At 70.9% G+C, this 57,671-nt stretch carries 53 protein-coding genes and 2 pseudogenes (2 of these 55 only partly in view); 40 read left to right on the top strand and 15 right to left on the bottom strand.

Going from position 1 to position 57,671, the window contains the following annotated elements; genetic code table 11:
* The 9 genes from GPZ80_RS09770 to GPZ80_RS09730 all read left to right on the top strand — a co-directional run.
* Positions 1 to 5,056, top strand: the 3' portion of a protein-coding gene (locus GPZ80_RS09770) for a non-ribosomal peptide synthetase (RefSeq protein WP_187219972.1). The gene continues 2,039 nt to the left of window position 1, outside the view; only the last 5,056 of its 7,095 coding nucleotides appear in the window; its start codon lies beyond the left edge, outside the window; the stop codon is at positions 5,054 to 5,056.
* A gap of 3 nt (positions 5,057 to 5,059) precedes the next feature.
* Complete coding sequence (locus GPZ80_RS09765; RefSeq protein WP_187219971.1) at positions 5,060 to 6,037, top strand: ATP-binding cassette domain-containing protein; 978 nt, start codon at positions 5,060 to 5,062, stop codon at positions 6,035 to 6,037.
* Positions 6,034 to 6,819: an ABC transporter permease gene (locus tag GPZ80_RS09760; RefSeq protein ID WP_187219970.1), complete on the top strand. Its 786-nt coding sequence runs from the start codon at positions 6,034 to 6,036 to the stop codon at positions 6,817 to 6,819. Before GPZ80_RS09765 ends, GPZ80_RS09760 begins: the two co-directional genes overlap by 4 nt.
* A gap of 135 nt (positions 6,820 to 6,954) precedes the next feature.
* Positions 6,955 to 7,422 carry a cobalamin B12-binding domain-containing protein gene (locus GPZ80_RS09755; protein ID WP_187219969.1) on the top strand — a complete coding sequence of 156 codons (468 nt, stop codon included), beginning with the start codon at positions 6,955 to 6,957 and terminating at the stop codon, positions 7,420 to 7,422.
* Positions 7,419 to 8,711, top strand: coding sequence for a methylaspartate mutase (locus tag GPZ80_RS09750; RefSeq protein ID WP_187219968.1), 1,293 nt, complete (start codon positions 7,419 to 7,421; stop codon positions 8,709 to 8,711). The genes GPZ80_RS09755 and GPZ80_RS09750 overlap by 4 nt, the downstream gene beginning before the upstream one ends.
* 95 nt (positions 8,712 to 8,806) lie before the next feature.
* Positions 8,807 to 10,756 carry an ABC1 kinase family protein gene (locus GPZ80_RS09745; RefSeq protein WP_187219967.1) on the top strand — a complete coding sequence of 650 codons (1,950 nt, stop codon included), beginning with the start codon at positions 8,807 to 8,809 and terminating at the stop codon, positions 10,754 to 10,756.
* Positions 10,757 to 10,862: 106 nt separating this feature from the next.
* Positions 10,863 to 11,360, top strand: a complete 498-nt coding sequence (locus GPZ80_RS09740) for a DUF3995 domain-containing protein (protein ID WP_187219966.1) — start codon at positions 10,863 to 10,865, stop codon at positions 11,358 to 11,360.
* 1 nt (position 11,361) lies between these two features.
* Positions 11,362 to 11,907 (top strand): hypothetical protein, encoded by a 546-nt coding sequence (locus tag GPZ80_RS09735; RefSeq protein WP_187219965.1) that lies wholly within the window; start codon positions 11,362 to 11,364, stop codon positions 11,905 to 11,907.
* Entirely contained in the window at positions 11,904 to 12,650 is a 747-nt protein-coding gene (locus GPZ80_RS09730) for a thioesterase II family protein (RefSeq protein WP_222719107.1), read from the top strand. Before GPZ80_RS09735 ends, GPZ80_RS09730 begins: the two co-directional genes overlap by 4 nt.
* 196 nt (positions 12,651 to 12,846) lie before the next feature.
* Here the strand turns inward: GPZ80_RS09730 and GPZ80_RS09725 are convergent, their stop codons facing one another.
* Positions 12,847 to 13,506, bottom strand: coding sequence for a response regulator (locus tag GPZ80_RS09725; protein ID WP_187220102.1), 660 nt, complete (start codon positions 13,504 to 13,506; stop codon positions 12,847 to 12,849).
* Between the two features lie 315 nt (positions 13,507 to 13,821).
* On the opposite strand from GPZ80_RS09725, the gene GPZ80_RS09720 reads away from it, so the two are divergent.
* From GPZ80_RS09720 to GPZ80_RS09710, 3 genes are all read left to right on the top strand, one after another.
* Positions 13,822 to 14,436, top strand: a complete 615-nt coding sequence (locus GPZ80_RS09720; RefSeq protein WP_187219963.1) for a DUF1345 domain-containing protein — start codon at positions 13,822 to 13,824, stop codon at positions 14,434 to 14,436.
* Between the two features lie 54 nt (positions 14,437 to 14,490).
* Complete coding sequence (locus GPZ80_RS09715; protein ID WP_187219962.1) at positions 14,491 to 16,104, top strand: alpha/beta fold hydrolase; 1,614 nt, start codon at positions 14,491 to 14,493, stop codon at positions 16,102 to 16,104.
* Positions 16,105 to 16,213: 109 nt separating this feature from the next.
* Positions 16,214 to 16,360 (top strand): hypothetical protein, encoded by a 147-nt coding sequence (locus GPZ80_RS09710; protein WP_187219961.1) that lies wholly within the window; start codon positions 16,214 to 16,216, stop codon positions 16,358 to 16,360.
* A 171-nt stretch (positions 16,361 to 16,531) separates the two neighbouring features.
* Here the strand turns inward: GPZ80_RS09710 and GPZ80_RS09705 are convergent, their stop codons facing one another.
* Together GPZ80_RS09705 and GPZ80_RS09700 are read right to left on the bottom strand one after the other, a co-directional pair.
* On the bottom strand, positions 16,532 to 17,062 hold the full coding sequence (locus GPZ80_RS09705) for a hypothetical protein (protein WP_187219960.1): 531 nt from the start codon (positions 17,060 to 17,062) through the stop codon (positions 16,532 to 16,534).
* Positions 17,063 to 17,333: 271 nt separating this feature from the next.
* Positions 17,334 to 17,744 carry a PRC-barrel domain-containing protein gene (locus GPZ80_RS09700; protein WP_187219959.1) on the bottom strand — a complete coding sequence of 137 codons (411 nt, stop codon included), beginning with the start codon at positions 17,742 to 17,744 and terminating at the stop codon, positions 17,334 to 17,336.
* Positions 17,745 to 17,941: 197 nt separating this feature from the next.
* Between GPZ80_RS09700 and GPZ80_RS09695 the strand changes: the two genes are divergently transcribed.
* Positions 17,942 to 18,208 (top strand): DUF1876 domain-containing protein, encoded by a 267-nt coding sequence (locus tag GPZ80_RS09695; RefSeq protein WP_187219958.1) that lies wholly within the window; start codon positions 17,942 to 17,944, stop codon positions 18,206 to 18,208.
* A 106-nt stretch (positions 18,209 to 18,314) separates the two neighbouring features.
* On the opposite strand, the gene GPZ80_RS09690 is transcribed toward GPZ80_RS09695, so the two are convergent.
* Complete coding sequence (locus tag GPZ80_RS09690; protein ID WP_246476924.1) at positions 18,315 to 18,641, bottom strand: DUF6292 family protein; 327 nt, start codon at positions 18,639 to 18,641, stop codon at positions 18,315 to 18,317.
* A gap of 14 nt (positions 18,642 to 18,655) precedes the next feature.
* On the opposite strand from GPZ80_RS09690, the gene GPZ80_RS33305 reads away from it, so the two are divergent.
* Positions 18,656 to 18,778 carry a hypothetical protein gene (locus GPZ80_RS33305; RefSeq protein WP_281401202.1) on the top strand — a complete coding sequence of 41 codons (123 nt, stop codon included), beginning with the start codon at positions 18,656 to 18,658 and terminating at the stop codon, positions 18,776 to 18,778.
* 18 nt (positions 18,779 to 18,796) lie between these two features.
* On the opposite strand, the gene GPZ80_RS09685 is transcribed toward GPZ80_RS33305, so the two are convergent.
* Both GPZ80_RS09685 and GPZ80_RS33970 read right to left on the bottom strand, forming a co-directional pair.
* A complete protein-coding gene (locus tag GPZ80_RS09685; protein ID WP_187219956.1) occupies positions 18,797 to 19,177 on the bottom strand; it encodes a DoxX family protein in 381 nt (126 codons plus the stop codon).
* A gap of 122 nt (positions 19,178 to 19,299) precedes the next feature.
* Positions 19,300 to 19,413, bottom strand: a complete 114-nt coding sequence (locus GPZ80_RS33970) for a nickel-binding protein (RefSeq protein WP_187220101.1) — start codon at positions 19,411 to 19,413, stop codon at positions 19,300 to 19,302.
* 211 nt (positions 19,414 to 19,624) lie between these two features.
* On the opposite strand from GPZ80_RS33970, the gene GPZ80_RS33300 reads away from it, so the two are divergent.
* Together GPZ80_RS33300 and GPZ80_RS32070 are read left to right on the top strand one after the other, a co-directional pair.
* On the top strand, positions 19,625 to 19,753 hold the full coding sequence (locus tag GPZ80_RS33300; protein ID WP_281401201.1) for a hypothetical protein: 129 nt from the start codon (positions 19,625 to 19,627) through the stop codon (positions 19,751 to 19,753).
* 107 nt (positions 19,754 to 19,860) lie between these two features.
* A complete protein-coding gene (locus GPZ80_RS32070; RefSeq protein ID WP_222719106.1) occupies positions 19,861 to 20,100 on the top strand; it encodes a nuclear transport factor 2 family protein in 240 nt (79 codons plus the stop codon).
* 4 nt (positions 20,101 to 20,104) lie between these two features.
* Here GPZ80_RS32070 and GPZ80_RS09670 read toward each other — a convergent pair whose 3' ends face one another.
* The 3 genes and pseudogenes from GPZ80_RS09670 to GPZ80_RS32570 form a co-directional block, all read right to left on the bottom strand.
* Complete coding sequence (locus tag GPZ80_RS09670) at positions 20,105 to 20,815, bottom strand: hypothetical protein (RefSeq protein WP_187219955.1); 711 nt, start codon at positions 20,813 to 20,815, stop codon at positions 20,105 to 20,107.
* A gap of 105 nt (positions 20,816 to 20,920) precedes the next feature.
* Positions 20,921 to 21,265 (bottom strand): annotated as a pseudogene (locus GPZ80_RS32575) (VOC family protein); the annotation flags it as partial.
* A gap of 188 nt (positions 21,266 to 21,453) precedes the next feature.
* Entirely contained in the window at positions 21,454 to 22,194 is a 741-nt protein-coding gene (locus tag GPZ80_RS32570) for a carbonic anhydrase family protein (protein ID WP_312880227.1), read from the bottom strand.
* Positions 22,195 to 22,451: 257 nt separating this feature from the next.
* Between GPZ80_RS32570 and GPZ80_RS09660 the strand changes: the two genes are divergently transcribed.
* Entirely contained in the window at positions 22,452 to 22,994 is a 543-nt protein-coding gene (locus GPZ80_RS09660) for a hypothetical protein (RefSeq protein ID WP_187219953.1), read from the top strand.
* A gap of 9 nt (positions 22,995 to 23,003) precedes the next feature.
* Here GPZ80_RS09660 and eat read toward each other — a convergent pair whose 3' ends face one another.
* Complete coding sequence (gene eat, locus GPZ80_RS09655; protein ID WP_187219952.1) at positions 23,004 to 24,467, bottom strand: ethanolamine permease; 1,464 nt, start codon at positions 24,465 to 24,467, stop codon at positions 23,004 to 23,006.
* Between the two features lie 193 nt (positions 24,468 to 24,660).
* Between eat and GPZ80_RS09650 the strand changes: the two genes are divergently transcribed.
* From GPZ80_RS09650 to GPZ80_RS09615, 8 genes are all read left to right on the top strand, one after another.
* Positions 24,661 to 26,025, top strand: a complete 1,365-nt coding sequence (locus GPZ80_RS09650) for a glutamine synthetase family protein (RefSeq protein ID WP_246476922.1) — start codon at positions 24,661 to 24,663, stop codon at positions 26,023 to 26,025.
* Positions 26,006 to 26,731, top strand: coding sequence for a gamma-glutamyl-gamma-aminobutyrate hydrolase family protein (locus GPZ80_RS09645; protein WP_187219951.1), 726 nt, complete (start codon positions 26,006 to 26,008; stop codon positions 26,729 to 26,731). Before GPZ80_RS09650 ends, GPZ80_RS09645 begins: the two co-directional genes overlap by 20 nt.
* The gene (locus GPZ80_RS09640) at positions 26,728 to 28,095 is read left to right on the top strand and encodes an aldehyde dehydrogenase family protein (RefSeq protein WP_187219950.1); all 1,368 of its coding nucleotides are present in this window, start codon (positions 26,728 to 26,730) and stop codon (positions 28,093 to 28,095) included. The genes GPZ80_RS09645 and GPZ80_RS09640 overlap by 4 nt, the downstream gene beginning before the upstream one ends.
* Before the next feature lie 6 nt (positions 28,096 to 28,101).
* Complete coding sequence (locus tag GPZ80_RS09635; protein ID WP_187219949.1) at positions 28,102 to 28,866, top strand: 3-oxoacyl-ACP reductase; 765 nt, start codon at positions 28,102 to 28,104, stop codon at positions 28,864 to 28,866.
* Positions 28,867 to 28,874: 8 nt separating this feature from the next.
* Positions 28,875 to 29,582 carry a FadR/GntR family transcriptional regulator gene (locus GPZ80_RS09630; RefSeq protein WP_187219948.1) on the top strand — a complete coding sequence of 236 codons (708 nt, stop codon included), beginning with the start codon at positions 28,875 to 28,877 and terminating at the stop codon, positions 29,580 to 29,582.
* A gap of 141 nt (positions 29,583 to 29,723) precedes the next feature.
* Positions 29,724 to 30,986 (top strand): HAD family hydrolase, encoded by a 1,263-nt coding sequence (locus GPZ80_RS09625; RefSeq protein WP_187219947.1) that lies wholly within the window; start codon positions 29,724 to 29,726, stop codon positions 30,984 to 30,986.
* A gap of 42 nt (positions 30,987 to 31,028) precedes the next feature.
* Positions 31,029 to 33,584 carry a phosphocholine-specific phospholipase C gene (locus GPZ80_RS09620; protein ID WP_187219946.1) on the top strand — a complete coding sequence of 852 codons (2,556 nt, stop codon included), beginning with the start codon at positions 31,029 to 31,031 and terminating at the stop codon, positions 33,582 to 33,584.
* A gap of 244 nt (positions 33,585 to 33,828) precedes the next feature.
* On the top strand, positions 33,829 to 34,404 hold the full coding sequence (locus GPZ80_RS09615; RefSeq protein ID WP_312880226.1) for an MOSC domain-containing protein: 576 nt from the start codon (positions 33,829 to 33,831) through the stop codon (positions 34,402 to 34,404).
* A gap of 6 nt (positions 34,405 to 34,410) precedes the next feature.
* On the opposite strand, the gene GPZ80_RS09610 is transcribed toward GPZ80_RS09615, so the two are convergent.
* The 5 genes and pseudogenes from GPZ80_RS09610 to trpB form a co-directional block, all read right to left on the bottom strand.
* Positions 34,411 to 36,735 (bottom strand): ATP-binding protein, encoded by a 2,325-nt coding sequence (locus GPZ80_RS09610; RefSeq protein WP_312880225.1) that lies wholly within the window; start codon positions 36,733 to 36,735, stop codon positions 34,411 to 34,413.
* A gap of 52 nt (positions 36,736 to 36,787) precedes the next feature.
* Positions 36,788 to 37,156, bottom strand: a pseudogene (locus GPZ80_RS09605) (hypothetical protein); the annotation flags it as partial.
* 233 nt (positions 37,157 to 37,389) lie between these two features.
* Positions 37,390 to 38,145, bottom strand: a complete 756-nt coding sequence (locus tag GPZ80_RS09600) for a GntR family transcriptional regulator (protein WP_187219944.1) — start codon at positions 38,143 to 38,145, stop codon at positions 37,390 to 37,392.
* On the bottom strand, positions 38,123 to 38,923 hold the full coding sequence (trpA, locus tag GPZ80_RS09595; RefSeq protein WP_187219943.1) for a tryptophan synthase subunit alpha: 801 nt from the start codon (positions 38,921 to 38,923) through the stop codon (positions 38,123 to 38,125). The genes GPZ80_RS09600 and trpA overlap by 23 nt, the downstream gene beginning before the upstream one ends.
* The gene (trpB, locus tag GPZ80_RS09590) at positions 38,920 to 40,077 is read right to left on the bottom strand and encodes a tryptophan synthase subunit beta (protein WP_187220098.1); all 1,158 of its coding nucleotides are present in this window, start codon (positions 40,075 to 40,077) and stop codon (positions 38,920 to 38,922) included. Before trpB ends, trpA begins: the two co-directional genes overlap by 4 nt.
* 220 nt (positions 40,078 to 40,297) lie before the next feature.
* Between trpB and GPZ80_RS09585 the strand changes: the two genes are divergently transcribed.
* The 15 genes from GPZ80_RS09585 to GPZ80_RS09515 form a co-directional block, all read left to right on the top strand.
* On the top strand, positions 40,298 to 41,542 hold the full coding sequence (locus tag GPZ80_RS09585; protein ID WP_187219942.1) for an MFS transporter: 1,245 nt from the start codon (positions 40,298 to 40,300) through the stop codon (positions 41,540 to 41,542).
* Between the two features lie 76 nt (positions 41,543 to 41,618).
* Positions 41,619 to 41,888 carry a phosphopantetheine-binding protein gene (locus GPZ80_RS09580; protein ID WP_312880224.1) on the top strand — a complete coding sequence of 90 codons (270 nt, stop codon included), beginning with the start codon at positions 41,619 to 41,621 and terminating at the stop codon, positions 41,886 to 41,888.
* A 44-nt stretch (positions 41,889 to 41,932) separates the two neighbouring features.
* Positions 41,933 to 43,207, top strand: a complete 1,275-nt coding sequence (locus tag GPZ80_RS09575; RefSeq protein WP_187219940.1) for an ATP-grasp domain-containing protein — start codon at positions 41,933 to 41,935, stop codon at positions 43,205 to 43,207.
* A gap of 1 nt (position 43,208) precedes the next feature.
* Positions 43,209 to 46,961 (top strand): condensation domain-containing protein, encoded by a 3,753-nt coding sequence (locus GPZ80_RS09570; protein WP_187219939.1) that lies wholly within the window; start codon positions 43,209 to 43,211, stop codon positions 46,959 to 46,961.
* Positions 46,958 to 48,601, top strand: coding sequence for a GH3 auxin-responsive promoter family protein (locus tag GPZ80_RS09565; protein WP_187219938.1), 1,644 nt, complete (start codon positions 46,958 to 46,960; stop codon positions 48,599 to 48,601). The genes GPZ80_RS09570 and GPZ80_RS09565 overlap by 4 nt, the downstream gene beginning before the upstream one ends.
* Positions 48,602 to 48,620: 19 nt before the next feature.
* Entirely contained in the window at positions 48,621 to 49,667 is a 1,047-nt protein-coding gene (locus GPZ80_RS09560) for a phytanoyl-CoA dioxygenase family protein (RefSeq protein WP_187219937.1), read from the top strand.
* Positions 49,660 to 50,517 (top strand): alpha/beta hydrolase, encoded by an 858-nt coding sequence (locus GPZ80_RS09555; RefSeq protein WP_187219936.1) that lies wholly within the window; start codon positions 49,660 to 49,662, stop codon positions 50,515 to 50,517. Before GPZ80_RS09560 ends, GPZ80_RS09555 begins: the two co-directional genes overlap by 8 nt.
* Positions 50,511 to 51,683 (top strand): enolase C-terminal domain-like protein, encoded by a 1,173-nt coding sequence (locus GPZ80_RS09550; protein ID WP_187219935.1) that lies wholly within the window; start codon positions 50,511 to 50,513, stop codon positions 51,681 to 51,683. Before GPZ80_RS09555 ends, GPZ80_RS09550 begins: the two co-directional genes overlap by 7 nt.
* A complete protein-coding gene (locus tag GPZ80_RS09545; RefSeq protein ID WP_222719105.1) occupies positions 51,680 to 52,426 on the top strand; it encodes an SDR family NAD(P)-dependent oxidoreductase in 747 nt (248 codons plus the stop codon). Before GPZ80_RS09550 ends, GPZ80_RS09545 begins: the two co-directional genes overlap by 4 nt.
* 8 nt (positions 52,427 to 52,434) lie before the next feature.
* Positions 52,435 to 53,226: an SDR family NAD(P)-dependent oxidoreductase gene (locus GPZ80_RS09540; RefSeq protein WP_222719104.1), complete on the top strand. Its 792-nt coding sequence runs from the start codon at positions 52,435 to 52,437 to the stop codon at positions 53,224 to 53,226.
* Between the two features lie 30 nt (positions 53,227 to 53,256).
* Positions 53,257 to 54,705, top strand: coding sequence for a 3-isopropylmalate dehydratase large subunit (locus tag GPZ80_RS09535; RefSeq protein WP_187219932.1), 1,449 nt, complete (start codon positions 53,257 to 53,259; stop codon positions 54,703 to 54,705).
* Complete coding sequence (locus GPZ80_RS09530) at positions 54,702 to 55,325, top strand: 3-isopropylmalate dehydratase small subunit (protein WP_187219931.1); 624 nt, start codon at positions 54,702 to 54,704, stop codon at positions 55,323 to 55,325. Before GPZ80_RS09535 ends, GPZ80_RS09530 begins: the two co-directional genes overlap by 4 nt.
* 45 nt (positions 55,326 to 55,370) lie before the next feature.
* Positions 55,371 to 56,357 (top strand): NAD(P)-dependent oxidoreductase, encoded by a 987-nt coding sequence (locus GPZ80_RS09525; protein ID WP_187219930.1) that lies wholly within the window; start codon positions 55,371 to 55,373, stop codon positions 56,355 to 56,357.
* Positions 56,354 to 57,388: a GNAT family N-acetyltransferase gene (locus tag GPZ80_RS09520; protein ID WP_187219929.1), complete on the top strand. Its 1,035-nt coding sequence runs from the start codon at positions 56,354 to 56,356 to the stop codon at positions 57,386 to 57,388. Before GPZ80_RS09525 ends, GPZ80_RS09520 begins: the two co-directional genes overlap by 4 nt.
* A 15-nt stretch (positions 57,389 to 57,403) precedes the next feature.
* Positions 57,404 to 57,671, top strand: the 5' end (the start) of a protein-coding gene (locus tag GPZ80_RS09515) for an FAH family protein (protein ID WP_187219928.1). 575 nt of this gene lie beyond the right edge of the window; only the first 268 of its 843 coding nucleotides appear in the window; its start codon is at positions 57,404 to 57,406; its stop codon lies beyond the right edge, outside the window.

Here is a 57,671-nt window from a genome sequence, read left to right as displayed (position 1 = left end):
GGAGCAGATGATGCCGGGCGAGCCGCTGGCCGCGGTGCTGCGCGAGCAGCGGATCACCCACGCCACGCTGCCGCCGGTCGCGCTGGCGAACATGGCCGCCGAGGCCGACCTCCTGCCCGACGGCCTGCTGGTCACCGCGGGGGAGGCGTGCTCGGCCGAACTGGTCCGGCGCTGGTCCGCGGGCCGCACGATGATCAACGGCTACGGCCCGACCGAGACCACCGTGGCGTCCGCGATCAGCGGGCCGCTGACCCCCGGCGGTGTCCCGCCCATCGGCACGCCGGTGACGAACCTGCGCTGCTACGTCCTCGATTCGGCGTTGCGGCCCGCGCCTCCCGGCGTGGCGGGCGAACTGTATGTGTCGGGCCTGGGACTCGCCCGGGGCTACCTCAACCAGGCCGCGCTGACCGCGAACCGGTTCGTCGCCAACCCGTTCGAGGCGGGCGGCGCCCGGATGTACCGCACCGGCGACGTGGTCCGCTGGACCGCGGCGGGCGAACTGGAGTTCGTCGGCCGGGCCGACGAGCAGGTGAAGATCCGCGGCTTCCGGGTCGAACTCGGCGAGATCGAGGCCGTGCTGGCGCAAGACCCCGCGGTGGCCCAGGTCCGCGTGTTCGTCCGCGAGGACCGGCCGGGCGACCGACGGCTGGTCGGCTACGTCGTGCCCGCTTCCACTGAGGACACCGCCGCCGCTACCTCCACCGACTTCGACACCGACGCTTTGCGCGAGCACGCGGCCGAGGTGCTGCCGGAGTACATGGTCCCTACCGCGCTCGTCGTGCTCGACGAGTTCCCGGTGACCCCCAACGGGAAAGTCGACCAGAAGGCCCTGCCCGCACCCGACCTGGTCGCCGTCCCCGGGCGGGAGCCCGCGACCCGCGAGGAGCAGGTGCTCCGCGACCTGTTCGCGCAGGTGCTGGGCGTCGACGGGGTCGGTGTCGAGCAGAGCTTCTTCGACCTCGGCGGACACTCGCTGCTGGCGACCAGGCTGGTCAGCCGGGTCCGGTCGGCGCTGGGAGTGGAACTGCCGATCCGCACGCTGTTCGAGGCGCCCACGGTCGCCGCGCTCGCCCGCAGGCTGGACGGCTCCACGGCCAGGAACGCCCTCGTGGCCCGGCCGCGGCCCGACGTCGTGCCGTTGTCCTTCGCGCAGCGCAGGCTGTGGTTCCTCAACCGGATGGGTGGACAGGCGGGCGCGTACGCGCTGCCGGTGGCGATCAGGCTCACCGGTGACCTGGACCGCGCCGCGATGCGGCGCGCCCTCTCGGACGTCGTCGGCAGGCACGAGTCGCTGCGCACGGTCTTCCCGGAGGGCGACGGCGGCGTGCCGCACCAGGTCGTGCTCGACGCGCACGAGGTCGAGCTGTCGATCGCCGACGTCGCGCCGGACGCGGTCGACGCCGCGATCGAGTCGGCGGCCGCGTCCGGGTTCGACCTGACCGCCCAGCCGCCGCTGCGCGCGCACCTGTTCGCCACCGGCGAGCGCGAGCACGTGCTGGTCCTGCTGCTGCACCACATCGCCGCCGACGGCTGGTCGATGGCGCCGCTGGCACGCGACCTGTCCCTGGCCTACACCGCGCGAACCGCCGGTGAAGCTCCACAGTGGACACCGTTGGCGGTGCAGTACGCCGACTACGCGCTGTGGCACCACGAACTCCTGGGCAGCGAGGACGACCCGGACAGCGTGATCGCCCGCCAGCTCGGCTACTGGTCCAAGCAGCTGGCCGGGATCCCCGACGAGCTGAGCCTGCCCGTCGACCGGCCCCGTCCGGCGACGAGCGACTACCGCGGCGGCCGGGTGCCGGTGCGGGTGGACGAGCGCACCCACGCGCGGCTCGCCGAACTGGCCAGGGCGGCCGCGGTGAGCCCGTTCATGGTGTTGCAGGCCGCGTTCGCGACCCTGCTCACCAGGCTCGGCGCGGGAGAGGACATCCCCATCGGCACGCCGATCGCGGGCCGGACCGACGACGCGCTCGACGACGTGGTCGGGTTCTTCGTCAACACCCTGGTGCTGCGCACCGACACCTCCGGCGACCCGACCTTCCGGGAGCTGCTGCGGCGGGTCGGCGAGACCGACCTCGCCGCGTACTCCCACCAGGACGTGCCGTTCGAGCGGCTGGTGGAGGTGCTCAACCCGCGGCGCTCCCTGGCCCGGCACCCCCTGTTCCAGGTGATGCTGACCCTGCAGAACAACTCCGAGGCGAGCCTGCCGCTGCCCGGCCTCGAAGCCACCGCGCACCCCGCCTCCGGCGGCGGCGTGAAGTTCGACCTGTCGATGAGCATCGTGGAGCGGCACACCGAATCCGGTGCGCCGGACGGCTTCGAGGGAATGCTGGCCTACCGCGCGGACCTGTTCGACGAGGCGACGGCGCGGCGGATCGCCGACCGGTTCGCCCGCGTGCTGGCCGCGGCCACCGCCGACCCGGACACGCCGATCGGGGCGTTGGACGTCCTCGACGCGGCCGAGCGACACCGGGCGCTGGTCGAGTGGAACAGCGCGGCGCACGACGTGCCGATCGTGCCGGTCGCCGAACTGATCGAGGCCCAGGTCGCCCGCACGCCCGACGCGACAGCGGTGACCGGCGCCGGGAACGCCCTGTCCTACCGAGAACTCGACGAACGCGCGAACGCGTTGGCCCACCTGCTCATCGCGCGCGGCGCCGGGCCGGGCGCGCTCGTCGCGCTGGCGCTGCCGCGATCGGTCGACCTGGTCGTGGCGATGCTCGCGGTGCTCAAGTCCGGCGCCGCGTACGTGCCGCTCGACCCGGACCATCCCGCCGAGCGCATCCGGCACGTGCTCGACGACTCCGCTCCCGCCCTGCTGATCAGCACCGGCGCGGTGTCCGGCAGGCTGCCGCACGCCGACGTTCCCGTGCTGCTGCTGGAGAACGCCGACCTCGCCGCCCATCCGGTCACCACGCCCACCGACGCCGACCGGACCGCGCCGCTGCGGCCGGGACATCCCGCGTACGTCATCTACACCTCGGGATCCACCGGCAGGCCCAAGGGGGTCGTGGTCGAGCACCGGTCGGTCGCCGACTACCTCGGCTGGACCGCCGCGGCCTACCCGAGCGCGGCGGGCGCCGCGCTGCTGCACTCGCCGGTGTCGTTCGACCTCACCGTGACCGCGCTCTACACCCCGCTCGTCGCGGGCGGCTGCGTCCATGTCGCGGCGCTGGAGGAGTCCGACGACACCGCCGAGGCGCTCACCGCGCGGCCGTGCACGTTCCTCAAGGCGACGCCCAGCCACCTGCCGCTGCTGACCGCGCTGCCCGAGGGGTACTCCCCGACCGGTGAGCTGCTGCTCGGCGGCGAGGCCCTGCTCGCCGAGGCGGTCGAACCGTGGCGCACGGCGCATCCCGACGCCGACGTGGTCAACGTCTACGGTCCGACGGAGGCGACGGTGAACTGCACGCAGTACCGCGTCCCCGCCGGAGCCGCGCTGCCCGCGGGCTCGGTGCCGATCGGCAAGCCGTTCGCGGGAACCCGCGCCTACGTGCTGGACGCGCGGCTGCGGCCGGTGCCGCCCGGTGTCCCCGGCGAGCTTTACATCGCGGGTGCGTCGCTGGCTCGGGGTTACCTCAACCAGCCGGGGCTGACTTCGCTGCGGTTCACCGCCGACCCGCACGGTCCGGCGGGCTCGGTGATGTACCGCACCGGTGACCTGGCGCGGGCGCTGCCCAGCGGTGACCTCGTGTACCTGGGCCGGGCCGACGACCAGGTGAAGCTGCGCGGACACCGCATCGAGCTCGGCGAGATCGAATCCGTGCTGCGCGGCGTGGACGGCGTCGCCGGGGCCGCGGTGCTCGTCCGCGCGGACCGGTTGATCGCCTACGTTGTCGGCTTGGCGACGCCGGAGGTGTTGCGCGCCCGGCTCTCGCGCCTGCTGCCCGACTCCATGGTGCCCGCGGCCTTCGTCGCCCTCGACGCGCTTCCGCTGACCGGCAACGGAAAGCTCGACCGCTCCGCGCTGCCCGACCCGGACTTCGCCGAACGGGCCAAGGGTCGCGCGCCGCGCACCCCGACGGAGCGCGCGGTGTGCGAGCTGTTCGGCGAGGTGCTGGGCGTGGCGGGGGTCGGCGTCGACGACAACTTCTTCGACCTCGGCGGGCATTCGCTGCTCACCACCCGCGTCGTCGCGTCGATCCGCGACCGGCTCGGGGTCCGCCTCGGGGTCGCTGCGGTGTTCCACGCGCCCACGCCCGCCGAGCTGGCCGCGGTGGTCGACACCGGTGCGGCGAGTGTCGCACGGTCGGCCGAGGCGGCGTTCGAGTCGCTGATCACCCTGCGCGCCAACGGATCTCGGCCGGCCCTGTTCTGCGTGCACCCAGGCCTCGGCATCGGCTGGGTCTACTCCGGACTGCTGCGGGTCCTACCCGCGGACCAGCCGGTGTACGCGCTGCAGGCCCGCGGACTGACCGGTGCGGCCGAGTTGCCCGAGTCGATCGAGGCGATGGCCGAGGACTACCTCGCGCAGATCCTCGCGGTGGCGCCGCAGGGGCCTTACCGCCTGCTGGGGTGGTCCTTCGGCGGGCTGGTCGCGCACGCCGTCGCCACCCGGCTGCGGCGGGCGGGCGCCGAGGTCGAACTGACCATGATGGACGCCTACACCGGCCTGCGGCGCGGGGAAAGCAGCCGTGAGGACTTCCTGCGGAGCCTGTTGGCCGCCGGGGGAGTGGACCCCGCGGGCTGTGAGTCGACCGACGAGTTGACCCACGAGCGGGTGGCGGCCGCGCTGGCCGAGTCCGGCAGCGTGTTCGGCGCCCTCGACGCGGACCGGCTCGCCAGGGTCGAGCGCGTGGCCGCCAACAACGCCCGCCTCGCCGACGCCTTCGTCCCGCAGGTCTACGCCGGGGACGTCCGCTACTTCCAGGCGACCGCCGGACGCGGCCCGGACGCCCCCGAGGTGTCCGGCTGGGCGTCCGCTGTGGACGGACGAATCGAGGTGCACCCCATCGACTGCTCACACGACGAGATGACCCAGCCGGGACCGCTGGCCCGGATCGCCGAGTTCCTGGCAGACCAGCGCAGCACTGCCGACCTATCCGAGAGGTGAGACATGGAATTCGCGATCCAGGCGGAGGAACTCCGCAAGCGGTACGGGGACACGGAGGCGGTGGCCGGGGTGAGCCTGGCCGTCCCGACCGGAACGATCATGGGCGTGCTCGGCCCCAACGGCGCGGGCAAGACCACCACCGTCCGGATGCTGGCCACGCTGCTGTCGCCGGACAGCGGACGGGCGACCGTCTGCGGATACGACGTCGTCGGCCAGGCCCGCGAGGTGCGCCGCAAGATCGGTCTCACCGGCCAGTACGCGGCGGTGGACGAGCGGCTCACCGGCCGGGAGAACCTGCACCTCATCGGGGTTCTGCACCGGCTGGGCAAGCGCGGCGCGAAGGCCAGGGCGACCGAGCTGCTGGAGCGGTTCGACCTCGTCGAGGCCGCCGACCGGCTCAGCCGCACCTACTCCGGCGGCATGCGCAGGCGGCTCGACCTCGCCGCCAGCCTGCTCGCCGACCCCACTGTGCTGTTCCTCGACGAGCCCACCACCGGACTCGACCCGGTCAGCAGGCGGGACCTGTGGACGATGATCCGGGCCGAGGTCGACCGCGGCCTGACCGTGCTGCTGACCACGCAGTACCTGGAGGAGGCCGACCAGCTCGCCGACCGCATCGCCGTGATCGACAAAGGCCTGGTCATCGCCGAGGGCACCCCGGAGGAGCTCAAGCGCAAGGTCGGGCAGGAGCGGCTCGACGTCACCGTGGCCGACGCCGCCGACGGCGCCGTCATGGCGAGCGCGCTGGCCCGCGCGACCACCTCCGTGCCCACCGTGTCCGACGACGGCCGCACCGTGTCGCTGACCCTGGTCGGCGGCGTCCTCGGCATCTCCACCGCACTGTCCGCGCTCAACGACGCCAGGGTCGACGTGGTCGACCTCGCCGTGCGCAGGCCCACCCTTGACGACGTCTTCATCTCCCTCACCGGCCCCCAGCGGGACGCGGAGCAGGAGCGCGCGCTCGAAAGGAGCACGGCATGAACGAGGTTCTCACCGACTGGCGCGCGCTGATCTGGCGCCACCTGCTGCACCTCAAGCGCATGCCGGACAAGCTGATCAGCGCGACGGTGCTCCCGATGGTGTTCGTGGTGCTCTTCGGCGTGCTGTTCGGCAGCGCGATCTCCATCCCCAACGGGGGCTACCAGGAGTTCATCATGGCGGGGATCTTCACCCAGGTGATGATCACCGCGGTGCCCAACACCGCGATCGGCACCATCGAGGACCTGAACAACGGCCTGACCGACCGGTTCCGCTCGCTGCCGATGTCGCCGTCGGCGGTGCTCGTCGGGCGCACCGTGGGCGACACCGCCCTGCGCGCGGTCACCTGCGTGGCCATGACCGCGGTCGGGTACGCGATCGGCTGGCGGCTGCACGGCGGCGTGCTCGAGGCGATCGCCGGTTTCGGGCTGCTGCTGCTGTTCGGCTTCACGATGGCCTGGGTCGGCGCGCTGCTGGGCATGCGGGTGCGCAGTCCGGAGGCGGCCTCGTCGCTCCCGTCGGTCCTGCTGATGCCGCTGATGTTCACCTCCAGCGCCTACATCCCGCTCGGCGGCCTGCCCGGCTGGCTGCGGGCGATCGCCGAGTGGAACCCGCTCAGCGCCGTGGCGGGCGCCTGCAGGCAGCTGTGGGGCAACCCCGCGGCGGCGGGGGACAGCTTCGCCGCCCGCAACCCGGTTCCCATGGCGCTGCTGTGGCTGGCCGTGATCCTCGCGCTGGTCGTGCCCGCGGCCGTCCGCCGGTACCGCTCGGTGGTTCCGGCCTGAGCGAACCGTCGACTCGACGCATCCGCGAGCGGAGCCACCGGACCCGCGCCGTGGCCGCACGAGCCGGGTGGGCGCGGGAAGTCCGCGCCCACCCTCGGTTCCGCCTCACCTCTGCCTCTCCTGGAAGGGAAACCCATGCATCCGCACGTCCGCCGCCACCTCTTAGGTGATCTCCGTCGGGTGCTGCTCAGCAGCGTCTCCTCCGACGCGCACACCTGGAACCTGGTGTATCTGCAACTCCTCATCGAGGAGCTGGGCCCCGAGGTCGTCAACCTCGGCGCCTGCGTCCCGGACGCGCTGCTGATCTCCGAGGCGCTCCGCGTCCAGCCCGACCTCATCGTGCTGTCCACGGTCAACGGTCACGGCTACGGCGACGGCAAACGGGTGATCACCGCACTGCGCGCCCACCGCGCGCTGCGCGATCTGCCAGTGGTGATCGGCGGCAAGCTCGGCGTCGGCGGGCCGATCTCGGACACCCAGACCGACGACCTGCTCGCGGCCGGATTCGACGCGGTCTTCGGGGACGACGCCGCACCGGAGTCGTTCCGACGTTTCCTCGACCGGCTGGTGCCGAGCCCGACCGGTGGCGAGTGCGTCCCGTGACCGCGACCGTCACGCCTGGCATAGACGGCTTCCTCGCCGAGGCCGCCAAACGCGCCGCCCTGGTCGTGCAGCCGAGGATGGGATTCAGCGACCCCAACCAGATGCTGCGGGGTCTGCTCGCCGTGACCGGCGCCAACGCCTGCACCATCGCCACCATCACGCTCGACAGCTACACCAGGGTCGGGGACTACGCGGCGGTGGCCGAGGCGATGCGCACCGGCATGCCGCTCAACGGCTATCCGCTGGTGAACCTCGACCCCGCGGTCACCAGGGAACTCGTGGCCGCCATCGCGCACACCGGCACACCGGTCCAGGTGCGGCACGGATCGGGGCTGCCGCTCGACATCTTCCAGGCGATGGCGGGCTCGGGTCTGGCCGTGACCGAGGGCGGCCCGGTGTCCTACTGCCTGCCCTACAGCCGGGTCCCGCTGCCACTCGCGGTGGACGACTGGGCACGCGCGTGTGAACTCTTGGCGAACCTCGCCGACCAGGGAGCGCGCCCGCACCTGGAGAGCTTCGGCGGCTGCATGCTCGGCCAGCTGTGCCCGCCCAGCCTGTTGGTGGCGATCTCCGTGCTGGAGGGGCTGTTCTTCCGCCAGCACGGGCTGCGCAGCATCTCGCTGAGCTACGCGCAGCAGACCGACCGCAGGCAGGACCTGGAAGCGCTGCGCGCCATGCACCGCCTCGCGGGCGACCTGCTCTCCGACATGGACTGGCACATCGTGCTCTACGCCTACATGGGGGTGTACCCGCGAACCCGCTCGGGCGCGCTCGACCTGCTCGGCGACGCGGCCGAACTCGCGGTCCACGGCGGCGCCGCGCGGCTGATCGTCAAGACGCCCGCGGAGGCGTTCCGGATCCCGACCATCGAGGAGAACGTGGCGGCGCTGGAGTACGCCGCGGCGGTGGCCGAAGAGGTCGCGCGCGGGGAACCGGTCACCGAGCGACTCATCGACAGCGGAATCCACAACGAGGCCAGGACCCTGGTCGAGGCCGTGCTGGACCTGCATCCCGACGTCGGCCAGGCGTTGTGCCGGGCGTTCGCGACCGGGGTGCTCGACGTGCCGTACTGCCTGCACCCGGACAACGCGGGACGCTCCCGCAGCTACGTGGACGCCTCGGGCTGGCTGCGGTGGTCGCGCGTGGGCGGCATGCCGCTGCCCCGCCCGGCCCCGGAGAGTCTGCGGGCCTCCGGCAGCGCCAGCGGCGACCTGCTCGCCGCGTTGTCGTACGTCGAACGCAGGTACGACCGAGAGAACGAGTCCGCCCGCAAGCCGTCGCGGGACTGACAGCGGCCCTTATCGAGGGGGACAGGTGCGCCCGGCAGGCGGGTACGCCAGGGTGGGCGTATGACTACGCGCATCGAGCTCGGGGCGGGCCGCCGATGAGTCCGGTGGTGTCCGCGGTGCTGTTCGTCCTCGGCACCCTGGCGGCGGTGGCGGTGCTCGCCGCGCTGGCCCGCAAACTGCTCGGGCTGAACGTGGGCGTGACCCGCACGCTGGTCGCGGGCGGGCTCGGCCTGGTCGGCCAGACGCTGTTCGGGCTGGCCGTGCGGCCGACCGGCCAGCCGGTGCTGGTGAGCATCCAGTTCGGGGTGGCGCTGCTGGTGGCCGCCACCTTCCTGGTGGTCGCCGAGGCGGTGGTGCCCACCGGATCGCTGGGCTGGCCGGTGGACTGGGTCCGGGCGGTGCGCAGGCGGCTGGCCCGGACCCGCCGCTACTCCCAGATCACCGCGATCGCCGTGCGGCACGGGCTCGGCCCCTACCTGTGGGGCAGGCGCCGCGCCCGGTCGGACTCCGCCTCGGGGCCGCACCGGCTGGCCCGGTCGCTGCGCCTGGCGCTGGAGGAGGGCGGCGTCACCTTCGTCAAGCTCGGCCAGCTCGTGGCCACCCGGGGCGACCTCCTGCCGGTCGAGTTCGTCGAGGAGCTCTCACGCCTGCACAGCACGGTCACCCCGGTGTCCTGGCCGCGGCTGCGCGAAGTGCTCGTCGACGAGCTGGGCGCGCCGATCGACGAGGTGTTCGCCGAGTTCGACGAGACCCCGCTCGCCGCCGCCGCGGTGGCCCAGGTGCACCGGGCCCGGCTGCGCGACGGCACCGACGTGGTGGTGAAGATCCAGCGGCCGGGCATCCGCACCGAGGTGACCCGCGACCTCGACATCCTGTCCCGGCTCGCGCGGACACTGGAGACCCGCACCCGGTGGGGCGCCACGATGGGCGTGCGGGAGCTGACGGCCGGGTTCTCCGCGGCGCTGCGCGAGGAACTGGACTTCCGCGTCGAGGTGCGCAACACGCTCGCCGTCACCGCGGGCGGCCACGACGATTCGCGCGTCGTGCTGCCTACTGTCCACGAGGGACTGTCGACCACGCGTGTGATGGTGCTCGACCGGCTCGACGGCAACCCGCTGGGCGCCTCGACCGAGGTGTTGCGCGCGCTGAGCGAGGCCGACCGGGCGGCGCTCGCCCGGGCGCTGCTGGACTGCGTGCTGCGGCAGATCGTGGTCGACGGGGTGTTCCACGCCGACCCGCACCCCGGCAACGTCCTGCTGCTGGCCGACGGCAGGCTCGCCCTGCTCGACTACGGCTCCGTCGGCAGGCTCGACGCGACCCTGCGCGCGGCCTTGGGGCGTTTGCTGCACGCCGCGGACCTCGGCGACCCGGCCGCGATGCGCGACGCGCTGCTGGAACTGGTGGTGTCGTCCGACGAGCTCGACGAGCACCAACTCGAACGCGCGCTCGGCCAGTTCATGGCGGTGCACCTCGGCACCGGCGGTACCGGGCCGGACCTGGAGATGTTCACCGCGCTGCTGCGGCTCGCCGCGCGGTTCGAGCTCAGCGTGCCGCCCGAGGTCGCCGCCGTGTTCCGCTCACTGATCACCCTCGACGGCACGCTCGCGGTCCTCTCCCCGGGATTCGACCTGATGACCGAGGCCCGCACGTCGGCGACGGTGATGATGGCCGACCGGTTCACCTACGACTCGCTGCGTCGCTCGGTGGCCGACGAGTTGCTGGCGCTGCTGCCGATGGTGCGCAGGCTGCCCCGCAGGCTCGACCGGATCACCGGGGCGCTCGAACGCGGCCAGCTCTCCATGCGGATCAGGCTGCTCTCCGACGACGGCGACCGCCGGGCCGTCACCACGATGCTCGATCAGGTGATCACCGCGTTCCTCGGCGGCACGACCGGCGTGATGGCGGTGCTGCTGATGGGCACCGAAGGCGGCCCGGTGGTCACCGCGGGCCTGTCGCTCTACCAGGTGATCGGTTACAACATGCTCGTGCTGAGCGGCGTGCTCGTGCTCAGGACACTGTTCGTGATGCTGCGCCGAGGCCGCTGACGGGCGACTGCAGCTAGTTGCAGATCGCGCCGGAGCCGGGCTTGCTGCCCCTACGCTGAGCGTGAGGCCGCCGGCGTCGGGACCGGTGGGCGACGAAGGGATCTTGATGCTCGACCGTCCGGCAGACGTCACCGAGAATCCGAGCATCACCGGCACTCCACTGTTCGGGTACGCGACCGCGGTGTGGGCGTTCGCGTTCGCGTTACTGCACGTGTACTGGGCCTTCGGCGGCGGTTTCGGCCTGCCCGAGGGGTTCTCCGTCCCCGACAACACCGCGCTCCTGATCATCGACATCATCGCCGTCCCGCTCTGCGTGGGCGGTGGTCTGCTCGGTCTGGCTCTCGTGCGGCCGTGGGGCCTGCGGTTCCCCCGCAGGTTGCGCCTGGTCGCGGCGTGGGCGATGTGCGCGCTGTGCCTGGTTCATTCGGTGCCGACCGTCATCCAGGCGGGCATCGTGCTGGCCCGCGGCGAGCAGCACACCTTGTCCGTGCCGGAGCGATTCAGCTTCTTCGGGTACGAGCCCTACTGGTTCGTCGGCGGCGTCCTCGTCGGCGTGGCGGCGCTGCTGCACCAGCGGGCGACCCGGGGCAGGCGAGAGGCGTGAGATGACCACCACCCTGCTCGACGAGATGCTGCCGCGATGGCAGTTCGATGAGCGCCACGAACTTTCCGTCCCCGGTGGCGCGGGCCTGCTCGACGCGGTCGAACAGGTGACGTGGAGCGAGGTCCCGCTGTTTCGCGGCCTGCTGTTCGTCGCCTCCCTCGGCCGCACCCGGATGCCGCCCGACCGGCCGTTCCTCACCGACCTCACCAGCGGCGGATTCACCGTCCTGGGCCGCGACGCGACCGAGGTGGTGATCGGCTCGGTCGTGCGCATGGCGCGTCCCGCGGGCGCGGTCGAACTCGGCGACGCGCCCGCCGAGGCGGCCGACCGTTTCCGCGCCGCCGTCGGTCCCGGGCACTACAAGGTGGCGTTCAACTTCCGCCTGTCGGGCGCGACCGTGCGCACCGAGACGCGGGTCCTCACCACCGACGAGGACACCCGGCGCAAATTCACCCGGTACTGGCTGCTGATCCGGCTGCCCAGCGGCCTGATCAGGGCGGAATGGCTGCGCGCCGCGCGCAGACGCGCCAAACGGGGCTCGTCGTGACCGTCTCCACCGCCCGGGACCTGACCTGGCTGCGACCGATCACATCGCCCGCGGCGCCCGCCGTGCGGCTGGTGTGCTTTCCCCACGCGGGCGGCACCGCGGGCGTCTTCCACGGCTGGGGCACCCGGGTCCCCGACGACGTCGAGGTCCTGGCCGTGCGCTACCCGGGTCGCCAGGACCGGCTCGGCGACCCGTTCATCGAGACGATGGCGCCGCTCGCGGACGCGGTCACCGCCGCACTGTCCGGTTGGCGGGACGTCCCACTGGTGTTGTTCGGGCACAGCATGGGCGCGTCGGTGGCCCACGAGGTCGCCCGGCGGCTGGCTCCCGCCCCCGCCCTGCTCGTCGTCTCCGCCCGGCGCCCACCGCACCTGCTGCGCTCCCGGCCCGCCCATTTCGGCGACGATGACCTGGTCATCGCCGACGTCAAGCGGCTCGGGGCGGAAAGCGCGACCGTCCTCGACCATCCGGAACTGCGCGACCTGGTGCTGCCCGCGATCCGCGCCGACTATCGCCTCACCGGGAACTACCAACCTGGCGCGCTGCCCGGTGTGGACGTGCCGATCGTTGCCTACCTCGGCGCCGACGACCCGAACACCTCCACCGCCGACCTGCGCGAGTGGTCGACGGCGAGCACCCGCGGGTTCGACCTGAAAGTGTTCCCCGGCGGGCATTTCTACCTCGTCGAACACGAATCGGCCGTCGTCGCCGACCTCGTCGCCCGCCTGTCCGACCACCGGTAGGAGACGCGCGCCGCGTAACGGGATCGCGGGATTCCGGCAACCTGTGGTGTGGGCGGGACAACGGCGGACGCGGCGGCAGAGCGGGCGGGTAGCGAGACGGGAACAGCAGCCGAGGGTGTCGACGATGAGACCCGATGCCGTCAGCGACAGCGCCACGGGGGTCAAGTCCCGAACCGGTGTCTGATCCGCTGCCAGGTCATGCCGTGCCGGTCTCGCCCGCTGATCTCACCTCGGCGCGCTGGGCGAGCAGGGCGGCCTGGATCCGGTTGTCCACACCGAGTTTGGTCAGGATGACGCTGACGTTGTCCTTGATCGTGCCGGTGCTCAGGTGCATCCGCAGGCCGATGTCGCCGTTGGACAGTCCCTGGGCGATGTGGCCGAGGACGGTGCGTTCCCGGGTGCTGAGCTTGCCGACCCGCAGGACCGCGTCGGCTTCGGCCGGGGTCGCGCCGCTGCCCATCACCGCGCGGGTGACCTTCGGCGAGAGCACGACGCTGCCGCCCGCCAGGGTGCGGACCTGCTGAGCAAGTTGCGCGGGATCGGTGTCCTTGAGGATGAACCCCGCGGCGCCCGACCGCAGTGCCGCGGTGACGTACTCGTCGGCCTCGAAGGTCGTCAGCATGGCCACCACCGGCGGGGAGGTCAGGCGCCGCAACTGCCGCAGAACGGTCAGACCGTCCACGTCGGGCATGCGGATGTCGAGCAACACCACGTCAGGCTGGTGCCGTTCGACCTCCGCGACGGCGTCCCCGCCGACGGCCGTCGCGACCACCTCGATATCCGGGGCCGCTCCCAGGATCAGGGCGAAACCGGACCGGATAAGCGCTTCGTCGTCGACCACGACGGCTTTGATCACCAGGGCTTCCTCCACGGCATGACCCTAAAGGGAAAACCGGCGCGACAATACCGAAGCTGAAATGAGGCGCTCAAGTCCCGGCCACCTTGCGGGTATTTCCGGCCACCCGGCCGTGTGATCCCCCCTGGTGGTGACTATCGGCGGGCGAGTCGGTGTGATCGGCTTGGCGGGCGCGTGATCTGAATGGCCGGGAGACGCGCCTGGCGTCATTCTTGGGTCACCAGGTCGACAGTCTCGGAAGGAATTATCACAAATGACACAAATTGTCATGGGAGTCGCGGCCGTGTCGCGATTCATGCCGCTGGGGTCACCGTGATGAAGCGGGTCTCGCTGGTGCTCTCGCGAGTCGTCGAGGGCGCGCTGATCGCGCTCGGCGTCGTGGTCTTCGCCGCCGACAGCATCACCGCGTTGGCGCTGTGGGACGTGTTGGCGGTGGTCTACCTGGTCACCCGGATGCGGCGGGTCGCCCGGGTCGATCGCCATCGCGAGCCGTCGGACTGGCTGGGGACGATGCTGGGCAAGCGCAGCGGCCTGCTGTTCACGCTGTTCTCCAGCTTGGTCGGGATCACCGCCGGACTGATGATCGTGATCACCGATGTCCCGGCGGAGGAGCAGTTCCTCGCCAAGGTGTTCGCGGTGCCCGCCGTGTTGTTCGCTTGGGCGATCCTGCATTTCGGGTACGCCGAGCGGTACGCGCAGGCGTATTACGCGGCGCTGCCCGAAAAGATTCTCATATTTCCGAACACGCCTGAGCCGAACTTCCGGGACTTCGCCTATTTCTCGTTCACCCTGGGCACGTCGTTCGCCGTGTCCGACGTCGAGACGAACGCTTCCTCGGTGCGGTCCAAGATTCTGGCGCACAGCGTTCTGGCGTTCGTGTACAACACCGCGACGCTGGGCGTGGCCATCGGGGTCATCACCGGCAAATGATGTCCAAGCACCACAACACCCACCAGTCAACCAACCATGTCGGGGAGACATACAGTGTCACGTAAGAAAGTGATAGCGGGAGTGACGGCGGTCGCGAGTGGGGCCGCGCTGGTCACGGTCATCAGCGTGGCGGGCACGGCGAACGCCGCCACGCTCGCCTGGCAACCCTGCGATAACGGTTTGCCCATGGAGTGCGCCAGTGTCAGCGTGCCGATGGACTACAGCGCCCCGGACGGCGAGCAGATCACCATCGCGATCAGCAGGGTCAAGGCGACTGATCCGGCTCGGCGGCGGGGTGTGCTGTTCACCAACCCCGGCGGTCCGGGCGGGGAGGGCAGGATCTTTCCGCTCAACTACGTCGACCTGCCCATCGCCGCCGTCTACGACATCGTCGGCATCGACGTGCGCGGTCTGGGCGCCTCGACCAAGCTGACCTGCGTCGAGCCGAACACCGACGACCTGCAGCAAGGCACCGTGGGCACCTCCAGGCCCGCCGACGCCGACTTCGCGACGATCGCCGAGGTCGCGCGGCGGACCGAGGCCGGCTGTGTCGCAGGCGGCGGGACGTTCCGCAAGCACGTCAACACCCCGAACACCGCCCGTGACCTCGACCGCGTCCGCGAGGCGCTCGGTGAGGAAAAGATCAGCTATCTTGGTGTCTCCTATGGCACCTGGCTGGGCGCGGTGTACGGGGAGATGTTCCCCGAGCGCCTCGACCGCAGCGTGCTCGACTCGTCGCTGGACCCGGGCAAGACCTGGCAGGACCAGAACGAGGACACCTTGGCCTCGACCAAGGGCAACTTCGACGCGTGGGCGAGGTGGACAGCCGCCCGCGACAGCACCTTCCACCTCGGTGACACCGTGTGGGAGGTGCGGGCCGCGATCGACACGATCGCGGCGGTCGCCGCGCAGCGCCCGGTGGCGGGGTTCGAGAACCAGACCGCGTTCGACACCGGCGTCGGTGAGTCCACCCGGTACCGGTTGTCGTGGGCGCCGTTCGCCAAGAACATGGGCGCCACACTGGCCGAGGTCAACGGCAAGCGGCCGGACCCGGCGCTGGCGGCGAGCAACAAGCGGGCCGCGGACGCCGCCAGGGAACTCTCGGCCGCCGATGACGGCGGCGTGTCCGCGGCGGTCTACCAGACCGTCACCTGCGACTGGGACTGGTCGACCGACCTGAACTCCTACTACCGCGACATGCGCTGGTGGCGCACGTTCCTCCCGTACGGCAACACGGTGAACACGGTGCAGCCCAACAACTGCGCGTTCCACGAGCGCGACGGCGAGGAACTGCCCCGGGTCGGCCGCGCCGAGTACGCGCCGGGACTGGTGCTGGGTGCCGAGGGCGACACCCAGACCGCCCTGGACAACAGCACCGCGATGGCCCGCACCCTGGGCAACTCGCTGATCCGAGTCCACAACGACGGCACCCACGGCGTGTACGGCCCCGGCGACGACCCGATCAAGGCCAACGCCTGCGTCAACGACAAGGTCAACGCCTACCTCGTCGACGGAGTGCTGCCCGCCCACCGGGTGAGCGACTGCGAAACCGCCAACCCGCCCGCCGCCGTCCCGGCCGATGGTCACGGCCTGCCCGGCTCGGTGCCGATTCCGGACCTCGGCGAACTCGTCGAGCAGATCCTCGCCGCCGTCCTGCCCCGCCGCTGACCCTCTGACCGCGGGGTCCCGCCCGAACCCCCGGGGGGACCCCGCACCCCATCGATCGATTTCACCGCTGCCGCGCCACCCCAGCGCGGACAAGCGAGACGTCCTGGAGATGCGGTACCAGTTCACGGACCGGGCGGCCCTGGCCGCGTATGAGGCTGGTCCCGCGATCGCGCTGCGCGCCGACGGCGCCCGACGGTTTCCCGCCGATTCGGTTCTGGTCAGCCGGTGGACCGGCGAAGTGATCAGTCGGATCTGAAGCCGATCCGAAGCGGAACGGGAGGCGTGCGATCAGGTCGCGACGCCCTCGATGATCAGCACCCGCGCACGGGACGCGGCTCGGCGGACGGCGGCCAAGATCGCGGCGGCTTCGGGGTCGGGCCAGTCGTGGATCACTTCCATCAGCAAGGCGGTCCCGAAAGCCGGGGTGTCAGCCGACCGGGCCCGGCTTCTTCGCGGCTTCGAGCACGTCCTTCATCGCCGGGATGCCGATATCGCACGCCATGTACGACTTCTCCTGGCCCCACAGCGCCTCGACCAGCACCTTGGCCTGGGAGGTGCCAACATCGAAGGTGAGCTGGCAGGTCATTTTGGTGTCGTACGCGTTCTCTGTGGGCACGCCGTCGATCTCGCGGTAGTGCTTGTCGTCCTTCCTGATCGGCAGGCCGCCGTCGTACTCGGCGATGACGATCACCCTGGTGTCCTTCTTCTCCCCGAAGACGCACGCCGCCGGGTAGTGCACCCATTTCTTGCGCACCCCGTCGGAGGTCTTCAGGTTCGCGATCGCCAGCGTCTCCTCGGTGACCAGCGAGCAGAGGTCCTTGCCGTCGAGGCCCGTGGCCGCGGCATCGGTCGGCGTGGGGGTCTCACCCTGGACCGACAACGGTTCGCCCCCGCTGTCGCACCCGGCCAGCATGCAGGCGGCGGAGACGACGGCTAGCGCGAGGTGCGAGACGTTCATGCGGGCAACGTACCGACCGAGGGCCCGTTCTGTTGGCGGAAACACCGAACTGCCGCCTGACCGGATGGCCGGTCAGGCGGCCTGGCGCTGCCGGGCCGCGTGACGATGTCGCCTGGTCGTCGTATCGCGCTGGCGTTCGCCCGGATCTCCTCGACCGTCGCGCGACGTACTCGCGGGCGTCGCGGGCGTGGTGCTCCCCAGCCGTGGGTCGCCCGGGTGTGGCAGGAGCTGGTCGACACCGTCACGAGGCCGTCCGGCATGAGCCCACCGGTCAGAGGAACGGATACCGCGGCGGTATGGAGCCGGGCAGCCAGTACGGTGAGAATCCGTAGTAGCCGTAGACATCCTCGAAGTAGTCGCGCTGGACTTTCAGCTCGGGGTCATAGCCCGGACCCGCCGCGACGTGCTCGCGGTCCTTGTCGATGTGCACCTGGTCGTCGACCGCGGCGACCGCGTCGACCGGCACGAGCAGCGTCTTCTTCCCGATGCCCAGGAAGCCGCCCGCGCCGAGTTCGAGAAACCGCACCCGACGCTCGTCCGGGTCGATCAGGAGTCCCTCGACCTTTCCGAGCTCGTCCCCGTTGCGGTCGACCACGGTGAGGCCCCGCACATCCTCCGCGGCGTTGGCGAGGGTCAGGTCCGTCTCACCAAGTCGAACGAGTGTCGCCGTCTCATCGGCCATGGCTCCTCCTCCAGTCGCTCGGACCCTGACGGCTTCCCCCCGCCGGCAACCGGTAAACCCGCAGGCCCACGCGCCATTCGGCGGCGTCATCGGGCACTGGTGTCCGCTCGGGGTCCATAGGCCGTGCCAGGACGGTGCGGAGCCCGGATAATGGAAGCCAGGTTTGTCAGGTCGGAGCCATTCGCGGGAGGCGCGTGATGACCGAGGTCAAGCTCTGGCACATCGAGATCGTCATCGACGAACACACCGAACGCACCCGGGCCAAGGCCCGGCTCACCACCCCCGACGCGACCCTGGTCGGTCTCGGGCTCGCGCGGCTGAGCCCGGACGACACGAACGTCCCCGAGATCGGCGACGAACTAGCGGTTTCCCGGGCGCTGGCCGATGTGGCACATCAGCTGCTCGAGAAGTCCGCCTCGGATATCGAGGGAATCACCCACCTCCCAGCGAACCTGCCTCGCTGAGTGACACACCGAGTCAGCTGTGGGCGAACCCCGCGAGCCGGTGTGTCGAGGTCGTCGCCGCCCCGCCGCGTCGCGCAGAGCGGGTGGGAACGGGGATCCCAGGTACTCACCGGAGAGGAGCTCCCCGACGAACCGGCCCCACCAGACTCACGTCGGCGAGCACGTCGATCGCGAGGAACGACGCCGGCACCAACCGTGCCTCGTCCTGGGTGGTGACCGCGGCGGCCCAGCCGTTCTCCTCGTCCCACAGGAGGGCGAACCGTCGTTCGGCCGGCCACGGGATGCGTTGGTCCAGCGGGAGGAACTCGGCGGCGAGCGGGTCGAGCCGGAACACGCACCGGTCGCCTGGTTCTTGGTCATGAGTGGGGCGTTCCCGAGGCCACCGTGGGTAAACCTCGCATGAATCGGCCGTTCGGGGGTATTCGAGTCGCAAGGGAGGCGAGACCGATGCGGTACCCCGATGACAGCCCAGCCGAGCCGGACGCCGACGCGGAAGTCGACGTGCCCACCATCCCGAGCCCGCGCGAGGAAGAGGAGTTGGAGCCCACCATCGTGCGTGGCCTGGAATGACCGACAGGTTTTACCTGGTCATGCCTTGGACCGCACGCGCAGGGCCCAGGCGATCAGCGGCAGCTGTGCGGGCAGCCGCAGCACCGTGCCCAACCGCAGGAGGAGCGGCTTGCCCGCGCGGTGGTAGTCGACCGCCATCTTGAGGTTGCCGGGCAACACCGCGACGAACAGCAGCGCGGCCAGCAGCCCGCCGACCCGCCGGGTTCGCGGCACGGCGACAGCGGCCGCCACCCCCAGTTCGGCCACGCCGGACCCGTAGGTCCAGTGCCGCGCCTTGCCGGGCAGTTCGCGGGGGATCATGTTGTCGAAGAAGCGCGGCTGAACGAAGTGCGCGAGCCCGGCGGTGCCCAGGAACAGCGCCAGAGCGGTGGCCGGGCGGGTTGATTCGTCGTCGCGCATTCGGGCTCCCAGGATCGGTGGTCAGCGTGCTTGAGGCTAGGACATGCCCTGGTGGCCCGCGCCGAGGCCACACCCGCCGGTCGCCGGGCGCGGCCTGCGGGGTGGCGTTCAGCTGCCCTCGGTCACTCGTGGATATGGTCGGCCACCAGGCCGTGGGCCTCGCGGTGCACGCGGACCGCGGATTCGGCGTCCGGGGCCTCGACCAGGCAGAAGGCCTCCCCTCCTGGTGTGCGGATGCCGGCCTGTCGTCATGAGTTTCATGCGAGGTGCCGCCCAGACCCATGACCGCGTGCCCGCCGCACCTGGCCGGAACGCCGGGACGGTGGCGTCCGCGAACGCGCTCGCCGGGCTGCGGCTGCGGGGCGCGATCCTCCTGCGTTCGACTGCTTCGCGATCGGTGTCCCCGGCAAGGACGCCATCGATGCGCTCGCGGCCCATCCGACGGCGATGGGGGAGACGCACGATGGCGTGCACAGCACCCCGGTCGGCGGGGTCCTTCTGGGCGCGCACGACCCGGACGGACACGAAATCCGGTTCTATACCGTGCCCATGGAGCTGCCGAACGGCGACGCCTGAGCACGCCATCCACAACGGCGACGCCGAACCCCGGCCCGAGATCTTTGTCGCGCCGGGAGCCGGTCAGCATCCTCGGGGCCGCGCGGGTCGCCATCGGTCGCGCGGAGGTGGACGCCACAGTCGACTGGCTCGCCGAACGCTTGTCGGACTGCCTCTCCTACGAGTTCGAGCTGCTTGACGCCGACGTGGCCCACGTCGCCGGGTACGAGCACGTCGAGTGCCTCACCAACGGCGAACCGGTCAAGTACACGCCCCGCGCCACCCAGGTCTGCCGTCGCGAAGACGGCGAGTGGAAGGTCGTGCACCGGCACGGCGACGCGCTCGACACACCCCGGCCGTCAGCCTGAGGGGCTACTCGAAGTCGGCGGCGAGCCGGGGGAACACCTCGCACTTCGTGGGCGTCCCCTCGATTTCGGAGAAGCCGTGCTGGAAGTCGTGGTCCTTGGTGACCGTCTCACCAGGGCCCGCGGAGAAGCCCCAGGTCACCGCCGCGACCACCTTGCTCGCGGCGTCCCGGCAGATCAGCACCGCGATGTTTTTGTCGATGGCCTCGGCGTAGCCGTTCGTGAACGAGGTCTTCACCTGCCACGGGGTCCGGGTGCCGTCCCCGCTGAGCGTCGCCTTCTTGTCCGTGAAACCGCCGTCTCCGGCGGGCGTCACCTTGACGTCGATCGGCTTGAGGTCGACGGTGACCTTGGCGGGCAGCTTCTTGCCGACGTCCATGGCGACCGGCATCGTGCTCGACGGGGGCAGCACCACGGTCGCGGAGTCCCCGATCGCTTCCACCGGGGCGCCCGCCGAGTCCACTGGGTGGAACTTCATCCTGGCCACGACGACACGGGACTCGTTGTTGCGCACGACGGCGAACATCCGGCCGGTGGCCGCACCCGTCTCGACGACCTCGATGTCCGCGTTCTGGTCGGCGGGCTTCTCAGTGGACTGCTCGGCGGGCCGTTCCGAAGTGGCCCCCGGGGCGCCTGCCCCGGCATCGCTCTGGCAGCCCGCCGCCAGCACGGTCGCGGCGATCGCGGCCAGGGTCAGCACGGATCGAGGAAACCCCACGAACAGCTCCAATCAGGTGAGCGGACGCGGAGACATCCCAGCATTGCGGGCCACACGTGTGTCATCCCCAGCGACCGACATAGCGGCATCGACGCGGGGGTGAGCCTATCGGCTGGACCCGGACCGCGTCGGCCGAACGGCCAGGTCAGCCGTTCGCCCGCGTCTCGCGGTACTCGCGTTGCAGCACCGCGCGCTCGCCTCGACGCCGAACTCGTTGCCCGCCGGATCGGCGAACACCATCCAGCCCCGGCCGTTCGGCTTGCGCCGGTCGTCGACGACGCTGGCGCCCAGCGCGGCGATCCGTTCGACTTCCTGGTCTCGCGGCTGGTCGGGCTCCAGGTCGAGGTGGACCCGGTTCTTCAGCGTCTTCGTCTCCGGCACCCGCACGGACAGCAGTGTCGGCTGACCGGCAGGCACCGCCAGGCCCACCTCGTCGCCGGACGCGTCCTCGGGGTCGACCGGGTAGCCGAGAACCTGGCCCCAGAACTCGGCCGGCGCGTACGGCTCGTGCGGAGGCGCGCAGTCAAGGTGATGTGGCGGACGACTGAGGTCCCTGAATCTCCCGGTTCGGCGGACAGCTTGCGCGGACCATAGGCCCCCACCGGCTTTCCGGCGGCCCCGATCTACGGCGGCGCGGCTTAGCCGCCGGTCCGCGGTGTCAGCGCCAGGGTTCGGCCGCCCAGCGGTTGGACCGCCCGGGCGTTGCCGCCGGTGAACAGCTGCTGGAAGCGGTCGATGGTCGCTTGCGACACGGTCATGCCCGTCGCCAGGAACCATCGCACCCCTTCGGTGAACGGGGCGGTGGTGAGGGAACCGGTGTAGCTCAACATGAGGCGGTTGGCGGGCAGCAAGGTCCCCAACTCGATGTCGGGCACGTCGACCGGTTCACCGCACTCCGGTGCGAGCCTCGCGAGTACACTGTCCACAGTGGACCTCGTGCCCGGGCGCAGCGGCACGCCGATCACCAGGAGTCCGCCGTCGGCGGCGCGGTGGACCAGGTGCATCTCCAGCGGGTCCGCCCGCCCGCCGACCCGGTGCTCGGCGGGCGTGTGGAAGTGGAACTGCACCAGGTCGTAGCGCACGCCCGCCAGCGTCACGTGCCCGGACCCCGGCTCGACCGCGGCCTCCTCGGTTTCCTCCGCTTGGCGCGTAACGCATCCAGTCGGGCTGGACAGGTCCTTGCGCACGTATTCCAGCTCCACATCCGTGCGCCAGTATGAGACCGAGAGCCTGGGCTGGGCGGGATCGAATCTGATCGCGTCGAAGGTGACGTCGATCGGGCTTTGCGCGGGCTCCCGCGACTGCGCGGCCCCGCCGGTGGCGGTGACCATTGCTACGGCGAGCACGAGAGGAACAACGATGAGGCCACGACGTGCCACGGCTCAGAACCTTTCGGGTCCCGGGCGGACGTCGATACGCCCATCCGGAGTGATCACCCAGGTGGATGACGCACAAGAGAATGAGCCTGATCTTTGACCTGTATTAACCCATTCGCAAGTTCCTGGAAACGGTCATATGTAGTCGAATCCGGCAAACAGACCGAATTTGGGGCGCTATACAGGGTGATTTGGACTACTTTCCGGTCGATCACGCCGCTGGGCCTGCACCACGGAGGCATTGCCCATACGTTCGGACCGTGCCCACACGGAGTCGTCTCGTCGCCCTCGTCCTCGCCGCGTTCGCGGTCGCCTCGACAACGCGGGCGGCCACGGCGGGTCCGGTGTGGACACCGGGACCGTGCGGCGGGAACGACGGCGTCACCGTCGCGGTCGACCTCACCGCCGCGGGCCGCCCGGATGTCGTCGTCCGCTGCGCCCACGGCCACCACGGCGACGCTCGGACCGCACTCGAAGGCGCGGGAGTGCCCGTGCACGCCGGGGACCAGTTCGGCGCGTACCAGGACCGCGACTACGTCTGCCGCATCGAGGGGCTGCCGACGTCCGACCCGTGCGCCGGGCACTCCGACGGCAGGCCGTACTGGAAGGTCTGGCGCGTCGGTGTCGACCCGCTCGCCTGGCGCGGCACGATGACCGACGGCGGACCAAGCGCGGTGCGCACGTGCGCCGGCGCCCTGGTCGGATTCAGCTTCGGCGTGGGAACCCCGCACGACCCGAACGTCATGACAGTGGAGCCAGACCAGGTCGTCACCGACCCGGCCTGGCTCCCTCCAGCCTGCTGACGCTGTTGATCAGCTCAGTTCCGCTTCGGCGCGTTTGATCGCGGCGAACTCCTCCTCCGGCGCGTTCGCCACGAGGCGGTGGCGGCTGTAGAACCAGAAGTAGCCGAGTGCGGCGAGGAAGATGCCGCCGGTGATCGCGGCGGCGACCAGGTCGACCAGGAAGGTGGCGACCACGGCGGCCACCGCGAGCACCAAGGCGACACTGGTCGTGATCGCGCCGCCGGGGGTGCGGTACGGGCGCTCCAAGTCGGGTTCGCGCCTGCGCAGCACGATGTGCGACAGGTTCAAAAGGACATACGACACCGTGGCGCCGAACACCGCGATGTTGATGAGCAGCGCGCCCGCGGCCGCCGCGTCCTTCGCCGCCAGAACCGTCGCCAGGACGAAGCCGATGGTGCCGGGCACGACCAGGGCGAAGACCGGGGTCTTGCGCGAGCCGGTCTTCGACAGCCAGCGCGGCACGTAACCCGCCCGGGACAGCGCGAACAGCTGCCGTGAGTACGCGTAGATGATGGAGAAGAAGCTGGCGACCAGGCCGGCGAGGCCGACGTAGTTGATGATCTGGCTCAGCGCGTTCTGCCCGCCGTAGGCGAGCTTCACCGAGTCCACCAGCGGGTTGTTCGAGTTGGCGATCGCGGCCGAGCCGGAGCCGCCGGGGGCGACCAGCAGGATCAGCGCGGCGAACACGGTCAGCGCGCCCATCGCGGCGATGATGCCGCGCGGCATGTCCCGCTTGGGGTCGCGCGCCTCCTCGGCGGCGAGCGGCACCCCTTCGACGGCGAGGAAGAACCAGATGCCGTAGACGAGCGCGGCGAGCACACCGGTGATCCCGAACGGCAGGAACGCGCTGGCGCCGAACGCGTCGGTCGCCGGGATGTCGAGCAGCTTGCCCGCGTCGAACTTCGGCACCATGCCGACCACGAAGGCCACCAGCGCCACGACCGCGACCGCGGTGATCGCGAACATCACCCGCAGCGCCTCGCCGACGCCGCGCAGGTGGATGCCGATGAAGATCAGGTAGCAGGCCAGGTACACCGGCCAGCTGTTCGTCAGCCCGAACAACCCGAGTGCCTCGACGTAGCCGCCGATGAACACCGCGATGGCGGCCGGGGCTATCGAGTACTCGATCAGGATGGCCACGCCGGTGGCGAACCCGCCGAGCGGGCCGAGAGCGCGTCGCGCGAAGCCGTAGCCCGCCCCCGCGACGGGCAGGGCCGACGACATCTCCGCGAGCCCGAACACCATGCAGCCGTACATGACCGCCATCAGCACGGTCGCGATGAGCAGCCCGCCCCAGCCGCCCTTGGACAGGCCGAAGTTCCATCCCGCGAAGTCGCCGGAGATGACGTAGGAGACCCCGAGTCCGGCCAGCAGCAGCCACCCCGCGGCGCCTCGTTTGAGCTGCCGCTGCCGCAGATAGTCCGCGTCGACCTCGCTGTATTCGACGTGCTCGCGGTTCCGTTGCACGGACACGGTGCCTCCCGAATGGGTTAATGGGCCGTGGGCGGTCCTTTAAAGTGGGGTAGAGGTTCCGCCGCTAGCCCGTTCTTGTCAAGTGTTACCAGGGGTTGGCGCTGTGGACCGCGCTTTGGCTGGAACAGGCTGTGGACATCCCAGGTTTAATGGGCTACAAATGCTCCATTGAACGAGCGGGAGGTGGATGGCGATGGGGCGACGCAAGGGCATGCTCACCGTGGCGGAGCTGCGGGCGCTGGTCGACGCGGGCACGGTCGACACCGTGCTGGTGGCGATCACCGACATGCAGGGCAGGCTGCAGGGAAAGCGGTGCGGGGCCGAGTACTTCCTCGCCGAGGTCGTCCCGCACGCCACCGAGGCCTGCAACTACCTGCTGGCCGTGGACGTCGACATGAACACCGTCGACGGCTTCGAGATCTCCTCGTGGGAAAGGGGATACGGCGACTGCGTCCTGCGGCCCGACCTGGACACGCTGCGCCTGGTCCCCTGGCAGGAGGGCACCGCGCTGGTCCTCGCCGACGTCGAGTGGGTCGGCGGCGGCGAGGTCGCACCGTCGCCCCGGCAGGTGCTGCGCCGTCAGCTCGACCGGCTCGCCGAGCGCGGCCTGGGCGCCTACGTCGGCACCGAACTGGAGTTCGTCGTCTTCGACGAGACCTACGAGCAGGCCTGGCAGCGCGGCTACCGCGACCTGACGCCCGCGAACCAGTACAACGTCGACTACTCGATGATCGGGACCGGCCGCGTCGAGCCGCTGCTGCGCCGCATCCGCAACGAGATGACCGGCGCCGGGATGTACGTGGAGTCGGCCAAAGGTGAATGCGCCCCCGGCCAGCACGAGATCGCGTTCCGCTACACCGATGCGCTGTCCACTTGCGACAACCACAGCATCTACAAGACCGGCGCGAAGGAGATCGCCGCCCAGGAGGGCAAGAGCCTGACCTTCATGGCCAAGTACGACCAGCGCGAAGGCAACTCCTGCCACATCCACCTGAGCCTGCGCGCGACCGACGGCGACGCCGTGCTGGCGGGGGAGTCGGCCTCGGGATTCTCTTCGCTGATGGAGCACTTCCTCGCGGGTCAGCTGGCCTGCCTGCGCGAGTTCACCTACTTCTACGCGCCCAACATCAACTCCTACAAACGTTACGTGCCGGGGAGTTTCGCGCCCACCGCGATCGCCTGGGGCGTGGACAACCGCACCTGCGCGCTGCGCGTGGTCGGGCACGGCGAGTCGCTGCGGGTGGAGAACCGGGTGCCGGGCGGCGACGTCAACCCGTACCTCGCGGTCGCGGCCATGATCGCGGCCGGTCTGCACGGCATCGACAACGAGCTGCCGCTGGAGCCCGCGCTGACCGGCAACGCCTACACCTCCGGCCGGGCCACCGTGCCCACCACGCTGCGGGAGGCCGCCGAAGTGCTGGCGCGGAGCAAGGCCGCCCGGCTCGCCTTCGGCGACGACGTGATCGAGCACTACCTCAACGCGGCCAAGGTGGAACTGACCGCCTACGACGCCGCCGTCACCGACTGGGAGAAGGTCCGTGCCTTCGAGCGCCTCTAGGCCGGTCATCGGGCTCACCACGTACCGGGAGCGGGCCCGGTTCGGTGTGTGGGACACCGACGCCGCCATCCTGCACGGTGACTACGTCAACGCGGTCGTGGCCGCGGGCGGTGTGCCTGTGCTGCTGCCGCCCATCGGCGGTGGCGCGCCCGAGCTGGCCGGGCTCGTCGATGGCCTCGTCCTCACCGGCGGGTCCGACGTCGACCCGGGGCGCTACGGCGAGTCGCCCCACCGCACCACCGTGAGCATGCCGGACCGCGACGCTTTCGAGTTCGCCCTGCTCAATGCCGCGCTCACCGAGAAAGTGCCCGTCTTCGGCGTCTGCCGGGGAATGCAGGTGCTCGCCGTCGCCCTCGGCGGGACCCTGACCCAGCACCTGCCGGAGGCGACCGGCTCGGCCGACCACCAGCCCGCGACCGCGACCTTCGGCAAGAGCGAGGTCCGGCTCGACGAGGGCAGTCGGGCCGCCGACATCCTCGGCGGCCGCGCGACGGCGCACTGCTACCACCACCAGGCCGTCGCCACGCTCGGCCCGGAGCTGCGTGCCGTCGGCCGGGCGGCGGACGGCACGGTCGAGGCCGTCGAGCGACTCGGCGACCAGTTCGTCCTCGGCGTGCAGTGGCACCCCGAGCAGCAGTCCGATGATGTGCGGCTCTTCGCGGCCCTGGTCGCCGCCGCGCGCCGCTACCGCGAGGAGAGGGCATGACAGCCAAGTTCGACGTGATCAACCCGGCCACCGAGCAGGTCGTGGACTCGGTCCGGCTGGTCACGGCCGAGGAGACCGACACCGCGATCGCCCGCGCGGCCAAGGCGTTCCCGGCCTGGCGGGCGGTCGCGCCGGGGGACCGGGCGCGACTGCTGCGCCGCTTCGCCGAGGCGGTCGACGCCGACCTGGAGAACCTTGCCCGCCTTGAGGTGCTCAACGCCGGTCACACCATCGGCAACGCGCGCTGGGAGGCGGGCAACGTCCGCGACGTGCTGCACTACTACGCGGCGGCCCCGGAGCGGCTGTTCGGCAGGCAGATCCCGGTGCCCGGGGGAGTGGACCTGACCTTCGCCGAACCGTTGGGCGTGGTGGGGGTGATCGTGCCGTGGAACTTCCCGATGCCGATCGCGTCGTGGGGTTTCGCACCGGCGCTCGCGGCGGGCAACACCGTCGTGCTCAAGCCCGCCGAGCTGACTCCGCTCACCGCGCTGCGGCTGGCGGAGTTGGCGCATCAGGCGGGTATCCCGCAGGACGTGTTCCAGGTGCTGCCGGGCAAGGGGTCGGTCGTGGGGCAGCGGTTCGTCACGCATCCGTTGGTGCGCAAGGTGGTCTTCACCGGGTCCACAGAGGTCGGCAAGCAGATCATGGCGGGTTGCGCCGACCAGGTGAAGCGGGTGACCCTGGAGCTGGGCGGGAAGAACGCCAACATCGTCTTCGCCGACGCCGACCTGGAGAAGGCCGCCGCTGCGGCGCCCTACGGGGTGTTCGACAACGCAGGCCAGGACTGCTGTGCCCGGTCGCGCATCCTGGTGCAGAAGTCGGTCTACGACCGGTTCATGGAGCTGCTCGAACCGGCCGTACGCGGCGTCGTGGTCGGCGACCCGGGCGATGAGAAGACCGAGATGGGTCCGCTGATCTCCCACGGGCACCGGGCGAAGGTGCGTTCGTACCTGCCGGAGGGCGCCCCGATCGCCTTCCAGGGGACGGCTCCGGACGGGCCGGGCTACTGGTTCCCGCCGACCGTGGTCACCCCGTCGGGAGTCCGCGACCCGCTGGCCGCGGATGAGATCTTCGGGCCGATCGTCGCGGTGCTCCCGTTCGCCGACGAAGCCGAGGCGGTCACCATGGCCAACGACACCGACTACGGCCTGTCCGCCTCGATCTGGACCCGCGACGTCGGCCGTGCGCTGCGCGTGTCCCGGGCGGTCGAGGCCGGGAACCTGTCGGTCAACTCGCATTCGTCGGTGCGGTATTGGACACCGTTCGGCGGCTTCAAGCAGTCCGGCCTCGGCCGGGAACTCGGCCCGGACGCCCTGGCGGCGTTCACCGAGACCAAGAACGTCTTCATCGACACGGAGGGATGATCGGCTATGCGACGTTTCGAGGGCAGGGTGGCGGTCATCACCGGCGGCGCGAGCGGCGTGGGACTGGCCACGGCGCACCGCTTGGCCGCCGAGGGCGCCACCATCGTGGTGGCGGATGTGTCCGACGCGGCGGGCAAGGCGGTGGCCGAGGAGGTCGGCGGCCTGTTCGTGCACACGGACGTGACCGACGAGGAGCAGGTGCGGTCGCTGTTCGACACCGCCGTCGCCGAGTTCGGCTCGGTCGACGTGGCGTTCAACAACGCGGGGATCTCCCCGCCCGACGACGACTCGATCCTCACCACCGGCCTCGACGCGTGGCAGCGGGTGCAGGACGTCAACCTGAAGTCGGTGTACCTGTGCTGCAAGTACGCGATCCCGCACATGCGGCGGCAGGGGAAGGGGTCCATCGTCAACACCGCGTCGTTCGTGGCGGTGATGGGCGCGGCCACCTCGCAGATCTCCTACACCGCGTCCAAGGGTGGGGTGCTGGCGATGAGCCGTGAGCTGGGCGTGCAGTTCGCCCGCGAGGGCATCCGGGTCAACGCGCTGTGCCCGGGGCCGGTGAACACCCCGCTGCTCCAAGAGCTGTTCGCCAAGGACCCGGAGCGGGCCGCGCGCAGGCTGGTGCATGTGCCGGTCGGCCGCTTCGCCGAGCCCGGCGAGATCGCCGCTGCGGTAGCATTCCTTGCCAGTGACGACGCGTCGTTCATCACCGCGTCCCAGTTCCTTGTGGATGGTGGGATCTCAGGCGCATACGTGACCCCGGTGTAGGAGAGCAGATGAGTGTGCAGGCGAGTGCGGCACTCTTCCGACCGGTCCGTGCGGGGAACGCGTTCGAAGAGACCGTGGAGCGCCTGCTCCAGGCCGTCCGCCTCGGCGTCGTCGAGGCGGGTGGCAGGCTTCCGCCCGAACGCGAGCTGTCCGAGCGCCTCGGCGTCAGCCGGGTGACCGTGCGCGAGGCGATCCGCGCGCTGTCCGACGCCGGATACGTCGAGTCGCGCCGCGGCCGCTACGGCGGCACCTTCGTCAACGCGGTGCTGCCCCCGAAGCCCGCGGGCGACGGGGTCATCGACGCCGAAGAGCTGCAGGACGTGCTCTGCCTGCGGCACGTGCTCGAGACCGGCACCGCCGAGCAGGCCGCCATGCGCTCGCTCATGCCCGACGAGCGACGCCATCTCAAGGACGCGCTCACCGAGGCGTCGGTGGCCGACCTGGACGACTACCGGCGCCGCGACGCCCGGCTGCACCTGGCCATCGCGGAGTCCAGCGGCTCGACGTCGCTCACCAGCGCGGTGGCCGACGTGCGGATGCGCGTGGACGCTCTGCTCGACCGGATCCCGCTGCTGCAACCGAACCTGGACCACTCCAACACCCAGCACGCGACGATCGTCGACGCCATCCTCGGCGGCGACCCGGCGACCGCGCGTCAGGCGATGGCCGAGCACACCGAGGGCACGGCCTCGTTGTTGCGCGGTTTCCTCCGCTGAGTGTCCAGTGCGCGAAGTTGCGCGTAATGGTTGGTTTTCGTCTATTTGATGCTTGACGCGCTCATCTTTGTGCGCCAAGCTTCCTGTCCAGGCGAGTCTAATGGGTCACATTTGATCCATTAAACCCTGGAAGGACTGCTCATGCGAGTACCGATCCTCATCCCCAATCTCGTCCTCACAGCCGCCCTGGTGGTCGGTGCGCTGAGCTGGGCGCCGACTCCGTCCGCCGCCGCCGCGCCCGCCGCGTGCGCCACCCTCGACCCTGGGCAGGCCTGGCACGGCGACAACCGGCAGCGGCTCGACGCCATGATCGCCGAACACGGCCGCTGCGGCCGTCAGGGGCAGCGTCCGGTCGCCGTGTTCGACTGGGACAACACCGTGATCCGCAACGACGTCGGCGACGCCACCCTGTTCTGGGCGCTGCGCAACGATGTCGTGCGTCAGCCCGCCGACTGGGCCGCCACCAGCCGGTATCTGACGCCCGCCGCCGCGACGACCCTGCGCGCTGCCTGTGGCACCGCGGTTGCGGCAGGCGCACCGTTGCCCACCAGCACCGACACGCGGTGCGCCGACGAGATCCTGACCGTGTACTCCGCCGCTGAGACGACCACGGGGGCAGCCGCGTTCGCCGGCTACGACCACCGCCGGATGGAACCGTCCTACGCCTGGCTTCCGCAGCTGCTGGCCGGGTGGACGCCCGCCCAGGTTCGCGGCTTCGCCGCCGCCGCGCGGCGGGAGAACCTGGCGGCTCCGGTGGGGGCCACCCAGCTTGTCGGCACCCAGGCGGTGACGGGCTGGGTGCGCTACTACGACCAGCAGCGCGATCTGGTCAGAACGTTGCAGCGCGGCGGTTTCGACGTCTGGGTCGTGTCCGCGTCACCGCAGGACGTGGTCGAGGTGTGGGCCGCGGGCGTCGGCGTCGCGGCGAACCGGGTCGTCGGCATCCGCTCGGTCAAGCGGGCGGGCGCGCTCACCCACCGGCTGACCGGGTGCGGAGACGTGGCCGACGGCGCGGACAGTGTGATCACCTACATCGACGGCAAACGCTGCTGGGTCAACCAGGAGATCTACGGCGTGCGCGGCGCCAAGGCGTTCGAGTGGCAGACCGAAGACAAGCGGCCGGTGTTCGGCGCGGGCGACTCGACGACCGACCTGACCTTCGTCCGCGACGCCACGGCGCTGCGCCTGGTGATCAACCGGAACAAGACCGAGCTGATGTGCCACGCCTACCACGACCTCGACGGCCGCTGGATCGTCAACCCGATGTTCATCCGGCCCAAACCCGCGCAGACGAAGCCCTATCCCTGTGCCACAACGGGTGCGACCGACGCCGCGGGCACCCCTGTGCCGGTTGTCGACGACGCCGGACACGTGATCCCCGACCAGCTCGACACCGTCCACTAGGGACGGTCTGCTTCCCTGTCACCCCCTGCAGATAGGAAGATCATGGATCGCCGTAGCTTCTTAGGACTGGGCGCGGGCGCAGCGGCATTCTCCCTGCTGCCGCTGAGCGTGCGCACCGCGATGGCCGCCGCCGCGCCGACCGGCGGGCTCGAACTGATCGAACACGTGGTGATCCTGATGCAGGAGAACCGGTCGTTCGACCACTACTACGGTTCCCTGCGCGGTATCCGCGGCTTCAACGACCCGAACGCTCTCACGCTCTCCACCGGCCGTTCGGTGTTCCACCAGCCGTGCGCGGTGACTTCCGACCTGAAAGTAGGTCACCCCAACGGATACGTTCTGCCCTACGCGGTCAGCGACTACCACATGGCCGGGACCCCACACGGCTGGTCGGACGGCCACGCCGCGTGGGCCAAGGGCCGCAACGACGCCTGGGTGCCGCACAAGCAGACCAACACGATGTCGGGTTACCGGCGTGAACACCTGGCTTTCTACTACGCGCTTTCCGAGGCGTTCACCATCTGCGACGCCTACCACTGCTCGGAGATGGGGCCGACCAACCCCAACCGCAACCACCTGTTCAGCGGGATGATCGGGTACGAACCCGGCGGCACCACCCGGGCCACCGGCAACGCGCCCTACGGCAACCCGAACCACACCGGCTACACCTGGACCACCTACGCCGAACGGCTGCGGACCGCGGGTGTCTCCTGGCGGGTCTATCAGGAATGGGACAACTTCACCGACAACTCTCTGGAATACTTCAAGACCTTTGTGGACGTCGCACTGAAGGCGTTGGCGAAGACCGGATACAAAAAGGTGGAGGCGTTCTACGACGCGCTCCGCGGGGCGTCGAGCACCACCCAGAACACCATGCTCGCCCAGCTGGCGGAGGGTGTGGCCACGCTGACGCCCGCTGAGCGCGCCCTCTACGACGGCGCGCTGCGCCGCGAACGCAGCGGCGGCCTGCTCGCCGCGTTCAAGGCCGACGTCGACCGCGGCACGCTGCCCGCGGTGTCCTGGCTCGTGCCCAACACCGCCGAAAGCGAGCACTCGACCAACGGACCCGCCAACGGGGCCGTGCTCACCAGCAAGCTGCTCGACGTGCTCGCGTCGAACCAGACCATGTGGAACAAGACCGTCTTCATCCTGAACTACGACGAGAACGACGGCTTCTTCGACCACGTGCCCGCGCCGACGCCGCCGGTGGTCGGCGACGGCTCGGACGGCAAGTCGACGGTCCCGTTCGCCGACGAGATCGTCTCCGGCACCCCGATCGGCCTCGGCGCACGGGTGCCGATGATCGTCGTCTCGCCGTGGACCCGCGGCGGCTACGTGTGTTCCGAGGTGTTCGACCACACGTCGGTACTCAAATTCCTCGAACGGGTCACCGGCGTCGCCGAGCCGAACATCACCCCGTGGCGACGCGCGGTGTGCGGCGACCTCACCTCGGCCCTGGACCTGAACACCGCCGTGCCCGCCTATCCGACGCTGCCGGTGCCCGCGACGTCCAGCGGCCCTCGCGGCACGTTTCGCACCCCGCCGTCGACGCAGGCGTTCCCGCTGCAGGAGCCGGGAGTCCGGCCCGCCCGGCCGCTGCCCTACAACCTCGCGGTGAAGTCGACGGTGACGGCGGGTTCGGTGGCGTTCGACTTCGTCAACAGTGGGACCGCGGGGGCGCACTTCTCCGTCTACGCCAACCAGTTCCGCACCGACGGGCCTTGGCGGTACACCGTGGAGGCGGGCAAGTCGCTGTCCGACACGTTCACTGCCGGAACACCCACCGGCGCTTACGACCTGACCGCGTATGGCCCGAACGGCTTCGTCCGGCGGTTCGCGGGCAACCGGGTCACCGCGACCTCGGCAGGCAAGGCGAACCCGGAGGTCACCATTCGGTACGCGCCCGCCGAGGGCCGGGTGTACCTGCGGATGACCAACACCGGAACGGCGGCGTGCGTGGTCAAGGTGGTCGCGGGCAACCGCTCGGGCGGGCCGTGGACGTACCCCGTGGCGGTGAACGCGGTGGTCGAGGACTACTTCTCGGTGGCCGGAACCGACTACTGGTACGACCTGACCGCCACCGCGGACACCACCGACGGCTTCCTGCGCCGGTTCGCGGGCCACGTGGAAACCGGGACGGCGAGCAAGAGCGACCCGGTGATGGGCTCGGGCCGACTGTCCACTGTGGTCTCCTATGTCAGCAGCGAGGAGACGGCAGCCGAGAACGGTGCGGCCCGCAATGCCGTGGACGGCACCACATCGACGATCTGGCACACCCGCTGGTCGACCTCGCCCGCCCAGCCGCCCCACGAGATCCGCCTGGACCTCGGCAGCGCGCGGACGGTCACCGGCCTGACCTACGTGCCCCGCCAGGACGGCGGCGCGAATGGGCGCTTCGGTGGTTATGAGGTCGAACTCAGCACGGATGGGAGTGCTTGGTCCAAGGTCACCTCAGGCGCGTTTCCTGATGACGCGAAGACCAAGACCGTTCGCTTCTGGCCTTCGTCGGCCCGGTATGTGCGGGTACGGGTGCTGAGTGAGGCCGGTGGGCGTGGGCCGTGGGCTTCGGCGGCTGAGCTGTTCCCGATCGGATACTGATCGCATTCGGGGTGCACCCTGTCCGTGGTCTGGTTCGCCGGGCTTTGGGCGGGGTGCATCCTGTCTGTGGCCTGGTTCCCGGCCTTGGTCGGTGGTGCACCTTCGGGTGGTTGGAGCCTCGCCTGGGGCGTCGTCGAGGGTCCGGTCGCTCGGGCTGTTGTGGATGGGGATGGTGGGCGCGGCTTGTGTGGGTGACCCGACAATCACCCGAACTCGTCCGGTCGGGCATCCTGGAGGCCTGTGGGTGAAGCGGACGAAGGGAACCACGGAGGTGTCTGACCTCGGCACGGTCGTCGCTGTCTGCCGGGATGGTGGGCACCGTTTCAGCAAGCCCGTCGCCCCGTCCATCACCCTGATCGCCGGGCTTGGGGTCGAGGGCGACGCGCACGCGGGCACCACCGTGCGGCACCGGTCGCGGGTTGCCGTCGATCCGACCCAGCCCAACCTGCGCCAAGTCCACCTCCTCCACGAGGAACTCTTCGACGAGTTGGCGCGCAACGGCTTTCGGGTCGACGCCGGGCAGCTCGGGGAGAACGTCACCACCCGGGGGCTCGATCTGCTCGCGCTGCCCCGCCACACAATCCTGCGGCTCGGCGCCAACGCCGTCATCGAGGTGACTGGGCTGCGCAACCCGTGCGCCCAGATCGACAACTTCCGGTCTGGGCTGCTCAAGCAGGTCGTCCACCTGGACGCCGACGGTCACCTGGTGCGCAAGGCCGGGATCATGGCCATTGTGCGCCACGGCGGCCGGATTGAGGCGGGCGACCAGATCCGGGTCGAGCCGCCTCCGCCGCCGCATCTCCCGCTCGAACGCGTGTGAGTGCCCTCAGCCCACGGGTGGGCGGCTCGCGACCCACACCGCTATCTGGGTGCGGGTGGTGAACTCGAGCTTGGTCAGGATGTGCGCGACATGCGATTCGGCGGTGCGCTGGGCGATGGTCAGCCGCGCGGCGATCTCGCGGTTCGTCAGGCCCTCCGCGACCAGTCGGGCGATCTCGAACTCGCGCTTGGTCAACAGGCCCAGTTGGTCGGACTCGGCCGCGGGTTCGGTCGTGTCCTCCTCCAGCGCGTAGTGCATCGCGAGGTCACTGGGCAGCGCGCGCCCCTCGGCGAACGCCTTCTGGAACGCGGGCGCGCCCAGGGACCGCCGGTTCAGCTCCAGGTACTCGCGGTGCGGCTGGTCGAACACCGCGGACATGCTCGGCGAACTCCCGATCGCCGACCAGATCGCGCTCGCCGCGCCCAGCAGCATCGCGGCCCGCACGTGCCTGCCCTGCCGCTGCGCGACCCAGCCGAGCAGGTCGGTGCTGAACGCCTCGCCGAGGCGGTTGCCGAACTCCCGTTCCAGCCGCAGCGCCTCCTTGGCCGACTGGTCCGCCGCCTCGACATCGCCGTAGGTGATCTCGACCTGGGACAGTCCCCACAGCGACCACGCCCGCCAGAACGTCTCCCCGATCGCCGCGCTGGTGTCGATGGCCTCCTGCAGCATCGTCCGGCCCGCGGCCGGGTCGCCCGCGAGGCCGAGCGTGTACCCGTAGATGAACAGGGTGAACAGCTCGCCGCGCAGTTCGCCGTGTGCGCGGAACGTGGGCAGCACCCGGGCGAACGCCGCGGCTGCCTTGGACAGGTCGCCGCTGAACAGCGCCGCCATGCCCCACGCGTGGGCCAGGTACGCCTCCTGGACCGGGTCGCCGGTCGCCGTCACGAGTTCGCCCGCCTGCGTGAGCCGGTCGATCCCGGGTGGGATGTCGCCTTGCAGCAGCGCGAACCAGCCCGACATCCGAAGCGCCGCAACACGTTCCGGCGCGTCGGGCGCCGCCGCGGCCAGGGCGCGGTCCAGCCACAGGCGGGCCTCGGTGTGGAAGCCGCGGATGCCCCAGTAGTCGTCGACCCGTGTCGCCATTCGCAGACCCAACACCGCGTCGGCCGGGTCGTTGACGCAGAAGTCGAGCGCCACGCGCAGGTTGGCGTGGTCCTGGCGCAGCCGGTCCACCCAGGCGACCTGCCGCGCGCTGTGCCATTCGGCCTCGAACCGCGCGGTCAGACCGGCATACCAGTCGCGCTGCAGCCTCGACACCCGCGCCTTGTCGCCCGCGCGGCCGAGGCAGTCCTGGGCGTACTCCCGCAGCGTCTCCAGCATCCGGAAGCGGGCGACCCCGTTGTGCTCCTCACGAATCAGCACCGACTTGTCGAGCAGCCCGTCGATCAGGTCGAGCACCTGCGCCTGCTCGACACCGGGGCCGCCGCACACGTGCTCGGCAGCTTCGAGATCGAAGGTCCCGGAGAACACCGAGGCACGTTCCCACACCAGCTGCTCGGGCCGGGAGCAGAGCGAGTAGCTCCAGTCGATCATGGCGCGCAAGGTCCGCTGACGCCGCGGCGCGGTGCGCGTGCCGACCGTGAGCAGGGAGAGGCGCTTCGACAGCCGCTCCACCATCTGCCGCACGGACATCGACCGGATCCGCACGGCGGCCAGTTCGATGGCCAGCGGAAGGCCTTCGAGGCGCTCGCACAATCGCGCGAGGTCGGCGCAGTTCGCGTCGGTGACCGTGAACGACGGCAGCACCGCGGTCGCCCGGTCGACGAACAGCCGCACAGCGTCGTAGTTCGCCAGCTCGGCGGCGGAGGCGACATCGTCACCGCGCGGCACCGACAGCGGCGGCACCAGCAGCAGGTGCTCACCCTCGACGCTGAGCGACTGCCTGCTGGTCGCCAGGATCACCAGCTTCGGGCAGGACACGATCAGCCGGTCGACCAGCTCGGCGGAGGCCGCCACCAGGTGCTCGCAGTTGTCCAGCACCAGCAGCGCGGACCGGGCGCGCAGGTGCTCGACGACGGTGTCCGCCGCCGCCCGCGCCGACTGGTCGCGCAGGCCGAGCTTGTCGGCGACGAGGTTGGCCAGCAACTCGGGGTCGCGCAGCTCGGCCAGCTCGACGAAGGTGACCCCGTCGCGGAACTGTTTCTGGGCGCCCGCGGCGATCCGGCTCGCCAGCCGGGTCTTGCCCACGCCGCCCGGTCCGGTGAGCGTGACCAGCCGGACCGTCCCCAGCAGCCGCCGCGCCTCGGCGATCTCATGGCGCCTGCCGACATAGCTGGTGACGTCGACGGGTCTGTCCGCCTGGCCTCCCTCAACCACCATCGCTGCGCTCAAGATTCCACCGTGGGTCCGTCGACTCGATGAGAGTCACGCAGTGTAACCCAGGTCACGGACGGCGGATCCGGATTTCACTCAGTGGTCTGAGACCCGGCTGAGCAGGTACGCGCTCCCGTTCGTTGCGGGTGAGCTGGGCGGCGCGTTCGAACTCGGCGCGGGCCTCCTCGTCGCGGCCGAGTCTGGCCAGCAGGTCGCCACGGGTGCTCGGAAGCAGGTGGTAGTCCTTCAGGGTGGGCTCGTCGCGGAGTTCGTCGAGCAGTTCCAGCCCGACGGCCGGACCGAAGGCCATACCGATCGCGACCGCGTGGTTGAGCTCCACGATCGGCAACGGCGCGACCAAGGCCAACGCCTCGTAGAGGCCCGCGATCCGCAGCCAGTTCGTGTCCTCCGGTGTGCGGGCGCGCGTCGGCGCCGATGCCCTCGAACACCGACACGTCGAGGACGATGCCGCCCGCGTGATCTTCACCGGCGAAGCCGACCGCGAATTGGCGATGGTCTGCGCATCCCTGGCCATGTGCACAGTCGGACGGTTACTCACCAAAAAGTCGCTCACCCGAATCGCAAGGAGCCGAACCCTTCAGGCACCCAGCAAAGCAGCAGGCGAACCACCCCACCCAAAGCACGTCTGCGAATCACCACAAGGAAAGAGCGCTAATCGACGACCACGCTACTCATCCACCGCAACGAAAGCCCCGTAGCCGCGCGCTCAGCCCTGACCTCCATGGCGTCCCCAAGAATCGTCGCCCGATCGACCACGACCGGCTCCCCATCCATCCCATAAGTGACCCGGTCGCTCACGAACACCGGCACCCCCTGCGCCTGTCGCAGCAGACCGGCGATCGCGCCCTCGAGAATCGCGGGCCGCAGGCGTTCGGTCGCCCGGTGTACGACCACGTCATGCTCGGAAAGCGCCGCATACAGCGAAACCTGGGTGAAATCGACGCCACGCACCATCGACCCGTACGGCTGCCGCACCCACGACACCTGGTGCACCGCGGGCCTTCCCCCGAGCAACCGGACCCGCTCGACGCGCAGGGCCCGGTCGGTGCCCAGTTCGGCCGCCGCCCAAGCCGGGGCACGGCGGGTGCCGACGCCGACGACCTCGGTGCGCACCGTGTGGCCCTGTTCGCGGAGGTCCTCGGCGAGGCCGCGCAGCGAGTCGAGTTGGTAGGCCGCCCGGGGCTCGGTGACGAATGTCCCCCGCCCGGGCTGCTGCGACACCAGACCGTCGTCCTCGACCACCTGAAGTGCCTGCCGCAGCGTCATCATGGTGACGCCGTAGGCCGCGCTCAGGTCCCGCTGCGACGGCAGGGCCTGGCCGGGCCGGTACTCGCCCGAGCGGATCCTCGTGGCGAGGTCGGCGGCGATCGCGTGGTACTTCGGTTCACGGGGAACCTGTTGGTTCATCGGCACTCCGGTCGAGTTCGGTGCGCATGGCGTCGACGTCCGCGCCCACCTCGGCCGGACCCGCGCCGTCGATCACCCGGCGCATCAGCGCCGACGCGACGACCACGCCGTCGCCCGTGCGGCAGGCCTGCACCGCGTGGGCGGGGCGGGAGACGCCGAAGCCTAGCAACACCGGCCGGTCGGTCACCGCCTTCAGTGCCCGGGCGAGGGCGAGCCCGGACTCGGCGAGTTGGTCGCGTTCGCCGGTCGTGCCCATCAGGCTGACGGCGTAGACGAAACCCCGGCTGCGCTCGCCGATCTCGCGCAGCCGCTCAGGCGAGGTCGACGGGGCGGCGAGGAGCACCAAGTCCACTCCGGACGCCGCGGCGGCGCCTTCGAGTTCGCCCGACTCGCCGAGCGGGAGGTCCGGCACGATGAGACCGGACACCCCGGCGTCGCGCAGTTTGCCGCAGAAGGTCTCGACTCCTTGGCGCACAACGAGGTTCGTGTACGTCATCACCACGCGCGGCACGGTCAGGTCGACCTCGGCGAGTTCGGCGAGGATCCGGTCGGCCGAGGCGCCGCGGGCGAGCGCGCGGTCCGACGCCTCCTGGATGGTGCCGCCGTCGAGCATCGGGTCGGAGAACGGCAGCCCGATCTCGACCGCGTCGGCGCCCGCGTCCTGGTAGGCGGCCAGATAGCGCGTCCAGTCGTCGCTGATGCCGCCCGTGACGTAGGGGGCGAGCAGCTTGCGTCCCTGATGGCGGGCCGAACGCAGTCGCCCTTCGAGGGTGTTCACGACGCCTCCATGAGTGCGGGCATGTCCTTGTCGCCGCGGCCGGACAGCGTCAGCATCACCGTCGACCCGGTGGGCAACTCGGCCGAACCCGCCGCCCTCAGGACCCACGCCAGCGCGTGCGCGGACTCCAGCGCGCAGAAGATGCCTTCTGCCCGGCAGAGCCGGTTGACCGCGTCGAGCACCTCCTCGTCGGACACCGTCACGTACCGGGCCCGGCCGAGATCGCCGAGGTGGGCGTGCTCCGGCCCCACCCCCGGGTAGTCGAGGCCCGCGGAGATGGAGTGCGCCTCCCGGACCTGGCCGTGCTCGTCCTGCAGGAATTTCGACCGGTAGCCGTGCAGCACGCCGTTCGCGCCGAAGGTCATGGCGGCGCCGCCCTCGGCCTCGACCCCGATCAGCCGCGCCGGGGTGTCGACGAACCCGGCGAACGTGCCCGCCGCGTTCGACCCGCCGCCGACGCACGCCACGACGAAGTCCGGTGTTCCCGCCGTCAGTTCGGCGGCGCACTGGGCGCGCGCCTCGTCGCCGATGACCCGCTGGAACTCGCGCACCATCCACGGGTACGGGTGTGGCCCCATGACCGAGCCGATGCAGTAGTGGGCCTCGTCGACCGCGCCCACCCAGTGCCGCATGGCCTCGTTGCACGCGTCCTTGAGGGTGCGGCTGCCCGAGCCCACCGGCACGACCTCGGCGCCGAGCATGCCCATCCGAAACACGTTGAGCGCCTGCCGCTCGATGTCGCGCTCGCCCATGAACACCGTGGCCGACATTCCCAGCAGCGCCGCCGCGGTCGCCGTGGCCACGCCGTGCTGGCCCGCGCCGGTCTCCGCGATCAGCCTGGTCTTGCCCATCCGCCGGGCCAGCAGCGCCTGCCCCAGGACGTTGTTGATTTTGTGCGACCCGGTGTGCGCGAGGTCTTCGCGCTTGAGCAGCAGCGTGATGCCGAGTTCGGCCGACAGTCGCCACGCGGGCGTCAGAGCGGTGGGCCGTCCGGCGTAGACCGCGAGCAGCCGTTCGAGCTGCTGCCGGAACCGCGGGTCCGCCCAGGCCTGTCGGAACTCCCGGTCGAGTGCCACGCACGCGGGCACCAGTGACTCGGGCACGAACTGGCCCCCGTAGTCGCCGAACCGCCCGGTGTCCGAAGGCTCGCGCATCCCCGCGGCGGCCACGATGCCGCCGTGGCTGTCGCCGACGAGCGAAGTGTCCACAACTCCCCCTAAGTGTTCTAGAACAGTTGCCGAGAGTCTGGCACAGACTCGCTGAGAGTTCTAGAACAATTCTCGAATCGCCGCGCGGTCGTGCCCGCCGATCCGGATCTCAGGCCGTGGGATCGTCGTTTGCTCTGCCCGCGGCGACTCGACAGAATCGAAATCCGTGCTCAGGTTCCGTCCTCCCGCCGTGCTCGGCGTTCCCGGCTTCAGGGCCTATCTCGCGGCTCGCGCGCTGGCCATGTTCGGCGCCACGATGGCCCCGGTCGCCCTCGCCTTCGCGGTGCTGCACGCCACGGGGTCGGCCGCGTCGCTGGGTCTGGTGCTCGCCGCGCAGACGGCGCCGCAGGTCGTGTTCATCCTGGTGGGCGGGGTGCTCGGCGACCGGGCCTCGCGCAAGCGGATCATGATCTCGACGAACGTCGTGATGGCCGCGTGTCAGGCCGGGACGGCCGCGCTGCTGGTGCTCGACCACGCCCAGATCGCGATCCTGGTCGTGCTGCAGGCGGGCTGGGGCACCGCGCGGGCCTTCTTCACCCCCGCCAACACCGGGGTGGTGCCCGATCTGGTCGGCGCCGAACACATCCAGGACGCGACGGCCCTGGTCACGCTGAGCCGCAGCGTCGCGTCCATCGTCGGACCCGCGGCCGCCGGGCTGTTGCTGATCTTCTGGGACCCCGGGTACGTCGTGCTCATCGACGCGCTGCTGTTCCTGTGCAGCGCGGCGCTGATGATCACTTTGCCGTTGCCGCACAACAAGTCCACCTCGGACGAGTCGATGCTCCGGTCCCTTGTGGCGGGCTGGCGGGAGTTCATCGGCCGCAGCTGGGTCTGGTCGATGGTCGGCAGTTTCGGTTTCTACCAGGGGATGGTGCTCCCCGCGATCTTCGTCGTCGGCCCAGTGCTCGCTGCGCGCAATGGCGGAATGGGCGCCGCCGGTTGGGGGATCGTCCTGGCCGCCGCGGGCGTGGGATCGGTGCTCGGCGGCCTGGTCCTGCTGCGCTGGCGGCCCGCGTTCCCGCTGGTGAGCTCCACTGTCCTGGTAGGACTGGAGTCGCTGTTCCTGCTGGCGATGGCGGTGACTCCGCAGGTCGAACTCGTCGCGCTGCTCGCGCTGGTCGGCTCGGCCGGTGTGACGATGGCCGACGCGCTGTGGCTCAGTACGCTGCAGCGGGAGATCCCCTCGGAGTCGCTGTCGCGGGTGAGCTCGTACGAATGGCTGGGCTCGCTGGCGTTCAACCCGATGGGCATGGCGGCGACCGGCCTCGTGGTGTTGGTCGTCGAGCCCGAGGTGGTGCTCATCACGGTGGCCGCGGCCAATCTCGTCGTGCGCGCGCTGGTGCTGCTCGTGCCGGGTGTGCGCTTGATCCGCAACGAGCCCGCGAAGCCCGCGGCCGCCGCGGCCGGATAGCTGCTCTCATTATCCGAGAACTCAATTTCAGCTGACGGGATTTGTCTTGTAACGTGAGAGTTGTTCCGAGCGTGGGGTGCGAGGGTCTGCATGCCGCGAAGTCATAGGGGGAGTTCACTTGTCGTCTGATCTTGTCGTCCGCTCACACTGGTGTGCCGTCCTCGGTGTGGCCGAGGCCGACGCCGGAGACCGCTTTTTCGAGACCGGCGGCGACTCGCTGCTCGCGATCGACCTGATCCAGCGGATCGAGGCGGACTTGGGTGTCGAGGTTCCGGTCGAGGTCTTGTTCACCGACGGATCCCTTGCGGCGCTCATCGAGGCATCGACCGCGGCCGCATCGACGTGAGGCCGCGCGTCGGCGTGCTCCTCTCACCGCGAGGAGCCGCCACGGTGCGCGACGTCCTTCTCGCCGCGGGGGACGACATCCAGGTCGTCCCGCTGTTGCGGGCCGGGGTGAAGCAGCAGTGGCCTGGCCTGGCGGTCATCGCGACCCGGCTGTTCGGCGAGTTGACCGAAGTGGACGAAGATCACCTGTGCGTGCCCGGTGACCCGCTCGCGGGCGTGGTGACCTTCGCCGACGGCGAACTCGAGTTGGCCGCGGCCATCGGCGAGCACCTCGGCGTGCGGCACCGCGGCGCCGCCGCGGCCGACAAGCTCACCCAGCGCACCGTTTTGCGTTCGGCGGGCCTGACCGCGGTCGCGGCCCGGTCGATCACCGCCGCCGCCGACTTCGACACCGTCCTGGCGGAGTTCGGACTTCCCTTCGTCGTCAAACCGCGCCGTGGCGCGGGCGGCGACAATGTGACCATTGTGGACAATCCGGACAAGGTGGCCACGCTCAAGGGCTCCTGGCGACCCGAGCAGGCGCTCTACGCCGAACAGTTCATCCCCACCGCCGCCCCCGAGGCCGATGCCTGGCACGCCGACTACGTCTCCGTCGAAGTCCAGAGCGTCGACGGGCGCCACGACGTCATCACCACGTTCGGCAAGTTCCCGGTTCACGTGCGGGAGAACTCGGCGGACGGGAAGGTCGCGACCACCGGCGACATCCTGCCCTGCCACCTGCCTGCCTCGGTCCGGCGCGAGGTCGAGGACCTCGTCATCGGCGCGCACCGGGTGCTCCCGATCGGCGACGGCGTCACGCACACCGAGGTCAAGCTGGGCGCCGCCGGGCCGGAGATCATCGAGATCAACTGTCGGGTCGGCGGCCACCTGAACCGGCTGACCAAGCTGCGGTCAGGTTTCGACCTGGTGCGCCAGGCGCTGCTGATCACCGCGGGCCTGCCGCCCCAGGACCTCCCCGCCGACGACGGCGAGCGCGCGGTGGCGGGCATGTTCGTGCCGTTCCCGACTGAGGACGGCACTGTGCGCTCGAACGTCACCGCGGCCGCGTTGAAGGACGCGGGCGCGGCGGCGGTCGACGAGATAGCCAGGCAAGGCGCCGCGCGGTCGGACACCGACGCGCTGGCGTGCAACGTCGTTCTCGACCGCGCGACGGCCGAGGACCTGCGGCAGACCGCCGCCGGGTTCCTCGTGCGACTGCGCGAGCTGTTCGCCGAGGACGCGATCGGCCACCACGACTGGACGGAAACCATGATCACTCGGCTCGGCGCGCGGGACCACGCGGGCGGACACGCATTCGCGCAGCGGGCGGAGGGCGTGTGACATGGGATTCCTGCACGACCTTTTCGCCGCGACGGCCGACGCCGACGGCGAGGCCCTGGCGATCGACGGCGGCCTCGGCAAGCTGACCTACGCTCACCTGCTCGACCGCGCCGACCAGATCAAGGCCCAGTTGGGCGGTGCGGGCGCGCACCCCGGCCTGCGGATCGCGGTCACGGCCGACACGCTCGGCCTCGACCTCTACCCGGCGCTGCTGGCGGTCTCCGCCCTCGACTGCGCCCTCGTCCCGTTCGAGTCCGGCGGTTCCAGCGGGGAACTGGCGCGGCTGGACCGACTCGGGGTGTGGGCCCGGATCGGCGGCGCCGAGCACGGCACGGTCGAGCTGTCCCGGCACACCGCGGCCGAGGCGGTGCGCGCGCCCGAGTCGGAGTGCTACGTGCTGTCGACCTCCGGGTCGACGAACGCGCCCAAGGACGTCGCGATCAGCGACCGGAACCTGCGGAGCTACGCGGACTATCTGCGCGCCCAGGCCAGGGTCGGCCCCGGAGACCGGATCAGCCAGAACTACCGGCCCCAGTTCGACGCCTTCTACGAGGTGCTTGTGCTGGCCGCCGTGGGCCGCGCCGCCATGGTCGTCCCGGAGGGTCGGGAGAACCTGCTGATCCAGCGCTTCTGCACCCGCTGGGACATCACCGTGTGGAACTCCGTGCCGTCCCAGGTGGTCATGGCGCACCGGCTGCGGCAGCTGGCCCCGGGTTCGCTCGGCCTGGTCAGGTCCGCCGTCTTCGGCGGCGAATCGCTGACGCCGCAGTGCCTTTCGCTGTGGCGGGAGGCCGCGCCCGCGTCGACGGTCATCAACTCCTATGGTCCCAGTGAGACGACCATCGCCATCACCGAGCACGTCATGGCCCCCGGGGCGACCGTAGACCGCGTCGAGGTGCCGATCGGCCGGGTGCTGCCGCATCTGCAGTGGCGGTTGATCGAGCCCGTGACGGCGCCCGGTGAGGTGGAGCTGTGCGTGCGCGGCCCGCAGGTCTTCGCCGGCTACCTCGACCCCCGCCACAACGCCTCCCGCTTCTACGTCGAGGAAGCGGGCGGGCACCGGCTCCTCGCCGACGGCGTGCCGGGCCCCGACGACTGGTACCGGACCGGCGACATCGTCACCGAGGGCCCAGACGGGCTGCGCTTCGGCAGGCGCGTCGACCACGAGGTCAAGGTGCGCGGAAAGCGGGTCGACCTCGCCGAGGTGGAAACCGAACTGCGCGGGCACCCCGGGGTCGCCGACGCCCGCGCGATGGTCGTCGACGACGCCGTCCACGCCGTCGTCGAGGCGATGGGTCCCGATGTCCGGGACGACCAGATCGACGTGAGCGGTCTGCGGGACTACGCCCGCCCGCGAACCGTCGTGTGGGTCGAGTCCCTTCCCCGGCTCGCCAACGGAAAGACCGACCTCAAGGCGATCGAGAGCATGCTGCGACAGGGCGACCGGAAACCGGCCGAGGGTGAGGCCGACTCCGAGGGCAAGCCGCTGCGCGTGGCGATGGAGGACGTGCTGCTGGCGGTGCTGCGGCGCAAGACGGCCGACAGCGCCGCGGTGCGCGCCGACCGCTCGTGGGCGCAGAACGGCGGCACTTCGTTGGAGGCCTACGCCGCACTGATGCGCATCGACCAGGAACTCGGCGTCGTCGTCCCGGTCCACGAGATCCTCAGCCCCCGCCCACTGGGCGAACTGCTCGACGAGTACGCCGACCGCGGCGCGCAGTCGCCCACCGTCGTGTCCGATGTCGACGGTGACCTGGTCCCGGCCACCGCGTCGCAGCGCAGGCACTGGCGGCACGCGCAGAGCGCGGGGTCGGCGGCCTTCCTGAACATCGGCGAGGCCATGGCCCGCACCGCGCGCTTCGACCCGGCGCGGGCGGAGACGGCGTTGCGGGCGCTGGTCGGGCGGCACGAGTCGCTGCGCAACCGCTACGTCCTCGCCCCGACCGGGGAACTGCTCCTCGACCAGGTGGCCGACTGGCCGAGCCGCGTCGAGTTCGTCCACCATGACGAGGTCGCGACCGCGGCCGACGCCGACGCTTTGATCCGCGCGGCCATCGGCCAGGCGTTCGCCCTGGACGTGGCGCCACCGGTCCGCGGCGGCTGCGTGCCGCTGCCGGACGGGACGGGGATCAGCTACTTCGTCGTCCATCACATCGCCGCCGACGGCTGGTCGGCCGACCTGCTCCGACGCGACTTCCTCGCCCTGTACGAGGGGCAAGACACCGACCTGCCCGACGCGACGCCGTTCAGCCACTACGCGGGCACGCTCGCCGCGCGGACCCGCGCGGGCCAGTACGCCGACGACATCGCGTACTGGCGGGAGAAGTTCACCAAGGTCTCGCCGGAGTTCTCGATCGCCAGGCGCGAGGGCGACGCCGTCGGTCAGCGCGCGGCGTCCGTCCGGCTCAGCTGGGACGCCCCGGGTGAGGCGGACGCGGTGCGTGCCGCGGCCCGCGAACTCGGCGTTACCACCTACAGCCTCATGCTGGCAGGCCTGCTGGTCGGCGCGCACGTCATGTCCGGCGAGGACGACGTCGTGGTGATGAGCGGCGTCGCCAACCGCAACCGCGCGGTGTACCAGGAGACCGTGGGCCTGTTCACCAACCAGATCTTCTTCGTCGGCGACTTCCGCGAATCCGCCGCGCCCGCGGCCGACTACGTGCGCCGGGTGCACGACGACGTCGTGACCAGCCTCGGCCGCTCGGAACTGCCGATCGAGGTCGTGCTGGACGAGATCGGGGCGTACGCCTCCCGGACCCTCGCGCCCTACGCGAACATCCTGTTCCAGGCCGCCGACGCGCCCATCGAGCCGCGGGCCATCCAGGACGGGACCTGGCGCAACCACCCGCTGGGCACCGGGACCATCAAGCGGCACTGCAACATCCACCTCGTCGACACGGGCACGGTCCTCGCGCTCGACCTCGACTACAGCGTCGCCGTGGTCGGCGAGAAGGACGCGAACCGGCTGCTGACCGCCATCCGCGTCGGTGTCGAGCACCTGCGCCAGGCGGCGGACGCGTCGGTGGCCGACCTGGCCGAGACGGTCCGGCGGGCCGTGGGCGACTGCGCCGACGCCGTCACCGTTTTCACCGTCGACTACCCGGGCGCGCGCGCCGAACCCGCGCTCGCCGCGTTCATCCGGGAGTCCTTTCCGGACACCCGCGCCGTCGAGCTGCCGGTGCCCAGGAGCGTGGCGGCAGGTGAGATCGAGGACTGCCTGCGGCGTGGCGTCGACGCCGTCGCCCGGGTGAAGGGCCCCAAGGTCGTGCTCGCCTACTGCTCGGCCTCGGCGTGGGCGCGCTATCTGCGGCAGTCCCTGCCGGAGGACGTCGTGCTGGTCTGCGTCTCCGGCAACACCTTGACCGAAGCGGACTGGGCCGAGGAGTTCGCCGACATCGCGCGGCGGTTCCACCCGGAGGCCGACCTCTCCGCCCTGGCGCCGCGGATCCCGCGCGTCGGCGATCTCGCGGGCAGGTGCGCCGCCGCCGTCGACGTGGTCGCGACCATGCGGTCGCTGCTGGAGTCGGCGATGCGGCAGCGCTTCGGCGACACCCTCGGGCGGGTCGCCAAGGAGACGATCGAAGTCCAGTTGGCCTGGATGGCCTACCTCGGGACCTGTGTCGTGCTGGATTCGCTGACCGACGCGGATTCCGCGCAGGTCGATCTCGTCGGGAACCTGGCCGAGGGCGCGGGCGACCTCGCCGACCTGCTTCGCGACCTGGTCACGGTCCCGGAGCCCGAGGGCTCGCGGTGACCGCCGACGAATTCGTCCAGCGCACCCTGCAGGCCCACGCCCACCAGCTCCAGCGGTGCCGTGAGCCGGAAGAGGCGCAGCGGGCGGTGCTCGCCGACGTGCTCGCGCAGGCCCGGCCCACGGCCTTCGGGCGCGACCACGGCCTCGGCGGGGTCCGCACCCTCGCGGAGTTCAAGTCCGCCGTTCCGGTAAACGGGTACGAGGCGTTTCGATCCTATGTGGACCGAATTCGGGTAGGAGAGCGGAAGGTTCTCACCGACAGCGATCCGTACGCGCTGCTGATGACCTCCGGCACCACCGGCAGGCCCAAACTCGTGCCCACGACCCGACACTGGCGCAACGTCTACCGCGGTCCGACCCTGTATGCCCAGTGGGGCCTGTACTTCCGCAGGCTGGGACTGACCTCCTACGCCCCCGGCAACATTCTCGACATGTCGTGGGAGCGGGCGGTCAGCAAGTCCGCGGCGGCGTTCGGCGACGTGCTGCCGATCTACAGCATCACCAAGCGGCCGTCTTCGGTCGGCCCGCGGGACTGGACGCCACCCTGGTACGGGGAACCGTGGTTCTGCGACGACTGCGGCGACCATCCGCTCTACACCAGGCTGCGGCTGCTCGCGGGCGCCGACGTCCGAGTGGTCGTCGCGGTGAACCCGTCGCGGATCACCGCGCTGGGCGAACTGCTGAACACCGAACTCGACCAGGTGCTGCGCGACCTGCGTGACGGCACGCTGCTGGGCGAGCCCGACCGCAGGCTGACGCCGGACCCGGAGACCGCGGCCCGGCTCGAGGCCGCGCACGCCTTCAGCGGCCGGGTCACGCTGCTGGACCTCTGGCCTGGGCTGTCGCTGCTCGTCGCGTGGAACTCCGCGTCGGCGCGGTACTACCGCGGCTGGCTGGAGCGGCTCGCTCCCGGAGTGCCGCTCATCCCGTTCAGCACCACGGGAACCGAGGGGATCGTCACCCTGCCGGTCGACTCCCACGCCTCGGCCGGTCCGCTCGCGGTCGACCAGGGGATCTTCGAGTTCGTCCCGTGCGCCGTCGACGACGCCGGGGCGCCGCTGGCGGCCGAGGTCGAGACCCACGAGCCGGGCGACCTCGAACGGGGTGAGACCTACCGGCTGGTGATGAGCCAGGCGAACGGGCTCTACCGCTACGACACCGGCGACATCTACCGGGTGGTCGGGCGGGTCGGCCACGTCCCGCGCCTCGAATTCGAGGGCCGCGGGGGATCGGTCAGTTCCTTCACCGGGGAGAAGCTCACCGAGTCCGACGTGCACGCGGCGATCCGGTCGGCGGTCGGCCGCTCATCGGTGGCCAGCCGGTTCTCCGTGGTCCCGGTGTGGGGCCGCCCGCCCGGCTACGTGCTGGTGCTGGAGTGGGAGCAGCGATCCGGCCCCGACGTCGACGACTTCTGCGCCACCGTGGACGCCGCGCTGTGCCGGGTGAACACCGAGTACGCCGACAAGCGGCTGTCCAGCCGATTAGCCCCGCTGCGTCCGCACGTCGTGCCACCCGGCACCTACAGCAAGCTTGTCGCACAACGGGTGGCGGGGGGCGCCGCCGCGACGCAGCTCAAACACCGGTGGTTGCAGCCCGATGACAGCCTCCTCCACGGCCTCGAGCGCCTCGACCGGGTATGACCTCGCAGAGAAGGATGAAATGTCCACGTTGAACAGCGTCGCGCAAGACTTCCACCGCGACGGTTACGCCGTAGTCCGCGACGTCCTACGCGAAGAGGACTTCACCGACGTCCGAGCCGAATACGCCGAACTGCTGGCCGCACGCGCCCAGCAGTGGCGCGCCGCGGGAGCGCTGACCGGCGGCGAAGACCTGGCCGAGCTGCCGTTCGACCAGCACCTCGTGGGTCTCACCGCGTTGCCGGGCTTCGACCCCGGGCTGCTGAGCGAGCTGGACATCACGCTGCCGCACATGCCGTTCACGTCGATCCGCCCGAACAGCAAGGTCCACACCGGACCGGCTGTCCTGGCGCTGCTGCGCCACCCGCGCGTGCTCGACGTGGTGTCCACCCTGGTCGGCGACGAGATCTCGGCCAGCCCGAACCAGCACGTCCGGCTCAAGCTCCCCGCGCCCGGCGGTCCGGGCAAGTTCGGCGCCCGCCGCGGCGAGACGCTGCACGCGCCGACCATGTGGCACCAGGACGCGATGACGCAGATCCCGCAGTCCGACGCCACCACCCTGGTCACCTGCTGGATCCCGCTGATGGACGTCGACGAGGAGCACGGCTGCCTGCTGGTCGTGCCGCGCAGGCACGAACGCGAACAGCTGCTGCCCTGGCCGATGGACGCGGACACGGTCGCCGACCTGGAGGCGAACGCGGTGCCGCTCCCGGTCAACCGCGGCGACCTCGTGCTGATCCACAAGCGCACCCCGCACGGGTCCACGGTCAACCGCGCGGACCGGCTGCGGTGGAGCTTCGACTTCCGCTACCACCCGTCGGCCGAGCCGTCGGACCGGCCGTGGTTCCCGTCGGTGGTGGCCAAGAGCGTCAAGGACCCCGACCTCGCGACCACCGACGCCCAGCGGTGGCGCGCGGACTGGGACCGGGCCCGGGACATGTTCGTCGAGTCCGGCCAGATGGTCCCCGGCAGGCGCGAGTTCGCCCAGCTGGTGGCCGAATCCCTGATCTCCCGCTGGGAATCCGGCGACGTCCCGGCGTTAAGCGGATCGGACGGCGCCGGTGCGTGAGGGGGACGTGCTGTCGCGCGGCCATTCGTGCCGCGCGTTCAGCCGCGGTGCCGATTCGCTGGCGCTGCACACTTGGGGGGACACTTCCGCGGAACTGTCCGATGTGTTCTATGTCCACGGGCTGCAGAGCCACGCGGGCTGGCTGTTCGAGACCGGACCCGCGCTGCTCGACCGCGGCGTGCGGCTGACCGCCCTGGACCGCCGCGGCTCCGGCCGCAGCCCCGGGCGGCGCGGCCACCTCGACGACGCCGCCGCGCTGCTCGACGACTACGCCGCCGCGCTGGCGGCCCTCGCCGACACCGCGACCGCGCCGATCACGGTCGTGGGCCAGAGTTTCGGCGGCAGCGTGCTCGCCGCGCTGGTGGCCACCGGCCGGGTCCCGGAGTCCGCCGCGGTGGTGCTCTGCGCGCCCGCGCTGGGCCAGCAGCGCGCCCGGATGGACGCCGCCGCGCTCGATATCCGGCGGCTGCACAAGGGAAGCGGGTACACGGTCGTCCGGATCGAGGACGAGCAGTACACCGACGTGCCGGAGTACCTGCGCGTCATGGCCAACGACGGCCTCATGGTGCGCTCGCTCACCGACAGCTTCCGGTCGGTCATGGTCGAAATCGAGGACCTGTACGTCACCGGGGGCGCCGGACCGTGGTCGGACCGCGACGTGTTCGTCGCGCTTCCCGCCGCGGACTCGATCATCGACCAGGCCGCCTCGCTGGCCGTGCTCGAAGACCTCGCGCCGCACGCGCGGCTGCGGGAATTCCCCACCACGTCGCACTTTCTGGAATTCACCCCGGCCAGGACCGGGTACTGGGACTGGCTGGCGGGCCTCACGGTGGTGGTCGCGGCGTGCTGAGAATCGATCTGTACGAGGCGCGCGTGCCGATGCGGCGCGCCTTCAGCCACGCGACCAAGAAGCGCACCGCTTCGTCCTCGGTTCTGCTGCGGCTGCGTGGCGCCGACGCCGACGGCTGGGGTGAGGCCGCGCCACGCGAGTACGTCACCGGGGAATCCGTCGAGTCGGTCCTGGCCGCCCTCGCGCACGCCCCGCTGCCCGCGGACCTCATCGGCCTGCCCCTCGACGACGCGCTGGCCGCCCTGACCGGGTTGCGGCTGCCGGAAGTGCTCGGCGCGCGGGGCGGGCCCGCGCCCGCCGCCGCGGCGGCGCTGGAGACCGCGCTGCTCGACCTGCTGTGCCGCGCGCACGGCGTGGACGGGTTCGAGGCACTGGTCCGGGCAGGCTTCGGCGACGTGCTGGGCCCCGCGCCCGCCGCGGTCCCGGTGTCCACCGTGCTCGACCTCAGCCGCGACCCGGTGGCGCACCTGGCGGCACTGGGCGCGGACACCCGCGCGCTGATCCCGCACGTGAAGCTCAAGGCGGGCGCCGAGGTCGCGGCTGTCGCGGCGATGGTCGCGCGCGTGCGCGACCTGCTGCCCGCGACGACGACGGTGTCGGTGGACGCGAACGGCGCCTGGGCACTGGCCGACGTGCTGGCGCACGCGGCCGACCTGGTGGCGGCCGGGCTGTCGTGGGTGGAGGAGCCACTCGCGCCGCGTCGGTGGACCGACTTGGCCGCGCTGCGGCGGGCAGGGCTCACGGTGATGCTCGACGAGTCGTTCACCGGCGAAGCCGACCTCGCCGAAGCCGTCGACCACGCGGCCGCCGACCTGCTCAACCTGCGCGTCTCCAAGTGCGGCGGCCCACTGCGGCTGCTGGACCTGGCACGGCGCGCGTCGGCCGCGCGGCTCGGTGTGCAGGTCGGCGTCCAGGTGGGCGAGGTCGGACCGCTGTGGGCCGCGGGCAGGCTGGTCGCGACGTCGCTGCGGTCGGCGGTCGCGGTCGAGGCGGGTCGACAGGACGAGTGGTTCGAGCCCGGCCTGACCCGGCCCGCCTACCACGTCGACCGGCACACGTCGTCGGCTCCGCCGCTCGCCGGGCCGGGGATCGGCCTCGAACCAACCGGGGAACTGCTGGCCGCGTGCGTGCCGCACGGGTCCCGGATCGCGGAGGGAGCACGGTGACAGCCACCATCACACGTCGCGCGTGGATCACCGGCGGGGCCTCCGGCATCGGCGCGGGCGTGGCGGGCTGCCTGGCCGAGCGCGGTGTCGACGTGGTCGTGATCGACCGCGACGCCGACCGGCTCGCCGAGATCGCCGAGTCGGTGCCCGGCGCCGAGCGGTGGCATCTCGACGTCACCGAGACCGACGAGGTCCTGGCGCGGGTCGCCGACCTGCCGCCGGAGCGGATGCCCGACATCCTGGTCAACTGCGTCGGCGGCGACACCCGGCGCATCCCGGTCGCGGACCTGCGCGAGTCCGACCTGCTCGACGCGATGACCGCGAACGTCCTGGGCTCGTTCACCCTGACCCGGCTGTGCGTGCCCGCGATGCGGACGCGGGGCTGGGGCCGGGTGGTCAACCTCGCCTCGATCGCGGGCCGCACCTATTCGATCTTCAGCAACGCCGCCTACGTCGCCGCCAAGGCCGCCGTCATCGGCTACACCAAGCAGTGCGCGCACGAACTGGCCGCCAGCGGGGTGACCGTGAACGCCGTCGCGCACGGCCCGATCGCCACCCAGCGGCTGGTGGCCGCGCGCGAGGAAATGGCGCCCGAGCGCCGTGCCGACGTGCTGGGCAGGCTGCCCATGGGGCGCTACGGCACGGTGCCCGAGGCGGTCGGCGCCGTTGTGCACCTGTGCGGCGAGGACGCCGGCTACACCACTGGATCCGTGCTCGACGTCAACGGGGGGCTGCACATCTGATGGGCGAAGTGAGCCGGGGCACCGGCCTGGAAGACAAGATCGTCATGATCACCGGCGCGGGCAGCGGCATCGGCCGCGCCGCGGTGGCCGCGTTCACCGACGCGGGCGCCATCGTCGTCGCCGCCGGGCGGCGGGTGGAACCGTTGCGCGAATCACTCGAACTCGCCGGTATCGATCAGTCGCGCTCACTGGTCCTCACCTGCGACGTCACCGACGAGGACAGCGTCGCGGCGGCCGTGGACGCGACCGTCGAGCGGTTCGGCGGGCTCGATGCCGCCGTCAACACGGCTGGTACATTCGGCCCGATCGGTCCCATCGCGGAGTCCAGGCTGGAAGATGCCTCCGACGTCGTGGCGGTCAACCTCATCGGCATGTGGCTGTGCGTCAAGCACCAGGCACGGGCGATGATCGCGGCGGGCGGCGGAGCCATCGTGACCACGGGCTCGGTCGCCTCCCTCATCGGGCATTCGGGCAGCCCGATGTACGCCGCGACCAAACACGGCGTGGTCGGCCTCACGAAGGCGGCGGCGCTGCAACTCGCTCCTCACCGGATCCGAGTGAACGCGGTGTGTCCGGGGTCCACAGACACCCCCATGCTGCGTGAGCTGTACCCGTCCGCGGACCAGTTCGACGCTCGCGCCAAGCGCGCGCCGTTGGGCCGGGTCGGCGAACCCGCCGAGGTGGCGGCCGCGGCGGTCTGGCTGGCGAGCCCCCACTCGAGCTACGTGACCGGCCAAGCCCTGGCGGTCGACGGGGGAGTGACGGCGGGCTCGGCGGCCCCCGTCCGGTCAGCCACCTGAGACAGGCCTACGACAAAGGAGACGAAGCCCATGGGCTCGACGTTGTATGACAAGGTGTTCGACCTGCACACCGTGCGGTCCTACGGAGACGGCCGGTGCCAGCTGTTCATCGGTCTGCACCTCGTGCACGAGGCCACCAGCCCGCAGGCGTTCGCGATGCTGCGCGAACGCGGTCTGCCGGTCCTCATGCCGGAGCGCAACGTCGCCACGGCCGACCACGTGATCCCCACCGACACGATCGCGCGTCCGTTCCTGGACCAGCTCGGTGAGGACATGCTGACCAGGCTGGAGGAGAACACCACCAACTTCGGCCTGCGCTTCCTCTCACCCGGCAGCGGCGAGTACGGCATCGTCCACGTAGTGGGCCCCGAGCAGGGCCTCACCCAGCCGGGCATGACCATCGCCTGTGGTGACTCGCACACCTCGACCCACGGCGCGTTCGGCGCGGTCGCGCTCGGCATCGGCACCTCGCAGGTGCGCGACGTCCTCGCCACCCAGACGGTCACGATGAACCGGCTCAAGGTGCGGCGCATCCAGATCGACGGCGAGCTCAACCCCGGCGTCACCGCCAAGGACGTGATCCTGCACATCATCCACGAACTCGGTGTCGTCGGCGGTGTGGGCTACGCCTACGAGTTCGCGGGCGAGGTCATCGAGGCCATGTCCATGGACGAGCGGATGACGATCTGCAACATGGCCGTCGAGGGCGGTGCCCGCTGCGGGTACGTCAACCCCGACGAGAAGACCTTCGAGTTCCTCAAGGGCCGCCCCGCCGTCCCCACGGGCGAGGCCTGGGACCGGGCCGTGACCTGGTGGAAGTGGGTCGCCTCCGACGCCGACGCCGAGTACGACGACGTCGTGCTGATGCGCGGCGCCGACATCCGGCCGATGGTCACCTGGGGCATCAACCTGGAGCAGTCGGTCCCGATCGACGGCCTGCTGCCGCAGATCGACGAGACCTCGCCGGAGGCCGCCGCGTCGTTCGCCGAGGCCTACGACTACATGGGCATGAAGCCGGGGACCTCGCTCAGCGAGTACCCGATCGACGTCGCCTTCATCGGCTCGTGCACCAACGGCCGGGTGTCGGACTTCGTCGAGGTCGCCACCGCGCTCGAGCGCAGCGGCGCCCACGTCGCGCCCGGTGTCCGCGCGCTCGCCGTCCCTGGCTCCAACGCCGTGCGCGAGGAGCTGATCCGCCGGGGCATCGACAAGGTCCTGGAGAAGGCTGGCTTCGAGTTCCGGCTCGCGGGCTGCTCGATGTGCCTGGCCATGAACCCGGACAAGCTCGTCGGCCAGGAACTCGCGGCGTCGTCCTCCAACCGCAACTTCAAGGGCCGCCAGGGCTCGCCGACCGGCCGGACGATGATCCTGTCGCCGCTCGCGGTCGCCGCGGCGGCCGTCAACGGGTCCGTGTGCGACCCGACCAGCGTGTTCGGCCAGGCAGTGACCACCCCCGATTCCGAAGGAGTTCTCGCGTGACCAGCAATCTCGACGCGCGCATCACCGCCGTCACGGGATCGACCGTGGTGATCGAGGGCAACGACATCGACACCGACCGGATCATCCCGGCGCGGTTCCTCAAGCACCTGACCTTCGACGCCCTCGGCGACCACGTCTTCGAGGACGACCGCAAGCAGGACCGGGCCCGCGGTGTCACCCACCCGTTCGACGAGGAGGCCCGCCGTGGCGCCTCGATCCTGTTGACGGCGAAGAACTTCGGCTGCGGCTCGTCGCGTGAGCACGCGGCGCAGGCGCTCTACCGGTGGGGCGTGCGCGCCGTCGTCGGCGAGAGCTTCGGCGAGATCTTCCGCGGCAACTGCGGCACGATCGGCCTGCCCTGTCTCACGATCTCCGCCGAGGACGCCAAGGCCGCCCGCGCGATCGGCGCGGCGGACCCCGCCGCTGTGGGCGAGGTCGACCTGGAGAAGGGCGTCTTCGTCTTCGGCGGTCGCGAGTTCCCCGTGGAGATCTCCCAGTCGCTGCGCGACGCGTTCGCCGCGGGCACCTGGGACACGCTCACCGAGCTGCTCAAGTCGGCCGACGACGTGGCGGGAACGGCGGCTCGGCTGCCGTACCTCAACGGGTTCCATGCGGGCTGAGAGGCACTCGATCGGCCCCGTCAGCGCGGCCGGGAAGCAGGCGGCATGACGGGGCACCGGGTTTACGTCGGGGCCGACCGGGTCCTCGACGAGTTGTTCGACGAGATCGCGCGGGGACTCGCCGACCGCGGCCATGATGTCGTCCGCGACATCGACCTGGCCGCGGAAGACGGGGCCCTGCACGTTCTCGTCGTCACCTCGCGCACTCCGGTCACCGTCGAGTTCATGGACCGCCACCCGGAGCTGCGCGGCGTGGTCTTCGTCTCCAGCGGCGTCAACTCCATCGACGTGGCCGAGGCGAGCAGGCGCGGTGTGCTGGTCGCCAACGGCGCGACACCGGAGAACCACGGCAGCATGGCGGAGGCGACGATCATGCTCGCGCTCGCGCTCTCCTTCCGGCTGTCCGACCGAATGACCGCGGTCGCGGAGCTGCGTCCGCGACCGCGTCCCGCCGAGCTCGACTCGCGGCCGCTGCGCGGCGCCACCATCGGGCTGCTCGGCTTCGGCCGCATCTCCCGGGAAGTGTGCAAGCGGCTCGCGGCCTGGGATGTCGGCCGGATCCTGTGTCACACCAGGACTCCGCGGGAGTGGCCAGGGGTGGAGTTCTGCTCGTTCGACACGGTCGTCGAGGAGTCGGACATCCTGAGCGTCCACCTGCCGCTGACCCCCGCCACGCGGGGACTCATCGGCGCGGCCGAACTGGCCCGGATGCGCCCGGGGGCCATGCTGATCAACACCTCGCGCGGCGGCATCATCGACGAGGACGCGTTGGCGGAGGCGTTGGCGCGCGGGGATATCGGCGGGGCGGCGATCGACACCTTCGACATCGAGCCGCTGCCCGCGGCGAGCCCGCTGCGGCAGGCGCCGAACATCATGTTGACCGACCACGTGATCGGCCACACCGTGGACATGTACCGCTCGCTGGTTCCCGCCGCCATCGAGAACGTCGACTGCGTCGTGCGCGGCGAGACCCCGCCCTACCTCGTCAACCCCGAGGCCCGCCACCACGCGACGGCGGGAAAGCAGCGATGAAGCTGACGATCGACACCGTCGACGACGTGCCCGCGGAACTCCTGAGTGGACAGTGGCGCTACAGCGCCGCCAGCCTGGCTCCGCGCAGGCTGTGCACCACCGCCGCCGACGCCCGCTGGGCGACGCGGTGGACGGTGGCCCGCTCCGCCGGGCAGGCCGTCGGGATCGTCAGCAGCCACCAGCCGCGCGCGGAACGGTTCATCAACGACGCCTACGACCTGGGCGCGATGTCCGACTCGCTGGGCCGGGAGGCCCCGGCCGACCCGCGCCGCTGGGTGTTCGTCGGCGGCTGCCGCGACTTCACCGCGGGCGTCGTCACCGGCGCCGGACTGTCCGATGAGGACTCGGCGGAGGTCAGGTCCGCCCTGGCCGCCCACGTGTTCACCGAAGCCGAGGCGGCGGGCGACTATCCGGTGGCCCTGCATGTGCGCGCGTCCGAGGTGGCCGCCTTCACCGCCGGTCTGACAGGCGGGCATCGGGCGTGCGAACTCAGCGACACCGCCCACCTCGCCCTCACCGGCTCCACTGTGGACGACTACGTGGCCGCGCTGCCCAAGTCGCAGCGCGAACGCTTCCGCCGCGACCGGCGCAAGTTCGACGCCCTCGGCTACACCGCCGGGTTCGAGCCCGCGGGCGACGTGGTCGCCGAGGCGGCGCCGATGATCTGCGCGGTCAAGGAGAAGTACGGTGTCGTCGAGCACCCGCGCCTGGTCGCCTACCGGCTCAAGGAGTGGGCCGCGGCCTTCGGCCCCGAGAACTGCCACGCCTCGGTCGTGCGTGACTCGGACGGGAGGCTCCTGGCGGTGTCCTTCCTGACGGTGCAGGGCGACATCCTCGAGGGGTACGAGATCGGCATGGCCGACGACGTCGCGGGCCGGGAGTTCGCCTACCTCCAGGCGATGATCTACGCGCCGATCGGTTTCGGCTACGCCAACGCGTGTCGGACCATCGACCTCGGCCTGGATTCGAGCGACGTCAAACAACGTCGTGGCGCGACGATCACCAAGACCTGGGCGATCAGTCTCAGTTGAGGGGAAGGCAGTGCTGTGAGGTTCTTCGAATGTGAGTACCAGGGTGGGCGCCACGTCGGGTTCGACCCGCCCGCGGACACCGCGGTCGTGCACCCGATCGACGGGGGTGTGCTGGACCTGCTGTCCACTGTGGACTCGTTGGGGGATCTTCGGGCCGCCGCGGGTGCGGGTAGGACCGTGCCGACGGCGGAGCTGAGCCCGCTGCCGCCACTGCGGCCCGCTTCGGTGGGCGACCTGTTCGTCAGCGGCTACGCGCAGACCCACCACGGCAAGGCGGGCGTGG

This window comes from Actinokineospora xionganensis (assembly GCF_014323725.1).
Taxonomy (GTDB): domain Bacteria; phylum Actinomycetota; class Actinomycetes; order Mycobacteriales; family Pseudonocardiaceae; genus Actinokineospora; species Actinokineospora xionganensis.
This window is presented reverse-complemented; position numbering and strand designations above follow the sequence as displayed.

Coding starts and splice junctions, on each gene's coding strand:
- GPZ80_RS09765 (WP_187219971.1), top strand. CDS start 5,060: ATGGAATTCGCGATCCAGGCGGAGGAACTCCGCAAGCGGTACGGGGAC.
- GPZ80_RS09760 (WP_187219970.1), top strand. CDS start 6,034: ATGAACGAGGTTCTCACCGACTGGCGCGCGCTGATCTGGCGCCACCTG.
- GPZ80_RS09755 (WP_187219969.1), top strand. CDS start 6,955: ATGCATCCGCACGTCCGCCGCCACCTCTTAGGTGATCTCCGTCGGGTG.
- GPZ80_RS09745 (WP_187219967.1), top strand. CDS start 8,807: ATGAGTCCGGTGGTGTCCGCGGTGCTGTTCGTCCTCGGCACCCTGGCG.
- GPZ80_RS09740 (WP_187219966.1), top strand. CDS start 10,863: ATGCTCGACCGTCCGGCAGACGTCACCGAGAATCCGAGCATCACCGGC.
- GPZ80_RS09735 (WP_187219965.1), top strand. CDS start 11,362: ATGACCACCACCCTGCTCGACGAGATGCTGCCGCGATGGCAGTTCGAT.
- GPZ80_RS09720 (WP_187219963.1), top strand. CDS start 13,822: ATGAAGCGGGTCTCGCTGGTGCTCTCGCGAGTCGTCGAGGGCGCGCTG.
- GPZ80_RS09710 (WP_187219961.1), top strand. CDS start 16,214: ATGCGGTACCAGTTCACGGACCGGGCGGCCCTGGCCGCGTATGAGGCT.
- GPZ80_RS09705 (WP_187219960.1), bottom strand. CDS start 17,062: ATGAACGTCTCGCACCTCGCGCTAGCCGTCGTCTCCGCCGCCTGCATG.
- GPZ80_RS09700 (WP_187219959.1), bottom strand. CDS start 17,744: ATGGCCGATGAGACGGCGACACTCGTTCGACTTGGTGAGACGGACCTG.
- GPZ80_RS09695 (WP_187219958.1), top strand. CDS start 17,942: ATGACCGAGGTCAAGCTCTGGCACATCGAGATCGTCATCGACGAACAC.
- GPZ80_RS33305 (WP_281401202.1), top strand. CDS start 18,656: ATGCGGTACCCCGATGACAGCCCAGCCGAGCCGGACGCCGACGCGGAA.
- GPZ80_RS09685 (WP_187219956.1), bottom strand. CDS start 19,177: ATGCGCGACGACGAATCAACCCGCCCGGCCACCGCTCTGGCGCTGTTC.
- GPZ80_RS33300 (WP_281401201.1), top strand. CDS start 19,625: ATGGGGGAGACGCACGATGGCGTGCACAGCACCCCGGTCGGCGGGGTC.
- GPZ80_RS09650 (WP_246476922.1), top strand. CDS start 24,661: ATGGGGCGACGCAAGGGCATGCTCACCGTGGCGGAGCTGCGGGCGCTG.
- GPZ80_RS09640 (WP_187219950.1), top strand. CDS start 26,728: ATGACAGCCAAGTTCGACGTGATCAACCCGGCCACCGAGCAGGTCGTG.
- GPZ80_RS09635 (WP_187219949.1), top strand. CDS start 28,102: ATGCGACGTTTCGAGGGCAGGGTGGCGGTCATCACCGGCGGCGCGAGC.
- GPZ80_RS09630 (WP_187219948.1), top strand. CDS start 28,875: ATGAGTGTGCAGGCGAGTGCGGCACTCTTCCGACCGGTCCGTGCGGGG.
- GPZ80_RS09625 (WP_187219947.1), top strand. CDS start 29,724: ATGCGAGTACCGATCCTCATCCCCAATCTCGTCCTCACAGCCGCCCTG.
- GPZ80_RS09620 (WP_187219946.1), top strand. CDS start 31,029: ATGGATCGCCGTAGCTTCTTAGGACTGGGCGCGGGCGCAGCGGCATTC.
- GPZ80_RS09600 (WP_187219944.1), bottom strand. CDS start 38,145: ATGAACCAACAGGTTCCCCGTGAACCGAAGTACCACGCGATCGCCGCC.
- trpB (WP_187220098.1), bottom strand. CDS start 40,077: ATGCGCGAGCCTTCGGACACCGGGCGGTTCGGCGACTACGGGGGCCAG.
- GPZ80_RS09570 (WP_187219939.1), top strand. CDS start 43,209: ATGGGATTCCTGCACGACCTTTTCGCCGCGACGGCCGACGCCGACGGC.
- GPZ80_RS09560 (WP_187219937.1), top strand. CDS start 48,621: ATGTCCACGTTGAACAGCGTCGCGCAAGACTTCCACCGCGACGGTTAC.
- GPZ80_RS09535 (WP_187219932.1), top strand. CDS start 53,257: ATGGGCTCGACGTTGTATGACAAGGTGTTCGACCTGCACACCGTGCGG.
- GPZ80_RS09525 (WP_187219930.1), top strand. CDS start 55,371: ATGACGGGGCACCGGGTTTACGTCGGGGCCGACCGGGTCCTCGACGAG.
- GPZ80_RS09520 (WP_187219929.1), top strand. CDS start 56,354: ATGAAGCTGACGATCGACACCGTCGACGACGTGCCCGCGGAACTCCTG.